The following is a 56329-nucleotide window of genomic DNA, read 5'->3' as shown; positions in this document are numbered from 1 at the left end:
CCCGCCCGGACCTCGAACGCGCGCACGAGGGACGCGCCCACGCCCTGCCGGCGGAGCTCCGGCCGGACGAGGAGCTCCTCGATCCAGCCGACCCGTCCGTCGGCGAAGAAGGCGGGATGGACGAATCCGAGCAGGTAACCGCCGACCTCGCCGCCGGACTCGGCGACCAGCAGCGTGGCGCCGCCGGAGCTCAGCACCTCCGCGAAGGTCCTCCGGAAGCCGTCCCCGGTGACGGCGAAGGTGGTCGCGAGCTCGGCGGCGAGGACGTGGACCGCGGCCTGGTCCACGGGCGTCGCCGGACGGATGGTCGTCGCTCGTCCGGTCACCGGTCCGTCCGATCGCAGGGGACGCAGTCCGTGCTGGTCAGTGCTCGCCGTCGTGCCGGTCCCGCCCGATCCTCCCGACGACGCTCTCCACGCCGGCCCGGGCGATACCGGCCGCGCCCTGCACGGCGGGGTGGTCCGCGGCACGGTGGTAGGTGCGCACGAGCTGCTCGTACCGCTCATGTCCGGCCCGGGTGCCGAGGACGTACCCGACGGCGACCCCCACGATAAACTTCACCATGCCTCTCACCTCCGGAGGCGACCGTACCGGCAGCCCGCCTCGTGGTGATCCGGTACCCGGCACCCGTCCGGACCTGCGACGAGAGCGGCGGAACGGGGGGTCGCGAGCGCGTCGCGGAGGGTGTTGTAGAGTTTCCGACGTCGCCGGGACGAGAGTCCGGGCGGCGGGAACGGTCCTCCGTAGCTCAATGGCAGAGCACCCGACTGTTAATCGGGCGGTTATTGGTTCGAGTCCAATCGGAGGAGCATCGCTCCAGGTCAGCGACCATGGTAGCTGACAAGATCGACCCCCGGAAGTCCCTCATCGGGCCCGGGGGTCGATGTGTGCCGGGGGACCGGCGTCCTCCCGGGCCAGGTCGCGCACGTACCGGAGGTCCCGGATCGGGACCCCGGCGAGGACGTCGTCCTTGACCGCGCCGTCGGCGCGCCAGCCGGTCGCCTCGTAGAAGCCGATCGCCGGTGCGTTCGTGGAGAGCACCCAGAGCGACGCCCTCCGGTAGTGCGCGCCGAGCTCTCCGAGCGCCGACCGCATCAGCCGGCGTCCGACACCGTGTCGCCACGTCCGCGGTGCGACGTAGAAGGACGTGATCTCACCGGTCGTCGCGGAATCCTGGTCGCCGTCCCGGCTGGGGGACAGGCTCGCGAAGCCGGCCGGCTGACCGGAGGGGTCCTCCGCGACGAGGACCCCACGGGCCGGCCACGAGGTCGCCTCGAGCGTCGCGGTCCACCGGGGGACGCGTTGCCCGGCCTCGAGGGAGTCCAGGAGGTCGTCCGGCAGCTGTCCGCGGTAGCCGACCTGCCAGGACCGTACGTGCACGGCCGCGACGGCCCCGGCGTCGTCGACGGTCGCTCGTCGGACTCTCACGACGCGGAGGCTATCGCCCACGGGTGACGAGGCGGCTACCCTCGTGAAACACGTGTTGCCTTACCGGAGGCGGAGGCGCGCATGAACAGGGACCGCGCTCTGTGGTGGACGATCGGCGCGCTGCACCTGGTGGCCGCCGCCGGCGCGTTGTTCGTCGGGGTGCCGGTCGCGACCCCGGTCGCGCTCGCCCTCGTCGGGTGCGCCGCCCTCGGCCTCGGTGCGGTCCAGCGGGAGCGGCCTGCGAAGCCCGCTGTCGCGTCGCGGTCGTCGGGTGCGCCGAAGGCCCGGCGCACTCTGGGGGCGTTGCGGGGAACGGGGCACGCCCCGGATCGCGAACGATCATGATGTGATGTGCATCACTCGATCCGGACGATCGATCATGGAAAAGTGCTCGTCTGGGCCCATGGACATGATCGGCGTTCGAGACCTGCTGAGTACCTACCCGGGAACCCGTCTCATCGAGGCGAACGGCGACGTCTTCGCCATCCACGACCCCGACCACGACTACGAGCGCCGCCCCCGTCAGGGCTGGGCGACGATCGTGAACTCCGACGTCAACGACACGGCCTCCGACCTCGACCGGCCGGGGGTCTACCGGCTCAACATCGGCCTGCCGACGCAGCGGTTCCGGGAGACCGTGGACCCCGACGCCGCCGGGGATCCGACGGCACTCGACATCGTGATGCCGCATCCCGTCTACGCCGCCCACCACTGGGTCTGCGTGCTCAACCCCGACACGACGTGGCCGTCGGTGCGCGCCCTTCTCGACGACGCGCACGACTTCGCCGTCCGCAAGCACCGCAACCACACCCGCCGCCAGGACCGCTGATCCGCCGTCCGGGGCGGAAAGGGCGGTGGAGATAATGAGCGGCACGACGAGAGCCGGGAGGGGGATCGTTGTCACTCGCCGAACGGCTGCAGAGCGTCCTCGTGACGCTCGCCGCGCTGCTGGGGCTCGGCGCGGGGCTGCTGCTCCCGATCGGCGGGGCGGCCGGGTACCTGGTGCTCCCCGCCCTGCTGGTGATGGTCACCGCGGTCTTCCTGCAGATGGACGCCGGCCAGGTCGGTGCGGTGCGGCGGGCCCGGAGCGTCGTCGCCGCCAGCCTGGTGCTCAACTTCGTCGTCACCCCGCTGTTCGCGTGGGTGCTCGGCGCGGGGCTGCTCGGCGGCCGTCCGGACCTGCAGATCGGGCTCCTGCTGCTGCTGGTGACACCGTGCACCGACTGGTACCTGGTCTTCACCGCGATCGCGCGGGGCCACACCGGGATCGCCGCCGCCCTGCTGCCGGTGAACCTCGTGCTGCAGCTCGCCCTGCTCCCGGTCTACGTCCTGCTGCTGGGCGGGCAGGCGGCACGGGTCGACGGCGCGACGCTCGTCGAGTCCGTCCTGCTGGTGCTCGTCGTCCCGCTGGTGCTGGCGACGGCCGTCCGGCTGCTGGCGACGAGGGCGCGCGGCGCCGGGTGGCGGGACCGGGTGATCATCGGGCCGGCGTCGCGACTGGTGCTGCCGATGCTCTACGTCGCGGTGGCGGCCATGTTCGCGTGGCAGGCGCGCACCGTCGTCGCGCACGGCACCGAGCTGCTCGCCCTGGTGCCCCCACTGCTGATCTTCCTGGTCGTGCTGCCCCTGCTGGCGACGGCGGTCGCGCGGCTCCTGCGGCTGCCCGCGGCGCAGCGGGTGACGCTCACGATGGTGTCCACCGCGCGCAACTCCCCGATCGCGCTGGCGATCGCGGTGGCGGCGTTCCCGGACCGGCCGCTGATCGCCGTCGCGCTCGTCGTGGGGCCGTTGCTGGAGCTGCCCGCCCTCGCGGTGCTGGCCCAGATCGTCCGGGTCCGGCAGCCGGCGGGCACCCCGGCCTGAGTCACTCGCCGGCCGGGGACGCGATCTCCCGCAGCGCCGCGATGTGCGTGCCCACCTGGTCGCGGCCCTCGGTGGTCAACCGGATCCAGCTCTTCCGTGCGGCGCCGGTCGGCTCCCGGCGCGACGTCGTGAGCCCCGCGTCCGCGAGCGCCTTGAGCTGTTTGGACAGCGCCGAGTCGGTCAGTCCGACCCGGTCGCGGACGAAGCCGAACTCGACCTCGCCCGCCGCGATCAGGGTGGCGACGATGCGCAGCCGGGTCGGGTCGAGCAGCAGCGGGACTAGCCGGGCGTCGGCGGGCTGCTCAGGCATCGCGCCCGGCCCGCGGCACCATGCGCAGGGTCACCACGGCGCCGGCCGGGCGCGTGACCGCGAGCAGGAGACCGGCGACCGTGTTCGGCCGGGTCAGCGTGCTCCGGCGGAGCAGGTGCACCGCGAGCCGTTCCGTGGCGTACCACCCGACGCCGACCGCCGCGACCTTCGCCGCGAGGGCCGGGGCCGGCGCGGGTGCGGCCAGGTGCGGGCGGACCTGCTCGGCGCGGGTCTCGAGCAGGGCGATCCCGGCCATGGCCAGCTGGGTCACCGCGGTGACCACCGCACGTCGGCGCGGGCTCGTGATCTCGTCCTTCGCCGCGAAGTCCAGGAAGGTCAGGACGGACGTGGCGGCGAGCATCATCGGCAGGCCGCGGTCGGTGGCGGCGTCGACGGCACCGCGAGCCGCCTGCACCTCGGCCAGGGCCTCGGCGGCCTCGTGTTCGGTCGGTCGGGTCATTGCGCTCCTCCTTGCTCGATGAGCAAGTAGTAGCAGCACCTTTCCGCTCAGGCAAGTAGCGAGGAGCCCGTCACGCGTCGCCGCTGCGCCGGGGCGGCTGGTGGACGGTCACGGCTCGCGCCGGTACACCGAGATCTCGACGGCGACGGTCACCCCGACCGGGTCCGGCAGCGTCGCGATCCGCTCGCGCAGCTCGTCGTCGGACCGGTGCCGGGCGGTCGGGCCCATCGCGATGAGCGCGAGCACGTCGTCGTGCCCCAGTCCTGCCCGCCAGGTCACCCGCTGCGAGTCGATGCACGCGAAGCGCCGGAACGCGACCGCGAGCCGCTCGTCCTTGCGGGGGTCGACCTCGACCAGCCCGAGCGGGCCGGCCAGCTCTCCCAGGTGCTCGGGTCGCGGCACGGCGACGACGGCCACGCCGCCGGGGGCCAGCACGCGTTCGATCTCGGCCGGGTTGCGTGGCCCGAACACGCTCATGGCGACGCCCGCCGCACCCGACCGGACGGGCAGGTCGCCCCACACGTCGGCACCGATCGCGGCGGCCCGGGGGTGGGCTCGCCCGGCGCGGCGCAGCGCCGGGGTCGAGAGCTCGACGCACAGCCCGTGCCGGCCGGGGGAGGCCTCGAGCGCGGCGGCGAGGTAGTACCCGGTACCGCCGGCGAGATCGACGACGAGCCCGGGCGGGCCCTGCTCGGCCACTCGCGCCGCCACGGCCGCGGCGAGACCGTCGTAGTGCCCCGCGCCGAGGAAGCGCTCCCGCGCGGCCACCATCCGGGTGTCGTCCCCGTGGTGGCGCCGGTCGTGCCCGGTGACCAGGTTCGCGTAGCCCTGGCGGGCGAGATCGAAGGTGTGCCCGGCGGGGCAGATCAGCCGGCGCCCGTCGAGCCGGAGCGGGTCCGTGGTGCAGGTCGGGCAGCGCAGGTCCGCGGCGACGGAACCGAACGCTGATCCCGGAGCGGGCGCGTCCGTGCCGGTACTCACCGGTCGGCCGAGATGATCGGCCGCCGCATCCGTTGCGTCCGCGTGCAGATGTCGGCGATCGCGGGGACGTCGCGGTCCTGCGCCATCCGGACCCGTGTCGTGGAGGTCATCGGGGGCCACGGTAGCCCCGGCCGGGTGACGAAGGTGCGGGAGACCGGGACGAAGCGGATGTCCGCGACGACGCGCCGTGCGGCGTTACCACAGTGACGTCCCCATGGACCGCGGGAAGGGCTAGGGTCGCCGGTGTAGGTACCGGCAAGACGCGAGGAGACATCCGGATGCCACAGGGAACCGTGAAGTGGTTCAACGCCGAGAAGGGGTACGGGTTCATCACGCCGGACGGAGGCGGGCAGGACCTGTTCGTCCACTTCAGCGCGATCCAGTCCTCCGGATACCGCACCCTCGACGAGGGTCAGACCGTGACCTTCGAGGTCACCCAGGGCCAGAAGGGCCCGCAGGCCGACCAGGTGGTCCCCACCTGACCGGCTGAATCCGTCCGACACGCGAACGCCCGGGGTGTACCGCACCCCGGGCGTTCGTCTGTCCGGTCGCCGGTCGCCGGTCGCCGGTCTCAGGACGTCGGGCGGGTCTCCATGCCGGCGATCATCAGCTCGACCCGGCGCAGCGTCCACTCGCGGGGCGGGTCGTCCATGCCGTCGCGGAACACCGCGCGCACCCGCTCGTCGAACGGCGGCTCGGACTCCAGTACCTGGTCCCGCCGACGTCCGTCGCCGACGCCGCGCTCGTCGGCGCTCAGCCAGGGGTGCGTCCCCATGTGGACGGCCGTCGTGGTGGCCAGCACCGCGTCCTCCGCACCGAACCCGGCCGCGAGGAGCGCGTCGGTCACCCGGCGGATGGCGGACATCAGCGCCTCCGGGCTGCCCGGCAGCCGGACCATCGCCGGTGCCAGCCCGGGATGGGCCGCCATCACGTCGAACAGCGCGGACGTCAGCGTGCGCAGCTCGTCCTTCCAGCTCTGGTCGGTGTCGGGGAACACCTGGTCGGTCACGACGTCGTCCACCAGAGCCGCCACGAGCGCGTCGAGGCTCGGGAAGTGCCGGTAGAAGGTCGAGTACTTCACGCCGACCCGGGCGGTCACCGCTCCGACCGTGAGATCGGAGAAGCCGAGCTCGCGTGCGGCTGCGAGCAACGTCGCCCGGTCGGTCAGCGGGGGGCGTCCGGTGCGCCGCGCCGGTCTGCTCTCGGTGTCGGTCACAGTTGCATGTTACTGCCCGTACCTGAGCCGCCGTCAGGGTAGTCGGTGTCAAGCTGACGACTACCTGTGACCTGGCTCATCGCTCCTACTTTGAGCGGTCGCTCGTTCGGCCGAGTGGTCAACTCGATACGTCCCGCCGCAGGGGATCGTGCACGGAAAGTCACGATCACCCCGTGACGCCCGCCACGATCTTGCCCAAGGTCCGCAGGCTCCGCGTCCCCGGGTCCCAATATCCGCCGTGCGTCGAGTCGAGCGACTCCTTCGTCGCGGCGTCGGCACCTGCACTCGCAGGGGCACGTGCACCTGCATGAGCATCATCCACGGCGGGGTCCGAACCGAACACCCTGCCCCCGAAAGCGGGGCTCGCGGGGTTGCCGCCGTAGGCGAGCCCGGACTCGTGCAACCCCCGGGAGGTGCCGAACAGCCCGGGGCCCGGGACCCGGGAGATCGGGTCGCCGGGGGCGCTCGTCGCCCAGACCCGGTCGGCCGGCAGCCCGAGCTCCGAGGCGTGGCGGACCCCCGCCCCCGGGCTCCCGACGAACACGACGTCGTCGGCCGCGACGCCGGGCCCGGCCGCCCGGCCCGTCACCGTCGATCCGTAGGAGTGCCCGACGACGGTCAGGTGCACCGGGCCGTGGTGGCCTGCCCGCAGCCCCTCCTGGAACTCCCGCAGCGCGTCGGCCCCGGCCGCCGCCGACCCGCCGTAGCCGGCGTCGGGCAGCGAGGTCGGGGCGTCGTACCCGGTCCACAGCACGGCGGCGACGTCGTCGTCCGCGGCCGCGGCGTCGCGGGCGGCGTCCCGTGTCGCCTCCACCCGCCGCAGGTCCAGTGGCACCGACGCCCAGCCCGCCGCGGTCCCGGGGACGTGCGTCACCACGTGCGCGGCACGCTCCGGATCCCCGACGGCGAGCACCACCCGGCCGCTGCCCGTCCCGGCCGCCACGTCGAGCAGGAACGCGCCGCCGGCGTCGCGTCGCCCGGCCACCGCGTCGAGACCGGCGAGCGCGGCCTCGGCCCGCGACGCGCCGTCGACGTCGCCGGTCGACCGCCGGCGCGCCGCGAGCCCGCGCAGCTGCACCCGTTCGGCGTCGAGCCGGATCCGGTTGGCGCGGTCGCGATCGGCGACCGGGATCCCGTCGGTGCCGCCGACGAGTTGCGGACGGCTCCGCACGAGCTGGTCCCGCTCGTCCGGCGACAGGTCCGCCCACCAGGTCCGGACGGCGGCGGGTCCGACCGGGGGGTCACCCGCCCCCGCCGTCTCCCCGCCGCCCGGGATCAGCGACCGCAGGGCCGCGGCGGTGGCCGCGTCGGACCGGGCCGCGACCCCGACGGCGGCCTCCACCGCCCGGGCGAAACGGGCTGCGACGACCGCGTGCAGGGCGAGCATCCCCGCCGCCGCGACGGTCTGCAGGCTGATCGCCCACGGCCCGCCGGGCACGCGCAGGACGGTGCCGGTCATGAGGTCGGCGTAGAAGGGATAGCGGACCGCGCGGGCGGCGGCCACGAGCTGTCGCTGCACCTCCAGGACCTCGCCGGCGTGCCGGCCGAGCACCTCGGCCGCCCGCGCGGCCGCCTCGGCGTCCGCGCGCAGCCGGCGCCGCAGTTCGGTGTGGGCGGTCCGCGCCCGCTCGGCGTCGGCACCGGACCAGTTCGCGGGCAGGGCGGCGGCACCGTCGCGCCCGAGGCGGTCGGCCCGGGCGTCGAGCGTCTCGCCCAGGGCTGCCCAGACGGCGGCCCGCTGCAGCCAGAGGCCGGGCGCGGCACGGACGAGGTCGGGGAGCGCGGGCACGGTGCGGGTCAGCCCCCGTCGCCGCCGGGTGTCACTGCGGCGGTGCCGCCGGGTGTCACTGCGGCGGTGCCGAACGCCGCGGCCGCCTCGGCGTCGGCCACCCGCCACGCGTGCGCGGTGGAGCGCAGGGCCCCGGCGCCCGAACGGGCTCGGGCGGCATGAGTCCGGAGTGCCGCCGCCAGGGCCGTCTCGAACACGTCCGCCGCGTACCCGGCCCGAAAGCCCGGTACGGGCAGTGACCCGCGGACGGCGGCGTCGGCGCCCAGGTCGTCGCCGATCGCGGCGAGGACGTCCGCGGCCGCGTCCAGCAGGTCCGGATCGGCCCGGACCTCCGCTCCGCCGTCGCCGGTCTCCGGTCGTCGCATCCGTGGCCCCCTCGGGTCGGCCGGCGGCGGAGCCGCGCCGGTACCTGGCCCGCGGAGTCTGCGCCGGGCGGCGCCGTTCCCGCGGCCGGATGCGGGAGGCGCGTCGCGGGCGCGATCGCCCGTCCCCTCGGGAGGCGTCAGTCCCGATCATGAAACGGCGTCGTGAGACCATCCTCGCCGTCGAGGACGGGGTGAGGGGAGCGACGTGGTCGGCGTCCAGCGGGTGATGACGGTGTCCACACCCGTCGAGACCGTGCTCGGTTACCTGGCCGACTTCGGTCACTGCGAGGTGTGGGGCCCGGGAACGAAGTCCTGCACGCGGTCCGACGACGGTGGGCCGATAGCGGTCGGGTCCACCTGGCACAACGTGTCGGTGTTCAACGGCCGCGAGTCCGCCCTCACCTACACCCTGGTCGAGTGCACCGGGGCCCGGTTGCGGTTCGTGGGGGAGAACAGCACGGTCATCGCGACCGACGACGTCCTCGTCGAGCCCGCCGAGGAGGGCGGCAGCACCGTGACCTACCGGACCGACCGGCGGTTCAAGGGTTTGCTCAAGCTCGCCGCGCCGTTCCTGCGCCGGGAGTTCGAGCGGATCGGCGACGAGGTGGAACGCACGCTGCCGCCGGTTTTGGAGAAGCTCTAGCCGGCCTCCCAGAACCCCATCCGCCTGCTGATCTCGCGGCCCGCCGCGACGACCTCCGGGGTGATCTCCTCGATCCGCTCCGCGGGCAGCCGGTAGGCGGGTCCGGAGACCGAGAGCGCCGCGATGACGTCGCCGGCGTGGTCGCGCACCGGCGCGGCGACGGCGTTGAGGCCGGTCTCGAACTCCTCGATCGACCACGCGTAGCCGCGGGTGGACACGTCCGCCAGTTCCTCGGCGAGTGCCTCCCGGCCGGCCGGCCCCGGGTGCGCCGGGAGCGCGTCGGGATCGACGGCGACCGCGGCGGCCAGCAGGATCTTGCCGCTGGAGGTGTTGTACATCGGCGTGATCCGGCCCAGCCAGTTGTAGGTCGTCACCATCGCCGGGCCGCGCGCCTGGTCGACGTTCACCGCGAACCCCCGGTCCGGGATCGCGATGTTGACGGTCTCGCCGATCCGGGAGGCCAGCTCGTCGCACACCGGCCTGCCCTGGGTGGTGACCTCCAGCCGTTCGGCGACCCGCCCGGCCAGCGGGATCAGGCCGAAGCCCAGCCGGTACTTCCCGCGGTCACCGATCTGCTCCACCAGACCGTGCTCCTCGAGGGTGTCGAGCAGCCGGAACGCCGTGGACTTGTGGACGTCGAGCGCGGTGGCCAGCTCGCTGACCCCGGCCTCCCCACGGCCGGCGATGAGCTCGAGGACCGTGATCGCACGGTCGACCGACTGCACTCCCGTCTCGCGACTCCGCACCGGGTTGCCCATGGCGCAACCCTATCGCCTATTACTCGCCCCCGCGTCCGCCCCCGGGTCGGGTGAGGATCCTCATCGGGCCCGAGCCCGGGCTTGCGCGGTTCGTCCCGCTCGGAAACGCTGCCCACCGTGCCGAGCCTCTACATCGACGGAACCTGGACGACCGGCTCCGCCGGAACCGCACCGGTGATCAATCCCTACGACGCCTCGACGGTGACCGAGGTCGACCAGGCCGGTCCGGACGACGTCGACCGTGCCGTCGCCGCCGCGCGCCGGGCCTTCGACCCCGCCGGTGCCTGGCGCGCCACCTCGTCCGACGAGCGCGGCGCGATCCTGGGCCGGATCGCCGACCTGCTGGTCCGGGACCGGGAGAAGATCGCCCGCACCGAGACCCTGGACACCGGCAAGACGATCGCCGAGGGCCGCCAGGACGTCGACGACGTCACCGCGGTCTTCCGCTACTACGCGGGCCTGGCGGGCAAGGACGCCGGACGGATCGTCGACGCCGGCTCGGCCACCGTCGTCTCGCGGATCGTGCACGAGCCGGTCGGGGTCTGCGCGCTGATCACGCCGTGGAACTACCCGCTGCTGCAGCTGTCCTGGAAGGTCGCCCCGGCGATCGCGGCCGGCAACACCATGGTGATCAAGCCCAGCGAGGTCACCCCGCTGACCTCGGTCGTCCTGGTGGAGCTGTGCGAGGAGGCCGGGATCCCGGCCGGCGTCGTCAACATCGTGCTCGGCGACGGCCCGTCGGTGGGCGCGCCGCTCAGCTCGCACACGGGAGTCGACATGGTGTCGTTCACCGGTGGGCTCAGCACCGGGCAGTCGATCATCCGGGCGTCCGCGGAGACGGTGAAGCGCACCGCGGTCGAGCTCGGCGGGAAGAACCCGAACATCGTCTTCGCCGACACCGACATCGAGCTCGCCGTCGACTACGCGATGCTCGCGGTGTTCCTGCACTCCGGCCAGGTCTGCTCGGCCGGCGCCCGGCTGATCATCGAGGACTCGATCGCCGACGAGGTGGTCGACGAGATCGTCCGGCGGGCGCAGCTGATCAAGCTGGGCAACGGGCTGGACGACGGCGTGGAGGTCGGCCCGCTGGTCTCCGCGGCGCACCTGGCCAAGATCGAGGACTTCGTCGCGGCCGCCCGCACCGAGGGCGCGACGATCCGCTGCGGCGGGGCCCGCCCGGACGCCCCCGAGCTGAAGAACGGCTACTTCTACCTCCCGACGGTGATCACCGACCTGGCCCCGGGCTCGCGGCTGATCCAGGAGGAGACCTTCGGCCCGCTGCTGGCCGTCGAGCGCTTCACCACCGAGGACGAGGCGATCCGGCTCGGCAACGACACCAGCTACGGCCTGGCCGGCGCGGTGTTCACCCAGGACATGGCCCGGGCGAACCGGGTCGCGAACGCGCTGCGGCACGGCACCGTGTGGATCAACGACTTCCACCCGTACTTCCCCGGCGCCGAGTGGGGCGGGATGGGTCGCTCCGGCAACGGGCGCGAGCTCGGCCCGACCGGGCTGGCGGAGTACCAGGAGATCAAGCACATCTGGCACAACACCGCGCCGGAGCCGCAGCGGTGGTTCTCGGGGGAGGCGCAGGCATGACCGACACGTTCGACTACGTGATCGTCGGTGGGGGTTCGGCGGGTTGCGCGCTCGCCGCCCGGCTGTCCGAGGACCCGTCCGCCCGGGTGCTCCTGCTGGAGGCCGGCCCGTCCGACGTCGGCGACCAGGCGATCCTCCGTCTGACGGACTGGATGAACCTGCTGGACTCCGGCTACGACTGGGACTACCCGGTCGAGCCGCAGGAGCGGGGCAACTCGCACATGCGCCACGCCCGGGCCAAGGTGCTCGGCGGCTGCTCCTCGCACAACTCGTGCATCGCGTTCTGGACCCCGCGCGAGGACCTCGACGAGTGGGCCGCGTCCGGGCTGACCGGCTGGTCGGCCGACGAGTGCTGGCCGCTGATCGCCCGGCTGGAGACCAACGACGGCGAGTGGGACGGCCACGGCCGGTCCGGCCCGGTCAACCTCATGCAGATCCCGGCGCACGACCCGTGCGGCAACGCCCTGCTCGCCGCCGCGGCCGAGGTCGGGCTCCCGACGGTGCGGTTCAACGAGGGCCACACGGTCACCGACGGCGCCGGCTACTTCCAGATCAACTCGTTCCCGGACGGGACGCGGGCGTCGTCGTCGGCGTCCTACCTGCACCCGATCCTGGACTCGCGGCCCAACCTCGAGGTGCGCACCGACTGCTGGGCCTCCCAGGTGCTCTTCGACGGTGATCGGGCCGTCGGCGTCGAGTACCAGCGCGGGATCGGCCCGGGCCGGGAGACCGTCCGCGCCGACCGCGAGGTGATCCTCTCCGCCGGCGCGATCGACACCCCGAAGCTGCTGATGCTCTCCGGTATCGGCCCGGGGGAGCACCTGCGCGAGTTCGGCATCGATGTGCGGGTGGACGCCCCCGGCGTCGGGTCCAACCTGGACGACCACGTCGAGGGACTGGTCTTCTGGGACGCCGCGAAGCCGATGGTCACCGAGTCGACCCAGTGGTGGGAGATCGGCCTGTTCCACCGCACCGACCCTGGCCTGGACCGGCCGGACCTGATGATGCACTACGGCTCGGTGCCGTTCGACATGAACACGCTGCGCTGGGGCTACCCGACCACCGACAACGGGTTCTGCCTGACCCCGAACGTCACCCGCGGCCGGTCCCGGGGCACCGTGCGGCTGCGCACCCGCGACTTCCGCGACCGGGCCCGCGTCGACCCGCGGTACTTCACCGACCCCGAGGGTCACGACATGCGGGTGATGACCGCCGGCATCCGGCTGGCGCGGCGCATCGCCGAGCAACCGGCCCTGAAGGAGTGGGTGGCCGCCGAGTTGGCGCCGGGCCCGGACGCGGTCACCGACGACGAGCTGGCCGACTACATCTCGAAGACCCACAACACCGTCTACCACCCGGCCTGCACGGCGAAGATGGGCACCTCCGACGACCCGATGGCCGTCCTGGACCCGCAGCTCCGCGTGCGCGGGGTGTCGAACCTGCGGGTCGCGGACGCCTCGGCGATGCCGTTCCTGCCGGCGATCAACCCGAACATCACCACGATGATGATCGGGGAGAAGTGTGCGGACTTCGTCCGCCTGTGAGTACTTTTCGTGGTCCTGACCACGAAAAGTACTCACAGGCGCGGCAGCGCCTTCGCCGCCTCGACCAGGCTCGGGCCGTACCAGGTCAGCAGCCGGCCGCTGACCAGCACGGACGGCGCGGCGAAGGCCTCCGGGCCGTCGTCGGCGGTGAACAGGTACGGCTCGTCCGGCAGCACGACCAGGTCGTGGTCGGGGAGGTCGGCGGGGTCGAACCGGGGGTAGCGCTCGGGGGAGTCGCCGAGCGCGTTGACGATCCCGAGCCGTTCCAGGATCGCGCCGGTGAAGGTGTCCGACCCGACCGCCATCCACGGCCGTCGCCAGATCGGCACGACGGCGTGGCGTGGCGGGTCCAGCGGCTCGATCGCCGCCCACCGCGACCGGGCCTCGCGCAGCCAGTCCGGTTCGGACAGTCCACACGCGGCCAGCATCCGGCCGAGCGAGTCCAGCCCGCCGTCGACGTCGCGGATGTCGGTGACGTAGACCGGCATCCCGGCGTCGCGCAGGGCGTCGAGGTCGGGGAGCCGGTTCTCCTCCTGGTTGGCCAGCACCAGGTCCGGGGCGAGCGCGACGATCTTCTCGACGTCCGGGTTCTTCGTGCCGCGGACCCGGTCGGCGGCGAGGCCGGGCGGGTGCGTGCACCAGTCGGTCGCGCCGACCACCAGCCCCGGCGCCGTCACCTCGACGGCCTCGGTCAGCGAGGGCACGAGCGACACCACGCGCCGCACCCGCTCCGGCACCGCGACGTCGCGGCCCTCGTCGTCGATCACCCGTCGCACCCCCTGACCGTAACCGCTCAGATGCCGAGCAGCGTGTGCCCGTGAGCGGTGAGGAACGTGCACAGGGCGCGGACCGGCGGCGTCGGCCGATCTCCGGACAGGTGCACCATGCCGAGCGGGCGCACGGTGCGCGGTGCACGGACGGGAAGCTGCACGACGCCGGGGACGTCCGGCCCGGCCGGCAGCAGCGCGACGCCGAGGCCCGCGCCGACGAGCCCGCGCAGCGTCTCCGTCTCGCCGCCCTCGAAGGCCGGCTGCGGCCGGAAACCCGCCTCGGCGCACCAGCTCTCGACCTGGCCTCGCAGGCCGTAGCCCGGCGCGAAGAGCAGGAACGGCTCGCCCGCGGCCGCGGCGAGCTCGACGCCGGCCGGGGCGGCGGCGAGGCGGTGCGACACCGGGACCGCCAGGCGCAGCTCCTCCTCGGCGAGCACGACGGCGGTGAGGTCCGGCTCGTCGGGCATCGGCGAGGTCAGCGCGACGTCGACGGTGCCCGCCCGGACCCGCTCCAGCAGCGCCGCGTGCGGGCTCTGGACGAGCTCGATCCGGATCCCCGGCGACGTGCGCCGCAGCCCGCGCAGGATCCTCGGCACGGCGACCGGGCCCATCGTGCCGAGGAAGCCGAGCGAGGCCCGGCCGGTGGCCGGGTCGGCGTCGCCGGCGATCTCCGCGGCCGCGGCGGCCAGCTCGGCGAGCGCGGCGTCGGCCCGGACGCGCAAGGCCTGCCCGGCCGCCGTGAGCCGCAGCCCCCGCCCGGCCCGCCGGAACAGGGCGACGCCGAGGTCGTCCTCCAGCCGCGCGATCGCCCGGGACAGCGTCGGCTGCGGGACGCCGATCTCCTCGGCCGCCCGGGTCAGGTGCCCGGTCCGTGCGACGGCGGCGAACCGGTACAGCGCGGGCGCGAGCGACTCATGCACTTCTGCATCGTACGGCGCGCAATCATGCATTGGACTCATCGTAGAGGTGGAGCCTACGGTCGTGTGCGATGACAACGACCGGGCGGACAGCGACCGAGCAGCGCACCGCGCCGCCGCACGAACGTGGCACTCCGGGTTTCCGCCGGCTCGGGGCCGCGCTGTGGCTGTCCGGGCTGGCCACCTTCGTGCTGGTCTACAGCGTGCAGGGGCTGCTGCCGACCCTGTCGGCGGAGTTCGGTGTCGGCTCGTCGACCGCCAGTCTGGCGCTGTCCGCGACGACCGGGACCCTGGCGCTGGCGGTGCTGCCGCTGTCCGCCGTCACCGAGTCGTGGGGCCGGGCCCGGGTGATGACCTGGGCGCTCGCGGTCTCGGCGGTGCTGGCCGTGCTGGCCCCGCTGGCGCCGACCTTCGAGGCGCTCGTGGTGATCCGCGCACTGCAGGGGGTCGCGCTCGCCGCGCTGCCCGCGCTGTCGATGGCGCACCTCACCCACGAGGTGTCGCCGCGGTACCTGGGTGGCGCGGTCGGACTGCTGATCGCCGGGAACTCGCTCGGTGGGCTCTCCGGGCGGCTCGTGGCGTCCTGGGTGGCCGAGTTCGGCGGCTGGCGCGCCGGGCTGGCCGCGGTCGGCGCGGTCTCGGTCGCGGCGACGGTCGCCTTCCGGCTGCTGCTGCCCCCGCCCACCGCGCCGACGCCCGCGCGGACCCGGCTGCGCGATCTCGGCGCGCCGCTGCGCCGGCACCTGACCGACCCCGGTCTGCTGTGCCTGTTCGGGATCGCCTTCCTGTTGATGGGCGCGTTCGTCACGGTCTACAACTTCCTGGGCTTCCGGCTGCTCGCGCCGCCGTTCGCGCTGCCCGGTGCGCTGGTCGGGCTGGTGTTCCTCGGCTACCTCGCGGGGAGCTGGGCGTCGACCGGCGCCGGGCGGCTGGGAGACCGGTTCGGCCGGCGTCCGGTGCTGTGGACCTCGGTGCTGCTCACCCTGGCCGGGATCTGGACGACGGTGCCCGACCTGCTGGGCGCCGTGCTCGCCGGGCTCCTGGTGATCACCGTCGGGTTCTTCGGCGCGCACTCGGTCGCCAGCAGCTGGGTCGGCCGGCGCTCGGCGCTGCTGGCCGGGGCGGTGCCGGCTCAGGCCGCGTCGCTCTACCTGGTCGCCTACTACGCCGGGTCCAGCGCCGGTGGCGCGGTGGGCGGCGTCGTCTTCGACCACGCCGGGTGGACCGGCGTCGCGGGCTACGTCACCGCGCTGCTGCTCGGCGCGCTCGGGCTCGCACTGGCCCTGCGGCGCATCCCGGCGCCCGCCCGGTAGCTGCGCCACTCCGTGGCTCGGCCCGCACCGCGACGCCGTTCCCGCGCACGGCCAGGTGCGTCGTCCGTGCGGGGCGCCGTCAGCGGCAGATCACCCAGCCGGATGCATCGGGTTGTCCGGCACGGGATGTCGCAGTCGCCCCGGTCGGGCGATGATCGACACGCCGGTCGAGGGCAGGCGAACGGGTGATCTCGCTACCACCACGGAAGCATCGCTCACCCGTGTGGAGTAGGCGACCCGGTGTCAGCCGCGCAACCCGGTCTGAGACGGTGGAGTCTCCCCAGCACCCCGAACGTCACCCGGGAGGAACCATGCGGAAGGCTCGACGCAAGCTGTCGAAGGCCGCCGAATCGTTCGTCGAGGCCCTCAGCATTCTCGGTGGTTGGAACCGCGGACGCCGTCGCGCGCGCCGCTGAACCAGCGTCAGACCGGCAGGTCGGTCGATCGCTTTCCACTTGCCACACCGGAAACCACTCGCTACGGTTTCCGGCATGGAAAGCGATCCCCGGGACGATCTTGCGATCATCGAGCGTGCGGAGGCGGCGCCCTACGTCAGCTACCCGGCGACGCCACGGTGGATGTACCCGGCGTTCGCTCTCTGGGTCGGCGCCTACACCGCGGCCTACGCGCTGCTCGAGGTGCACGCGCTGCTGTTCCTCGCGGTCGTCGTGGGCCTGCTCGGCGCGATCATCCTCGCGCTGCGGTGGATGCACCGCTGGCACGGCGCCCTGCCGCTGCCCGGCCGGGGCACCCCGCCCGCGGAGATCACGCGGGTCTACCGGCAGTACTTCGCCGGGATCGCGGTGCTCGTCGTCGCCGTCGTCGTGCTCGGCCTCACCGCCGGGATCGCGGTCGCGAGCGTGGCCGGCGTCCTGCTCAGCTATCCCGGTCTGCTGGCGTTCGACCGCGCCTACCACCGCGCGGCCGCCGCGGTCCGGGAGCGCCTGGCGTGATCGACGGCCTCGACCCGACCATCCACGCCCCGAAACGGCTCGCCGCGATGGCGGTGCTCGACAACTCGATGTCGACGTCGTTCCGGTTCCTCGCCGAGCACCTGCGGATCAGCGCGTCGGACCTGTCGAAGCACATGTCCGCGCTGGAGGCCGCCGGCTACGTGACCGTCCGCAAGGACGGCCGGGGCAGGGGTGCGACGACGACCTTCTCGCTGACCGCGGACGGGCGGCGGGCCTACACCGCGCACCGCGCCGCGTTGCGTGCGCTGCTCGACGAGTCGCCGACCGACGTCTCCGGAGGAGCCGGGCGCTGAGCCTCGTAGGCGTGCGGTACCGGATGGGCCGATTTGCTTAGCTTGTGGTAAGCAAATAAGAGTCCGCTTCCTCCCGCAACGCCAGGTGGCTCACTTCGTGTCAGACATCGCCCACGACACCGACCGGCCGCGCACCGTCTCCGCAGACCCGCCGCGGCCGCGCTCGGGGGCCGACGATCCGCCGCGGCCGCGGCGGTACGCGGTGTTCGCCGTCGTCGGGCTGGCGTTGCTGATGTTCTCGCTGGATCAGACCTCGGTCGCCACGGCGCTGACCACGATCAGCACCGACCTCGGCGCCGACCTCGCGTGGACGGGCTGGGTCATCACCGCCGCGGCGGTCGGCCAGATCCTGGCGTTGCCGCTGGGCGGGTGGCTGTCCAACCGGTTCGGCGGGCGCTGGATGTTCCTGGGCGGCGTCGCGCTGTTCACCCTGTTCTCCGTGCTCAGCGCGTTCAGCGGCAGCATCGGCCAGCTCATCGCCTGCCGCTTCGCCCAGGGGCTCGCCGGCGGGGTGATGATGCCCGCCGCCAGCGGGGTGGTCGCCTACCAGTTCGGCCGTGACCGGGACCGCGCGCTCGCGCTGTTCACCAGCGTGTTCCCGATCGGGGCGATCGCCGGTCCGCTGCTCGGCGGGGTCATCCTCACCACCTGGACCTGGCACGGGATCTTCCTGGTCAACCTGCCGGCCGGGATCCTGCTGCTGGCCGCGGGCGTGCTCCTGGTACCGGATCCGCCCCGGCCGGGGCAGGCGCGGATGGACGTGCGCGGGATCGTCCTGCTGGTGCTGACGCTGCTCGGGCTCATGCTCACCGTGACCCGTCTCGGCGCGCTGGGCGTCGCCGGGCCGAGCCTGCCCGTCACGCTCGCCTCGGCGGCCGTCGCCGTCGGGGCCGGGGCCGTGTTCGTCCGGCACACCCGCCGGCGGCCCGACAGCGTCATCCCGCTGCGGCTGCTCACCGGGCGCGGGCTCGGGAGCATGAACGCGGCCAACGTACTGTTCGGCGCGGTCGCGATCGGATTCTCGGCGACGCTGCCGCTCTACGCCCAGGTCCGCTACGGCATGGCGCCACTCGCCGCGGGGGTGATGCTGACCGGCCGCGCGGTCGGGACGATCGTCGCCTCGGCGCCCGCGGTGGTGCTGCTCCGGCGCACCGGGCACCGTCCGCTGATGCTGGCCGGGATCGCGATGATCGTGACCGGCCTGGTCGCGACCGCGGTGCCCCCTCCCGGCGTCAGCGCCGAGCTCTGGCTGCTGCTCGGGACGACGGTGCTCGGGCTCGGCACCGGCCTGGTCATCCCCGCGTCGAACAACGCGGGGATGCACCTGGTGCCGGACGAGGTGGCCGCCGTCTCCGGGCTGCGGATCATGTTCCGGCAGATCGGCGGGATCGTCGCGGTCTCGACGATCACCGCGGTGATCAGCGCGAGCGACCGGCCCGGCGTCGCCGGCGGTATCGCGTTCGTCGTGCTCGCCGTGCTGCTCGTCGGGGCGGGGACGCTGGCCGCGCGGGTGCCCAACCACCGCGGCCGCTGGTGAGGCGGCAGCGCGGAGCGCGTCACATGTTGCGCCGGTACTGGCCCCCGACCTCGAAGAACGCCGTCGTCAGCTGACCCAGTGAGCACACCCGGGCCGCGCGCATCAGCTCGTCGAACACGTTGCCGTCGCCGGTGGCCACGTCCTGCAGCCGACGCAGCGCCAGTTCCGCCTCGTCGCGGTGCCGGGTCTGGAAGTCCTCGAGCCGGTCGAGCTGGGAGCGCTTCTCGGCCTCGGTCGCCCGGGCCAGCTCGACCTCCTGTGGCCCGCCGTCGTCGTCGCCGGGCTTCAGGAAGGTGTTGACGCCGACGATCGGCAGCTCGCCGGCGTGCTTGCGGTGCTCGTAGAGCATCGACTCGTCCTGGATCCGGCCGCGCTGGTAGCCGGTCTCCATCGCGCCGAGCACGCCGCCGCGCTCGGTGATCGACTCGAACTCGCGCAGCACCGCCTCCTCGACCAGGTCGGTCAGCTCGTCGATCACGAACGAACCCTGCAGCGGGTTCTCGTTCATCGACAGGCCCCACTCCTTGTTGATGATCATCTGGATGGCCATCGCGCGGCGCACCGACTCCTGCGACGGCGTGGTGATCGCCTCGTCGTAGGCGTTGGTGTGCAGTGAGTTCGCGTTGTCGTAGAGCGCGCACAGCGCCTGCAGCGTGGTGCGGATGTCGTTGAAGTCCATCTCCTGGGCGTGCAGCGACCGGCCGGAGGTCTGCACGTGGTACTTCAGCTTCTGGGACCGCTCGTTCGCGCCGTAGCGCTCGCGCATCGCGATCGCCCAGATCCGGCGGGCGACCCGGCCGATCACCGTGTACTCGGCGTCCATCCCGTTGGAGAAGAAGAACGACAGGTTGGGCGCGAAGTCGTCGATGCTCATGCCGCGCGCGAGGTAGCTCTCGACGAAGGTGAAGCCGTTGGCGAGGGTGAACGCGAGCTGGCTGATCGGGTTCGCCCCGGCCTCGGCGATGTGGTAGCCGGAGATCGAGACCGAGTAGAAGTTCCGCACCTGGTGGGCGATGAACCACTCCTGGATGTCGGCCATCATCCGCAGGGAGAACTCGGTGGAGAAGATGCAGGTGTTCTGGCCCTGGTCCTCCTTGAGGATGTCGGCCTGCACCGTGCCGCGGACGTTTGCCAGCGCGTAGGCGGTGAGCTCGTCGCGCTCGGCGTCGTCCGGCTCGCGGTCGTGCTCCTGGCGGAAGTTCTCGACCTGCTGGTCGATCGCGGTGTTGAGGAAGTAGGCCAGGATCGTCGGCGCGGGACCGTTGATCGTCATCGAGACCGATGTGGACGGTGAGCACAGGTCGAAGCCGTCGTAGAGCGCCTTGAGGTCGTCCAGGGTGGCGATCGAGACGCCGGAGGTGCCGACCTTGCCGTAGATGTCCGGGCGGGTGTCCGGGTCGTGCCCGTAGAGGGTCACCGAGTCGAACGCCGTCGACAGCCGCTTTGCGTCCGATTCGGACGAGAGGTACGTGAACCGCCGGTTGGTGCGGAACGGGTCGCCCTCGCCGGCGAACATCCGCGCCGGGTCCTCGCCGGAGCGCTTGAACGGGAACACACCCGCGGTGAAGGGGAAGTACCCGGGCAGGTTCTCCCGGCGCAGGAACCGCAGGAGCTCGGCGTCGTCGTCGTAGCGGGGGAGCGACACCCGGCGCAGCGTGTTGCCGGACAGCGTCTCGCGGGTCAGCGGGGTGCGGAACTCGCGGTCCCGCACGGTGTAGACGTACTCGTCGCCCGAGTAGTCCTCGACCCGCTGCGGCCAGGCCGCGAGCAGCTCGGCCGACCCGGCCGGGAGCTCCTTCCCGGCGCGCTCCAGCGCGTCATCCACATCGGACCCGCCGACGAGCTGCTGCGCGGTGCGCAGGTGCTGCACGGTGCGTGCCGCGCCCGCCTGGGTCTCGGTGTCGGCGTGGTAGCCGCGAACGGTGCCGGCGATGTCGGCGAGGTAGCGCACCCGCTCCGGCGGGATGACGGCCGCGTGCTCCGACGACGTCTTGGTGTCCACAGCAGGCAGACGGCCCTCTGCGACGGTCAGTCCGCCGGCCGCCAGCAGGTCGCGCAGGTGCTGGTAGAGCGCGGTGACGCCGTCGTCGTTGAAGGTCGCCGCCGAGGTGCCGAAGACCGGCATGTCCTCCCAGCTCGCGCCGAACTCCTCGCGGTTGCGCACCAGCTGGCGGCCGACGTCACGGCGGGCGTCCTCGGCCCCGCGGCGCTCGAACTTGTTGATCGCGACGACGTCGGCGAAGTCCAGCATGTCGATCTTCTCGAGCTGGGAGGCCGCGCCGAACTCGGGCGTCATGACGTAGAGCGAGTGGTCGACGAACCCGACGATGCCGGCGTCGCCCTGGCCGATGCCGGGGGTCTCGACGATCACCAGGTCGAACGCGGCCGCGCGCAGCACCGCGATCGCGTCGCCGAGGTGCTCGGGCAGGGAGCCCGCCTCGGTGCCGCGGGTGGCCATGGAGCGGAAGTAGACGTGCTCGCCGCCGAGGGCGTTCATCCGGATCCGGTCGCCGAGCAGCGCGCCACCGCCTCGGCGCCTCGTCGGGTCGACGGCGAGCACGGCGATCCGGAGCTTGTCCTCCTGGTCGAGGCGGAACCGGCGGACCAGCTCGTCGGTCAGCGACGACTTGCCGGAGCCGCCGGTGCCGGTGATGCCGAGGACCGGCACCGTGCGCTGCGTCCCGCCGATCCGCTCGCGCAGTTCCTCCGGGAGCCGGCCGGCCTCGGCGAGGGTGAGCGCGCGGGCCAGCGTGGACGGTTCGCCGGAGAGCACGCCGTCGAAGAAGGCGGAGCGTGCGGAGCCGACCGTCGATACCGACGACGGTGGCTCGGCCGTCAGATCCGTGTCGCACTCCCGGATCATGATGTTGATCATCCCGGGTAGACCCAGGTGCTGGCCGTCCGCGGGGGAGAAGATCCGCGACACGCCGCGCGAGTGCAGCAGCTCGATCTCTTCCGGGACGATCACGCCACCGCCCCCGCCGTAGACCCGGATGTGCCCGGCACCGCGTTCGCGCAGCAGTTCGACCAGGTAGGAGAAGTACTCGACGTGGCCGCCCTGGTAGGACGAGATCGCCAGGCCCTGGACGTCCTCCTGGATCGCCGCGGACACGACCTCGTCGACGGACCGGTTGTGGCCCAGGTGGATCACCTCGGCGCCCTGGCGCTGCAGGATCCGCCGCATGATGTTGATGGCGGCGTCGTGGCCGTCGAACAGGCTCGCGGCGGTGACGAACCGGACCGGGTTCGACGGAACGTGCAGCTCGGTCATGACCCGCTCCTGGCGCCGGGGAGTCGGCGATGACCCGGCCCGATTTAGTTTGACATCCTAGTATCGGACGTACAAGAAATCGGGTGCGGCGTCACAGATCGTGTGGCGGCCGCGGCAGGCCGCGGCGCTCGCGCGTGGTGGTGCGGTCAGGCCGCGCGCGGAGTGGGCGGAGGGATCACCGGGTTCGGGGTCACCGGGTCCGGCGTGACGGGGGAACCCGTATCCGCGGGCTCCTCGGAGGCTCGGCCCGTGGTGCGCGCCTGCCGGGCGTGCCGGCCGGTGGGCCAGAAGGCATCGGCCGCGGGCACGGCAGGCCGGACGACGTCGGCCGGTGCCTGGCGGGCCCTCGCGAGCTTGCGCGCCCGCCGACGTTTCCCGATCATGCCGCCGACGAGCCCGATCGTCAGCAGTGCGAACCCGGATCCGATCATGAGCGGCACTGCGACGGCCGGGAATGCGGCTACCAGGAGGAAGGCCACGATCGGCCAGTACAGCAGCGCGCGCCCCGCTCCGCGTCGCGTCCAGTCGCGGTGTGGCGGCATGATCTATGCCTACCCGACGCGGCTGATCCTCATGCGCGACTCGCCGGATCGGGCGCGAGGTGTTTCGGGAGTTGGGGTGGGAATGTCATGAACGCGACATCGGGTCGCCACGCGGTCGATCCTTATGCGACCGATCTGGTCGCCGAGACCGATCTGCTCGCCGCGCTGCTGGCCGGAGCCGATCCGTCCCTGGATGTACCGACCTGTCCGGGATGGAGTGTCGCGCAACTGTTGCGGCATGTCGGGCGGGGTCATCGCTGGGCCGCGCAGATGGTCGCGTCCGGCGCCGACGAGGTGCTGGACCCGCGGGAGGTGGTCGGCGGGAAGCCGCCGGACCCCGACCCGGAGGCCGCCGCGCAGTGGCTGCGCGACGGCGCGACCGAGCTGCTCGACGCCGTCGTCGCGGCCGGGCCGGACGCGCCTGTGTGGACGTTCACCGGTCCGAAGCCGGCCGCCTGGTGGATCCGCCGGCGGGTGCACGAGGCCACGGTGCACCGGGCCGATGCGGCGCTCGCGCTCGGCGTACCCTTCGAGATCACCCCGGCGACGGCGGCCGACGGGATATCGGAGTGGCTCGACCTGCTCGCGGCCCGTCCCGCCGCGGAGGAGCCGCCGCTGCCGGAGGGCCGGACCCTGCACCTGCACGCGACCGACGACGGGCTCGGCACCGCGGGGGAGTGGACGGTCCGGGGTGCCGACGGCAGGGTCACCTGGGAGCACGGTCACGCCAAGGGCGACGCCGCGGTCCGTGCGTCGGCGGCCGACCTGCTGCAGGGCGTGCTGCGCCGGATCCCCGCCGACGACGACCGCCTGCAGGTCTTCGGGGACACCGCCCTCTGGCGCGACTGGCTGGCCCGCACCGGCTTCTGACCGGAGTGGCGCCGGGCTACCGGGCGGCGGGTACCGACGGCTCGCCGGTCCGCGGCCGCTCCGGCGTCAGCTCCACCTCCGCCGCCACGTCCAGCGTGGACGCCGTCCGTGGCCGCTCGAAGCGGCAGGTCGCGCGCCGCCCGTCGAGGTCCAGGGTGGCGATCAGGTTGCCGAACAGCGGGCCCGCGGTGCGCTCCCAGGTGATCCCGGCCTTCCGGACCCCGCTGCCGCGCGTCCAGCCCGTCGAGAGCCGGGCGAGCAGGCGCGACCAGCTGACCCGGAACAGCACCCGCATGAACCCGGGCACGATGTTGTGCACCGGCGAGCAGGTGAGCTGGTAGGCCCGCGAGTGATCACCACCGGCGCCGTCGTGCACGTCCGCGCGGGCCGCGTACGAGTGGTGGACGTCCCCGGACAGCACCGACACCGTCGCCGGGGCCGGGTGCTCGCCGCGCGGCCGGGAGGCGTCCCGGATCAGTTCGGCCATCCGCGCGAACGAGTGCCCGAACGCCGGCCAGTGCTCCAGGTCCGCCTCCTGCCGCAGGAACTCGGACGCCCGGGCCACGCGTCCGCGGCCGTTCGCGCCCTTCTCCACCGCGGCCTGCAGGTCGGAGATCACCTGGGGCAGCAGCCACGGGATCGACGTGCCGAGCACCAGGTGGTCCAGCTCGCCCGGACGCAGCGCCCGCTCGGTGATCCAGTCGAACTCGGCGTCGGACACCATCTTGCGCGGCACCGTCTCGACGATCCGGCCGTTGCGCGAGTCGATGACGATCAGCCGGCTGCGGCCGAGTTCCCAGCAGAAGGTGAACCGCTCGTCCTTGTGCCGCGCCTCCCCCTCGCCGGTCTCGCGATCCCAGCGGTCGGCCCGCTCGACGAGCAGCGGCCAGGCGTCGCCGTCGGCGGCCCGCACCGCCTGCCAGTCGGGGTCGGCGTCCAGCTCGGCCGGCGTGAGGTTGCCCAGGTGCTGGTGGATCCAGTACGACGCCAGGCCGGCCCGGATCCGGTCGCGCCACCACGGCAGCCGGGCCACCTGTGCGCGCCAGGTGCCCGAGGTGTTCCAGTCGTCCCGCACGTCGTGGTCGTCGAAGATCATCGCGGTCGGGACGGTGGACAGCATCCAGCGGACCTCGGGGTCCGACCAGGTGTCCCGGTAGAGGCCGGAGTACTCCTCGAAGGACACGATCTCGTCGTCCGGCCACTCCGGGCGCCGCCGGCCGCGCCCGGCGATCCGCCGCCGGGTCTGCGGCGTGAGCTCGTCGGCGTAGACCTGGTCGCCGAGCAGCAGCAGGACGGTCGGCCACTCCTCGTGCGGCCGGCCCGCCATCCGGGTCGCGTAGGCGTCGAGCGCGTCCAGGCCGAAGCGGCGGGCCTGCCTCGGATCGGCCAGCTTCACGTACCGGCAGGACCCGAACACGATCCGCTGACGCGACGCGCTGGCCGGTCCGCGGGTCGGGATGACGCTCGCCGGGAACGGCGAGGACGGCGGTGGCCAGGCCCGCTCACCGTCGAGGTGCACCTCGTAGGGGGTGCGGGTGTCCGGCTCGAGCCCGGTCACGACGACGATCGCGTAGTGCAGCCCGGCGATCTCGACGGTGTCGGCGCCGCACCCGAGCACCTCCACCCGGCTGCGGCGGTCGGTCTGTACCCAGACGAGGGCGGAGGTGTCGTCGACGTGCCGCAGCACCGGCCCGAGCAGGAGAGTCATCGCGACAGAGCGTAACGCCGCGCACCGGCTAGCGGGTGAGCACGAACAGCAGCGCCGCCAGCGCGAGCAGCCCGGTGGCCAGCGCGGTCGCCGCGACGATCGCCCCGCCACCGACGTGGCCGGGCAGCTCGGCGGTCAGCCGCCGGTGGGTCTGCCGGTAGCGACGCTCCGCGGCGACCAGCAGGCCGGCCGCGGTGATCAGCCCGACCATGCCGGGCAGCAGCAGCCAGGCGCTGCCGCCGGCGTCCGGGAGCACCCGGAGCGCGATCAACGAGCCGACGGCGAGGGCGATCGCCGTGCGGCGCCAGGCGAGCCCCGTCCGCTCCGGCTGGAGGCCGGCGTCGAACAGCGCACTCACCGGAACAGCACGCCCAGCACGACGAGCACGCCCGCGGCGAGGACGGCGACGGCCGTTGGCAGCGCCAGGATCGGAGCGGGGAGTGGCCGCGACCGGCGCAGCGCGCGTTCGGTGCCGTACCACCCGGCCCAGGCCTGCAGCGGGGTCAGCAGCCCGGCGACGATCAGCAGCAGCGAGGCGGACAGACGCAGCTCGGGGTGCAGGTCGAGGCCCAGCGCCTCCAGCGCCACGCCGGCGGCGATCAGCGCCAGCGCGGTGCGGATCCAGGCGAGAAAGGTCCGCTCGTTCGCGAGGGTGAAGCGCGGGTCGGGCTCCGAGCCGCACCGGAACAGCCGGGCGGGGAAACGGTGCGGGGACGCCGTGCCGGTCGCCGGATCGGTGTCGTGGGACGGGGTCGTCATGCGGGGTCCTCTCGTTCCCGCCGACCGTAGACCGCGACCGCACCCGCTCCACCGTCCCGGGGTATCGGGGGTCTCCCGGGACGGTGGCGGGACGAGGAGGTCCGGACGACCGGGACGGAATGCTCGTGGGGGGAGGTGAGCATCCCGCCCCGGTCCTGGGGAGGGGATCCGGACACCCCGAGATCAGGAGACCAGCGCGGGCAGCCCGGTGGTGCGGGGGCGGTGCTCGTCGGGCAGGGTCCAGTGCGCGGTCAGCGCGCGCGGGGCCCTGCTCTGCGGGGCCGCGGCGGGCCGTCGCGGACCGCCCGCCCGCAGGTGCGCCAGCCGGTCGAGGAGCGCGTCGACGACGATCGGCACGAGCAGCGGCACCAGGGCGTCGACGAGGTGCCGGCCGACGCCGACACCGCTCCGGTCGCCGGTCCCGTCGCGGAGCTCCGGGACCGGAGACCGGCCCGCGGCGACGGCATCGGCCGACGCGGGTCCGGCGGTGGACCGGTGGATGGCGCCGCCGACGATCCGCGCGGCGGACCGGCCGGACAGCAGGAGCTCGACGACCGCCCTGCGGATCTCCGGGTCGCTCGGCCGCGCGCCGTCGGCGTGCACCAGCACGCTGACGATCCCGCCGTCCGGTGCGCGTCGCTTCTCGGCGATGCGCTCGGTCAGGTGGTCCAGGAAACCGGCCACCCGGCCGAACCGGAGCAGCTGGTCCGGGGCGCCCGGTCCCTCGCCGTCGCGGTCCTCCTGCGGGCCGAGGAGCACGGAGGCGTCCTCGGTGAACCGGCGGATCCGGTCGGCGTCGTCATCGGGGAGCCCGAGCACGCGGGCGATCGTGCGGATCACGAACGGTTCGGCGTACTCGGCCATGAGGTCGCCCTGCCCGCGTTCCGCGAGCTCGTCGAGCAGGCGGTGCGCGAGGTGCTCCATGCCCGGGCACGCCAGCCGCACCCGGTTCGGGGCGAGGGCCCGCCGCACGAGCGCGTCGATCTCCCGGTTCCGGTCGCCGCCGCAGCCCGGTCCGGGGTCGGTGTGCGGGGCGTCGTGCCGCGGGGCGTACGCCGCCGCCGTGCTGCATCGAGAGATCATCATGGCTCTCGTTCCTCCGAGAGTTGCCGTCGCGGTGGTGGTTGACACCCGGGTGCCGTCGGGGGCCTGGCACCCGGGTGTCGGTCTGGGGTGGTGACATCCACCGTGGCGGGGTGCGGTGCGGAACGAAAGCGCTGCTGCACCCGTGGGCAACATCGGGACGGTGTCGTGCGCGGAGGGGCAACAGGGGTAGCGGTCCTTGACGACGTGGACACCGTCGGTGACCAGCTCCTACAGTATTGGCGATGCGCAATGCAACGGTTATCGTCGCCGTCGTGACGGGGTGACGCCGTGGGCCGGGTGATGGACATCGGCGCTCTGCCGCCCGCCGACCGTCTGGACGCCTGGCGGACGGGCGCCGACAGGTTGATCCACCCCATGCTCATCCTGACCGACGGACGTCCGGCGCACGGGCGGGTCGTCGTCGGCGACGACCTGGGGATCCGGACGATCCGGATCACCGGCGGGGCCTGCACCGTCGAGCGGCCGAGCCGGCTGATCCGCGGTGACGAGGCTCCCCAGCTGCACCTGATGCTCACCCTCGACGGCCGGATCGACATCGAGCAGGGCGACGCCGGTGCGCAGGTGGGGGGCGGCGGGCTCGCCTGGTACGCGAGCACGGAGTCCTACCGGGCGCACGCACCCGGGGAGTTCGACCTCCTGCACGTACTGCTGCCGGGGTCGGTGGGGCCGCTGATCCGCGACGTGCTCGGACCGCCGTCGACGGCCCTGCCGGCGCAGGAGGCGTCGACCCGCCTGGTCGCGTCCCTGATGCGCGGGATCGTCGCCGCCCAGGCCGTGTCGGTCGGCGGGCCGGCCCCCGGGACGCTGGAGGCCGCGCTGCTCGGCCTGCTGGGCGCGCTGCCGCGTCGTGCGCAGCGGCCCCGCGACGATCCCAGGGAGGCCCTGTTCGACACGGCGGTCCGCTACATCCACGACCACCTCGGTGAGACCGACCTGAGCCCGGCCCGGATCGCCGCGGCGGTCCCGGTCTCGGTCCGTTACCTGCACCTGCTGTTCGCCGAGCGCGAGATGTCGGTCGCGGGGTACGTCCGGGAGGAGCGGTTGCTCGGCGCCGCCCGGGATCTGGCCGATCCGGCGCACGCCCATCGGAAGGTGGGGGAGATCGGGCGTGCTCGTGGGTTCGTCAGTGCGGCGCACTTCAACCGGTCGTTCGCCCGCCGGTTCGGGCGCACGCCCGGCCGTCACCGGGAGTCCGGCGGTGGTCCGGCACTGCCGCGGGCGGGCTGACCAGCGACGACCGGGCTGCGCGACGACGACCGGGCCTCCCACATCGTGGACACCGCCGCGGCGGCCTCTTACGATTGGGTGGATGCATCGTGCAATCGTGGTCTCCGCGACCACGCCGGGAGCGAGGTCGTGAGCCGGGTCTTCGACATCAGTGCGCTGCCGCCGGAGGAGCGTCTGGCCGCCTGGCGGAAGAACTCCAGCGAGTTGATCCACACCATGGACGTGCGGGTGACCGCACCACCGACCCGCGCCCGTTTCGTGTCCGGTGACGACCTGGGGATCCGGACGACCAGGGTCATCGGCGCCGGGTCCGTCGCCGAGCGCTCGCACCGCCTGATCGACGGTGCGGACGACGAGGACCTGCTGCTGACGCTGACGCTGGACGGCAGCTTCGACATCGAGCAGGGCGAGAGCGGCGGCACCTCCCGGGCCGGCGACCTCGCCTGGTACAGCAGCGCCCGGCCGTACCGCGTGGAGGCGCCCGGCCCGGTCGACCTGTTGCACGTCATCCTGCCCGGGAGGGTCGCCCCGATGCTGCGCGACGTGCTCGGCGGCCCCGGTGCGCCGCTGCCCCGGGACGCGGCGTCGACCCTGCTGGTCACGTCCCTCCTGCGGGGTATCGGAGCCGCGCAACCGGTCTCCGCCGCGGGCCCGCCGGGCGGCGACCTGGAGGGGGCGCTGCTCGGGGTGCTCGGCGCCCTCCCCCGGGGCAAGGGAACGTCGGACCGCGGCGGCGACGAGCGCGAGGCCCTGTTCGACGCCGCGGTCCGCTACGTCCACGACCACCTCGGTGAGGCGGATCTGGATCCGGCCCGGATCGCCGCGGCGGTCCCGGTCTCGGTCCGTTACCTGCACCTGCTGTTCGCCGAGCGCGAGATGTCGGTCGCGGGGTACGTCCGGGAGGAGCGGTTGCTCGGCGCCGCCCGGGATCTGGCCGATCCGGCGCACGCCCATCGGAAGGTGGGGGAGATCGGGCGTGCTCGTGGGTTCGTCAGTGCGGCGCACTTCAACCGGTCGTTCGCCCGCCGGTTCGGGCGCACGCCCGGCCGCTACCGCGCGTCGGGCGAGCGGGACCTGCGGCTGGTGGGCTGAGCGGCTCCTCAGGTCTCCTCGAGCGCCAGCAGCCCGGCTCCGATCTTGCCCGCGTCCCCCTTGAACGTCGCCGGGAGGACCGGCGGGATCGGGCGCGAGGTGGGGGAGTAGGCGAACTCGCGCGCTGCCCGGCGGGCCGGGTCGAGGAGCAGCTCGCCGGCGTCGACCAGACCGCCGCCGATCACCACCGCCTCGAACTCGAAGATCGCGTTGACGCTCGCGATCCCGATGCCCAGCGCCCGCCCGAGCCGCAGGAACAGCGACTGCGCGGTGCGGTCGCCGGCCATCGCCGCCATCGTGACGTGCCGGCCGGCCACCTCGCCGCCGCCGTCGGCGGCCAGCGTCGCGATCATGCCGTCCGGGTCGTGCGCGGCCGCGCTGCGGCCCATCCGGGTCAGCGCGGTACCCGAGGCCATGGACTCCAGGCAGCCGAAGTTGCCGCAGCCGCACTGCGGGCCGTCCGGGTTGACGTTCATGTGGCCGACCTCGGCGCCCAGCCCGTGCGGTCCGCGGTAGATCTTGCCGCCCAGCACGATCCCGGCGCCGATGCCGGTGCCGACGGTCAGCAGGATCATGTCGTCGTGCCGGGTGCCGCCGAGCCGGGCCTCGGCCAGGCCGGCGACGTTGCCGTCGTTGTCGACGACGGCCGGCAGTCCGGTCGACCGTTCCAGCTCGCCACGCAGGTCCCAGTCCCGGTAGGCGTTGTTCGGCGCCCACCGGATGCGGCCGACCGGCCACTCGACCGTGCCCGCCGCCCCGACCCCGATCGCGGACACCCCGTCGCCGGCCGGGCCGGCACGCAGGTCGGCGACCATCCCCCGGAGGAGGTCGTTCATCGTGTCCGAGTCCGAGGTGTCCGGGGTGTTGCGCCGCAGTTCGGCGTGGACCGTGCCATCCTCGCCCACGATCGCTCCGGCGACCTTCGTACCCCCGATGTCGAGCCCGATCGCCCGCCGTCCGTTCGTCACCCCGGCATGATTGCGACCCTTCGGTCGTGGCGCCACACCCGCCCCGGGTTTGCGGACGTCGAAGATCGGGGAAAGGTGGACCATGCCAGTCTTGCGACGAGTTGCCCGGCCGATGCTCGCGGCCGTCTTCATCTACGGCGGTGTCCAGGCGCTGCGCTCGCCCGAGGGGCATGCGCAGGCGGCGAAGCCCGTGCTCGACCAGACCGCCCCGGTGGTGGACCGGGTCGTGGAGAACGCGCCGTTGGAGCGGCGACCGGACAACGAGACCCTCGTCAAGATCGACGCCGGAGTGAAGATCGCGGCCGGCTCGCTGCTGGCGATCGGGAAGTTCCCCCGGCTCGCCTCCACCGCGCTGGCCGCCTCGCTGATCCCGACCACACTGGCCGGGCACCGCTTCTGGGAGGAGACCGACCCGGACCGTCGAGCCGAGCAGCAGATCCACTTCCTGAAGAACGTCGGGCTGCTGGGCGGGCTGCTGATCGCCTCCGCCGACACGCACGGCAAGCCGTCGCACGCCTACGTGGCCCGCCAGGCGGCCGAGCGCGCGCAGGTGAAGGCCCAGAAGGCCCAGGCGAAGCTGTCGTCGTCCGGTTCGGACACGGGCGCCCAGATCGCGGCCGGTCTCGCCGGTGCGGGCACCTCGATCGCGGCGGCCGCGTCCACCACCCGGGACCGCCTGGCCGACGCCGCCGACGAGTACGGCCCGGTCGTCCGGGAGCGGGCCGCCGAGCTGGGCGGGAAGGCGTCCGAGCAGGCGGCGCACCTCGGCGAGGTCGCCTCCGACCGGGCCTCCACCTGGTCCGACCAGCTCTCCGCGGCCGCTCAGCAGGCGGCGAAGAGGGCCGAGAAGCAGGCCAAGGCCGCCGAGAAGCACGGCGCCAAGCTGCAGAAGGTCGTCGACAAGAAGGGCAAGCACTACCGCAAGGCCGCCGGCAAGACCGGCGAGCGGTGGCGCAAGGAGGCCGAGAAGCGCCGCGCCCGCTGGGAGAAGCAGGCGCAGAAGGCCGTCCGCCGGGCCGAGAAGCGCGCCCCGGAATACGCCGACCGGTTCGGCACCCTGGTGACCCAGGCGCAGGCCCAGGCCGCCAAGCTCGGGTCGGACCTGGCCGACCGCGCCTCGGCCGCCGGTGCCGACGTCGCGAAGTCGGCCAAGGGCGCCGCGAAGGACGCCAAGAAGCGGGCCGAGGCCGCCGCGCGCTAGAGCCGGTCCCCGGCATGATCGCCGGGATCGTGACGGGAGCACCGCCCGCCGGTGCTCAGGTCACGGTCCCGGCGATCACTGCTGTACGGAGCCCAGGACCTGCAGTTCGCCGTCGTCCAGGGAGCGCACCTCGAGGGTGACCGGGCCGGGTGCGGCCGGCGGCCGCAGTGCGTTCGCCATGAGGGTGAACAGCACCTGGGTGCGGGCGTTGGTCGTGGCCTGGTCGGCGATCAGGTTCGGCAGCATCGCGCCGGAGCGCTTGCGCACCGTCAGCGGCAGCGTCGACAGCGACGTGAGCAGCCGGTGCAGCCGCGCGACGTCCGCCGCCCGGCCCGCGAGATCGCCCTCGACGAGCCCGCGCAGCGCGGGCATCCCCCGGCCGGGCGAGCGCATCAGGTGGTCGGATGCGCTGATCAGCAGACGGCGGGCGTCGAGCACGAGTGCCTGGTAGGCGCTGTGCACCGCACCCGGGAAGCCGGCCCAGCCGAGCCTGCCGACCTCGCCGAGGGACTCCCGCAGCGCGGCGCCCGGCATCCCGCGGCGGTCGGCACCGGCGACGACGCGCTCCCAGCCCGAGATCCAGGCGTGCGTCTGGTGCCGCAGCACCGACAGGTTCGCGGCGGCGGTGTCCAGCCCGCTCCCGGTGCCGATCGCGCCGTGTTCGAGCAGCTCGGTCTGGGCCGCCCGCAGCGACTCCTCGGCCGCCCGCAGCCGCGCGTCCAGCCGCAGCACGCTGTCCGGGGCGAACTCGGCTGCCGCGCCGCTCAGTTCCTCGAGGACCCGGCGCTGGGTGCCGATGGCGGAGATCTCGACGGCCGTCGTCAGCGTCAGCAGCCCGAGACCGACGCCCGGTGCGGGCAACGGCCCGCCCGGGCCGACCGACAGCAGCGCCGACGGTCCGCCCGCGCCGCCGGCCGGCTCGGCGCCGGTGAGGCACAGCAGCGGCTCCGCGCCGAAGCCCTCCGGCAGCGCGAGCCGGAAGGTCACCCCGGGCTCCGGGCCGCGCTCGCCGTGCCGGGTGAGCCCCCGTGCGAGCTCGCTCGACCCGGACAGCGGCTCGCCCCACGGGCGTCCGGAGTCCGGGGCGGCGGGTCCTGCCGGGCGGCGGCTGAGCAGCAGCGCGGGCCCGGGCGGGAAGCCGGGCCGGCTCGGCCGCAGGCGCACGGTCCGTTCCGGTGCGGGCGGTTCGGCGGCGTCCGGGCCGGAGTCCAGCGGGAGCACGGTGCCGCGGGGGTCGTCCTGCTGACCGAGCATGTCTCTCCAACGACGTCACGGGCCGCGAGGTCACTCGACCGGCGGGCGGGGGCGAGCCGCGGTCCCATACTGCCCTGCGCGTTTCCCGCGCCGGGCCTCGCCCCGGGGTGCCCACTACCGGTAGAACTCCGGTGTGGGGACCGCATACGTGATCGGCACGTACGACACCAAGGCTGCGGAGCTGGGGTTCGCGGCCGATCTGGTGCGCGCGGCCGGGGTGCCGGTGTGCCGGGTGGACGTGTCCACCTCCGGCGCGGACCTCCCCGGGGCCGGGCCCGACGTCACGGCCGCCGAGGTCGCCGCGCACCACCCGGACGGCGCGGGCGCGGTGTTCACCGGCGACCGGGGGAGCGCGGTCGGCGCGATGGCCGTCGCCCTGCGGGAGTTCCTGCTGTCCCGCCGGACCGGGGACGCCGCCGTCGCCGGTGTGCTCGGGCTCGGTGGTTCCGGCGGTACCGCGCTGGTCTGCCCGGTGTTGCGGGCGCTCCCGGTCGGCCTGCCGAAGATCATGGTGTCGACGGTGGCCTCCGGCGACGTGGCGCCCTACGTCGGTGCGGCGGACATCGCCATGCTGCACTCGGTGACCGACGTCGCCGGGCTGAACCGGATCTCGCGCCGGGTGCTCGGGAACGCCGCACACATGCTGTCCGGGGCGGTGTCGGCCCCGGTCGGCGCCACGGCGGCCGACGACCGCCCGGCCGTCGCACTGACCATGTTCGGCGTCACCACACCGTGCGTCACCGCGGTGCGCGAGCGGCTCGGCGACGCGGTCGACCCGCTGGTCTTCCACGCCACCGGCACCGGGGGGGCGGCGATGGAGAAGCTCGTCGGCGACGGCCTGGTCGACACGGTCCTCGACCTCACCACCACCGAGATCGCCGACCTGCTCGTCGGCGGCATCATGGCGGCGGCCGACGACCGGCTCGACGCCGTCGCCCGGACCGGCGTGCCCTGGGTCGGGTCCTGCGGAGCCCTGGACATGGTCAACTTCGGTGCGGCCGCGACGGTGCCGGAGCGCTTCGCCGGCCGGGTGCTCTACGAGCACAACGCGCAGGTCACGCTGATGCGGACCACGGTGGACGAGAACCGGGCGATCGGGGAGTGGCTGGCGGGCAAGCTGGACGCGCTGACCGGGCCGTGGCTGTTCCTGCTGCCGCTGGGCGGGGTGTCCGCACTGGACACGCCGGGACAACCGTTCCATGATCCCGAGGCGGACGCGGCGCTGTTCGCCGCGATCGAGTCCGGGGTGTCCGAGCCGGACCGGATCCGCCGGGTCCCGCACCACGTCAACGACGCCGCGTTCGCCGACGCGGTGATCGACGCCTACCGGGAGGTGCACCCGTGAGCCGGTTCGGCCGCGACGAGCTGATGGAGCGCTTCGCCGGCATGGCCGCGCGCGGGGAGCCGATCGTCGGCGGCGGGGCCGGCACCGGGCTGTCGGCCAAGTGCGAGGAGGCCGGCGGGATCGACCTCATCGTCATCTACAACTCCGGCCGCTACCGGATGGCCGGACGGGGCTCGCTGGCCGGGCTGCTCGCCTACGGCAACGCCAACGACGTCGTCGTCGAGATGGCCGCCGAGGTGCTGCCGGTGGTGCGGCACACGCCGGTGCTGGCCGGCGTCAACGGCACCGACCCGTTCCTGATCACCTACCGGTTCCTCGACGAGCTCGCCGGGCTCGGCTTCTCCGGCATCCAGAACTTCCCGACCGTGGGGCTGATCGACGGCGTCTTCCGGGCCAACCTGGAGGAGACCGGGATGGGCTACGGCCTGGAGGTCGACCTCGTCGCCGCCGCCCGGGCGAAGAACCTGCTGACCACGCCGTACGTGTTCTCCGCCGGCGACGCCCGGGCGATGACCCGGGCCGGCGCGGACATCGTGGTGTGCCACATGGGGCTGACCACCGGCGGCGCGGTCGGGGCGGAGACCAGCGTGTCGCTGGACGACTGCGTGGCCCGGATCGACGAGTGGGCGGCCGCCGCCCTGGAGGAGCGGGACGACGTGCTGGTGCTCTGTCACGGCGGGCCGATCGCGATGCCCGACGACGCCGCGTACGTGCTGTCCCGCGCGCGGGTCTGCCACGGGTTCTACGGGGCCTCGTCGATGGAGCGGCTGCCGACCGAGCGGGCGCTGACCGAGCAGACCCGGGCGTTCAAGAACGCGGTGGCCCGGTGATGGCGCCGCGGGGGCCGGTGCCGCCGCCCGGCGGGGACTGGCGGCGCCGGATGGCGGTGCGCGGCGGGAAGGTGTCGCACACGCTGGCGTCGCACGGGCTGCTGGTGTTCCTGCTCGCCGGGGTCGTTCTCGGCCTGGTCGTCGGGGTGTCGATCGGGCTCGCGCCGCCGGACCCCGGCGACCCCGAGCTCGGCGTGCGGCTGATCGCCGGCGCCATCGTCGGGATGATCTTCTGTGCGGTTCCGTCGGTGCTGTTCCTGGGGCTGCCGGCGCAGACGCTGGCCCGGTCCTACCTGCGTTCCGCGAGCCCGGAGGAGCGCGAGGCGATGTCCCGGGCCGCCGCGCGCGCCCCCGACTACGTGCCGGACGGTCTGCGCCACGGTTCGCGCTGGGCGCGTGCCTACTCCGGCAGCGTCGGTTCGGTGACCGCCTTCCACGGCATCGTCCGGACCGTGCCCGACGGGCCGGCCCGCGAGTGGCTCCAGGAGATCGGGAAGCGGCTGGACACCGAGCTCGCCGAGGCGCTGCGGCTGGCCCGGCTCGGCGAGACGGTGGAGGCCGGGGCGCCCGGCGGGGACGCCGCCCGCGACGTCGGCGCGCGGCTGGAGGTGGCCCGCACCGCGTTCCACGACACCACCGAGCACGCCGCGTCGATCGCGCTGGACCTGCGTGCCGACTCCGGGTTCGACGACGTCCGCGCCCAGCTCGACCAGCTCGCCGCGCAGGCCCCGCACCTGCGCCGGGAGACCTGACCGTTCCTGCGAGGAGACCCGATGCCCCGCCCGTACTCCAGCGCCGTGATCCCGGCGCCGCTGGCCGAGGTCTGGCCCCACGTCCGCGACTTCGGCGGCATCCACCGCTGGCACCCCGCCATCGTCACCTGCGAGCTCGTCCGGGGCGCGTCCGGCGCCGAGATCGGCGCGCGCCGGCGGCTGACGCTGCGCGACGGCGGCGTCGTCCTCGAGGAACTCCTAGCGCTCGACGAGCGCGGGCACGCGCTGACCTACGAGATCCTCGAGTCGCCGTTCGCGGTGCGCCGCTACGTGTCCACCGTGCGGCTGGCCCCGGTCACCGCGGTCGGGCACACCTTCGGCGAGTGGTGGACCGAGTTCGACGCCGACGCCGCCGACGAGGGCGACCTGGCCCAGCAGTTCGCCGACGGGGTGTTCGCCGCGGGCCTCGGCGCGCTGGCGGAACGCTTCGCGTGAGGCCCGCTCAGGCGCGTTCGACGCGGGCGTCCGGGCCCGGGCAGAAGATCGTCTCGGTGCGGTCGTCCCAGCGCACCCGGTAGCGCGGCTCGTCGGTGGCTCCGGCGATCACCTCCAGCACCTCGCCGTGCCGGCGGCCGTGGTCCACGATCGCGGCCTCGACGACGATCCGGTCTCCCACTGCGGCCGTGTCGTACATCCCTGCCTCCCCGGATGGGCGTAGCCACCCACCATCCCACCGTCGGCAACCGGCGTCACCAGCCGCGCAGGTCGACCGCCCAGGTGTCGAGGACCTCGGCGTCCGGGCCGTCGCCGTCGACGACGTGCAGGCGCTCGTGCAGCACGACGGTCGGGTCGACGTGCGCGGGCAGGATCCGGATCCGGTCGCCGGCCCGCAGCGGGGTTCCGGGGGTGTACGTGAGGTGCTCGTCGGCGCACGAGACGACGGTGCCGCCGGGCACCGTCGGGTGGCCGTGGTCGGTCGCGAGCGCCTTGAGGCCGGCGTCGGCGACCGCCCGCCCCTCTCCCGCGAACACCACGGTGGACAGGACCGTGAGCGCCTGCCGGAACGGCAGCCCGGCCGCGGTGTAGGCGGTGTCCATCAGCGCGTACGACCCGGCCTGGATCTCGGTGACGAACGTGTTCATCGCGTGCGTACCGGTCCCGCCGCCGGACACGATCTCGCCGCCGACGTCGGCGTGCGCGACGCGCAGCCGGTCGGTGCACCCGGTGGTACGACGGGCGCGCTCGGCCGGGTCGGCGAGCATCTGCAGGTGGCCCTCGTAACCCATCACGCCCCGCACGGTCAGCCCGGCCGCGCGGGCGGCGTCGGCGAGCGCCCCGGCGGTCTCCGGCGTGGTGCCGCAGCGGTGCTGGCCGACGTCGACATCGACGAGCACCTCCCGGACACCGCCGTCGGCGGCCGCGCGCACGGTCTCGGCCGAGTCGACGGCGACGGTCACCCGGGCTCCGTTGTCGACGACCCGCCCGAGTCGACGGGCGTCGAGCACCTCGTTGGCGAGCAGCAGGTCGGTGCCGAGACCGGCCGCCGCCATGCCCTCGATCTCGCGGATCGTGGCGCAGGTGAAACCGTGGTGACCGTGCGCGGCCTGCCGGGCGGCCAGGGCGGTCGTCTTGTGCGCCTTGACGTGCGGGCGCAGCCGCGGGCCGGGCAGGGCCGACGCCATGTCGGCGAGGTTGGCCTCCAGCGCGGCCGCGTCGACCAGCAGGGCGGGGGTGGTCAGGTCGGCGACGCGCACGGGTCTCCCGGTCGTGACGAGGGTCGGGGCGCGGGCCGCGGCACCCGGTGATCACCCTGGGGGTGGGGTGGCGACGGAGTCAACAACCGCGTCCGCCGCGGTCGCATCGTCCGGTTCCTCCTCGAGGCGTGGGCGGCGCCCTGCGTGTCGCCGACCGGAGCTCGGCCGCGCCGCGGGTAGCGTCGCCGGCGGCTCGGCCGGGTAGCTGTCCGGGCGGCGACGACCCGGGGGAGCGACGTGGCAGCACCGCTCCCGGTGACCTCGTCGCGCGCCGGCACCTCGCCCTCGCGGCCCGCCGGGGGGACGGGGTGAGCGCCCTGTGATGGGACGGACGCACGCGCTGTCCGGCGCGGTGCTCGGACTCGGGGTGTGCACCGTGGTGCCGCCGCCGCCCGGGCTGGTCCCGGTCGTCGTCGTGGTGTGTGCGCTGGCCGCGTTCGCACCCGACCTGGACCACCCGTCCAGCACCGCGACCCGCGCGCTGCCGCCGATCACCTGGCTGCTCTCCCGGATGATCCGGGCACTGTCGCGCGCGGTCACCGGGGTCGCGCACCGGGGCCTGTCGCACTCGCCGGTGTTCGCCGCGGCGATCGGGCTGCTGGTGTGGTGGGCGACGGGTCACGTGCTGCCCGAGGAGACGGCGGTCTGGACCGGGATCGCCGCGGGCGCCGGGTGCTGGATCGGGGCCATCGGCGACGAGCTCACCTCGGCCGGCAACCGGTTCGCGTTCTGGCCGCTGGCCCGCGTCCGGTGGCCGGACTTCCTGCGGTTCCGCACCGGCGGGCCCGGTGAGCAGGTCGTCGATCTGCTGCTCACCGGGGCCGGCCTGGTCCTGCTGTGGCGGATGCTGGTCTAGCGAGCGCGCTCGAAGGTGATCAGGATGCCGTCGACACCGCCCGGGCCGATCCGTCCCTTCACCTCGACCGACGTGATCGCCTTGAGCTGCCAGCCCTTCCCGGCGTGCTCGTTGAGGATCTTCTCGAGCTTGTCGCCGGACATCTTGCCGCCGATCAGCCCCTCACGGAGCTCGACGACCTTGTACTCGTAGTTGCTCATGCCCGGTGCAACGCGTCCCGTGTGGCCGGAGGTTCCCGTCATGATCGGGGTCGGACTACGCCGTGGTGAGGAGCCGGGTCAGGGCTTCCAGGTGCGGGCGGGCCTGGGACTCCTGGTCCCCTCCGCGCCGGCCGATGGCGACCCGTACCTCCTCCAGGGCCTCGACGCCGGTCGTCCGCTGATCGGACGCCTCGGACGTGGGCCGGCCCGACCCGTAGGCGAGCTCCTGGTCGACGATCAGCGCCTCGACGTGGTCCGAGGCGAGCCCGAGCGCGTCGCCCCAGCACTCCAGCGCGTCCAGGTAGTGGAAGTAGTTGATCAACGACCAGCTCCCGTCGAGCTCGATCCCGGCGTTGCGGTGGAACCAGCGGCGCACGACCTGGTCCAGCACCGGCGCGGTGCGGTCGCGGTGCGCGGCCCGGTGGGCGGCGGTGCAGAAGTAGACGAACTTCGTGCCGATCGCCGGACTGAGGTGGTGCAGACGCTCGGAGGCGAGCGACGCGAACGCCGCCCGGGGTCCCTCGTCGCGCGCGACCCGGGCCACCGACTGGAACACGAATCCCGCCTGCGGGTTCTGGGAGAGCACGCGTTCGGTGCGCAGTGCCCCGTAGCCGACCGGGCCGTACCCCCACACCATCGTCGCGACGAAGGCGCCGATCGCCCGGGCCTCGCTCTCGTGCGCCGACCCCGCCCGCTCCGCGACCTCGGTCCGGTTGATCGTGTCGGGCAGCGACAGCAGGAGCAGCCGCTGTTCGGGCAGCCGGCGGATCCAGGCGTGGAGTCCCCACGTCGCCGGGTGCAGCGGGCGATCGGTGCCGTGCGCGCGGGGCAGGTCGCGCAGCGCCGAGGGAACGGGGTCCGGGGTGATCAGGTGCTCGTCGCTCATCGGGGGTCTCCTCACCGTCGGTGGCGGCGGAAGGTTATGGGCGACGGCATCGCGAACCAATCGATTCGGGGTGGAATCAATCGTGCGAGTGACGAGAACTGTCACCGACCGTGGGCGAGTCCCTTGATCACCGCCTCGGCCTCGCCGTGCCACGCCCGGAGCTCGGCCGCGGTCGGCGCCAGCTCGTAGGCGTGGTGGTGGGCGGCCCGGCTGAGCCGCGACCACAGCTCCTCGGCGCGCTGGCCCAGCTCCGGCTCGCGGTGCCGCAGGACGACGAACTGGGCCCGCCGGTTGGTCCGGGCGACGGCGGGTGCGGTGCCGGACCAGTAGTCGTCGACGCCGTGCTCCACCGCGATCCGGATCAGCCAGGTGCAGGCGCGCGGCCACACCGCGGCCTCCACCGCCTCCGGCTCCCGCAGCAGCCGGTCCGCCGCGTCGAGTCGCGCCCGGGCCCCGGGCGTCGGCCCACGGCGCTGGGAGTGCGCACCGGTCGCCGCCACGGGGTGAGCGTGCGATCCGCTCATCGGCGCAACCAGCCGACGAGGCGGCGCACGTCGCGCAGGAAGTCGCGGAGCGGGACGGAGATCCCGGTGTGCGCCCCCGCACGGCACTTCTGGAACGCGTCGGTGGCCGCGCGACCGGCGCCGGCGTTGAGCCGGCCGAGCAGGTCCGATCCGCGGCCGGCGTCGTCGAACACCGCGAGGGTGGCGAGCTGGTGGGTGGTGCGGGCGTCGGCGAGTGCGGCCTCGACGTCGGCGTGCGGCACACCCCTGGCCAGCCGTGTGCGACGGATCCGGTCCTGGCAGGCGGCCTCGATCGCGCTGCGGCAGCTGGTCGCGACCACCTCGCCGCGGATCGCGATCGGGATCTCCTCGGCCCACGCGAGGACCTCCGCGTCCTTGAGATACCGCTCGACCGGGTCGCTGTTGCGGTGGATCTCCACCGCGGAGCGTTCGCGGCGCTGCACCTCCAGGATCGTCGCGGGCCGGCCGAGCCGGCGGACCGAGTCGGCCAGCCGGTCGTCGTGGCTGAACACGACCACCTGCCGGTCCTGCGCCACCTCGGACAGCAGCGCGGCCAGGCCGTCCACCTTGGCCGGGTCCATGGCCTGCACCGGGTCGTCGATCATCACGAACCGGAACGGGCTCTCGGGCACCGTGGCCCGGGGCAGGAACAGCGACAGCCCGAGGGCGTGCAGCTCGCCCTGGCTCATGACGCCCAGCGCGGTGCCGCCCTCGGCATCGTCGACGCTCACGTCCAGCGCGACCCGGCGCCGGTTGCCCTTGCCGTCGAGCCGGACCGGTCCGAGCTCCACGTTGCTCTGCTGGCGCAGGGTCCGCCACACGTGCTGGGACGCCTCCGCGAACGGGGCCAGCCGCTGGTCGCGCAGGGTGCCGGCGGTGCCGGCCAGCCAGGCGTCCGCGGCCGCGAGACGGTGCCGTGCCGGCTGGTCACGCTGGACGGCGTAGGCCTCGTCGTGCCAGGTCGCGAGCCGGCGGGCCAGCGGTGCCCAGACCTCGTCGCGGTGCGCCAGCTCGGCGTCGACGGCCTTGCGGGCCGACTCCAGTGCCGCGAGCGCCGGGCCGTGCGCGGCCTCGAGGGCGTCCGGGTCGCCGGCCGCGCCGGTCCACGCCTCCCAGACGGCGACGAGACCGTCGGTGTCGACCGGTGCGGACAGCGCCGGCTCCGGCAGTGGTGCGACGAGCGCGGCGGCCGCGGCGCGGGCCTCGTCGAGCTCCCGGGTCGCGGTCCGCAGCGCGACCGCGGACGCCTCCAGCTCCCCGGCCCGCGCGGCGGCGCGGTCGTGCCAGGCGGCGTCGAGCGCGCCGGACCCGCAGACCGGGCAGGAGCCGTCGCCGTGGCCGTCGTGGTGGTGCAGCGCCGCGCGCAGCAGCGTCGCGGTCTCGTCGGCGGAGCGGGCCTCGTCGGTGGCGATCCGGCCGTGTGTCTCCCGCGCCGAGCGGAGTCGCGCGGCGGCCGCGGCGACGTCGTCCGCGGCGGGCAGCGTGACCTGCTGCAGGGCCCGCAGCCGCTCGCCGACGGCGGTGTCGTCGTCGGATCCGGTGGCGAGCTCGGCCACCGCGTCGAGATCGGGCGCGGTCTTCTTCAGCAGCGCGGCCGCGGCCGACGCCCGTTCGTCCTCGACGGACTCCAGTGCCGCACGCAGGTCCCGGCGACCGGAGTTCACCGACCGCGCAGCGTCCTCGAGCGGCTTGCGCGCAGCCTTGAGCCGGTCCTGGGCGTCACTGAGCGGGCCGAGCCCGAGCAGCCGGAACAGCGCGTCGTGCAGCTCGCTCGGCTTCCCGTCGATCAGCGCGCCCAGCTCGCCGTAGGACAGGAACGGCCGGTAGGTCTCCATGTCCTGGCGCCACGTGCCGCCGTCGTAGCCGGTCCGCTTCGCGCCCGGCTCCTGCACGGTCCACACCGCGTCGTCGAGGCCGGCCTCGGGTTCCCAGCGGCGGGTGACCCGGGTCGTGCCGGTGGCGCCGGTGGTGACCAGGTCGACCGACACCGACGTCGGCCCGGTCGCGTGCAGGTTGCGCCAGCCCTCCCGCCAGATCACCGACGACCGGTTGTGCCAGCGGCTGCTGGTGCCGGTCAGGGCGAGCTCCGCACCCTCGGCGAAGCTCGACTTGCCCGATCCGTTCCGGCCGGTCACCAGGGTCAGGCCGGGGCCCGGGCGCAACGGCAGCGTGTACTCCTCGCCGATCCCGCGGAAGCCCGCCACGTGCACGGCCGCCAGGTAGGCCTCCGGCGGCTCGGGGGCATCCGCCGGGGTGCTCGGGTCGGCCGCGGGGGTCGAGCGACCGGCGAGGGTCTCGGCGAGATCCTCGGCGCCGGACCAGGCGGCCAGGACGAGGCCGGTGACGTCGGCGTCCACCTGCTCGTCGGTCGTCAGGTGCTCGACGAGCAGATCGTGCAGCCCGCGTTCGGCCTCGTGCATCGCATCCCTTCCGGCGGTGATCGGATCACGCAAAACGTAGCGGGCACCACCGACAGCGCGACCGCGTCCCGGCCGCTTCCGGATCTAGCGACACATGTCGTCGAGAAAGCCCTGCGTCTCCGGGTCGGTGGAGAAGACCCCGGTCCCCTTCATCCCACGGGTGAGCAGAACCTTGTAGGTGTTCCGGATCAATGAAGGGAACTCGTCGGGTTCGGCTCGCCGTACCGGACCGTCGTGCGAGTGGGAGCGGTCCGCGACCCAGGCGCCGTCGCGCCGCACCAGGTCCGGTCCCATGAGGACGCCGGCCCAGTCGTACTCGAATCCCTGAGCGGTGTAGATGCAGCCCACCTGGCCGAACCCGCGCGGGTCGCTCGCCCAGAAATGGGCCGGGGGAGCGCCCGGCACGGCCTTCTCGGGCTTGGCGTTCCACGGCCGGGACCAGGAACCGACCACCACGTCATCGACGAGACGACGGCCACCGTCCGGTTCGGTCACGGGGTCGCTCCACTGCCAGCAGTACCCGGCGGCGAGCCGTGCGGTATCGGTCTCGCCGGCGCGACCCAGCAACCAGGCTTCCAAGGCGGTCGGCGAGGGGAGCGCGGCCACCGAGTACTGCTCGTCGGGTGACGCCGCCAACTCCGACCAGCGGACCGGCGGTCGCGGGTCGAGCCCGAGCAGACGGAGTACCCACTGCTCGTAGAACTCGGAGCCGCCGCAGCGGTACTGACCGGCGAGCCGGACGATCTCGACCTTGCACCCCGCCCGTTCCGCGGCGGATCGGATCTCCGCCTCGGTTCCCATCTCGCCCGGCCGGACCACCTGGTGCTCGTCCAGCAGGAACACCGGCACCCGTGCGACCGCGATCAGCTCGTCGACCTGCGGACGTGCGCGGGCTCGTACAGCGGCGCGGGTGAACCGGTTGACGCTCGTCTCCCGGATCCGGTGTGCCTCGTCGCAGATGACGACATCGAGGGTGTTCGGCTCCAGACCGATGAAGCTGTTGAAGTACTGGAAGATCTTCTGGGAACGCTGGGACCGCGACCCGACGACGATCTTGCGGAGGGTCTGGGTGAACGCGCTGGACCCGGTGGCGTGCATGACCTCCCGGCCCTTGCGGCTGAGATCGCCCAGCAGGCTCAACGCGAGCACGCTCTTGCCGGAGCCGGGCCCGCCGAGGACGATCACGGCGGTCTTCGTGTTCTGCCGATGGGCACGCTCGACCGCGTGCTCGACGAGCGTGTAGGCGACACGTTGCTCGTCGACGAGGACGAATTGCTCACGCGTGCGGACCTCGTCCGAAGCCACGCTCAGCAGCGGTTTCGACGGTCGCGGCGCAGCGGACAGCAGATCGTCCGCATGAGACCGGGCGGCAGCCGCCGTGTCCGGATCCGGGTCGAGCAGCCGGCGCAACTCCGCGACGAAGCCTCCGCGCTCGTCACCACGGAACAACCGGCCGTGCCGGTCGACCTCGTAGTTGCTCAGCGTCCAGCCGGTCGCGGAGGAGTTGTGCAGGTAGGCGATCCCGTGAACGTCGCTGTGTTCCGGTCCGAGCACCGGTACGAAGTCGACCAGGTAGTCGCAGTAGTTGCGGACCTGCTCGACCGGATGCAGGACGGGGCGGCCGTACTGGGGGATGTCGACCAACCCGTCCTCGCGCTGGACGGCGTTGGTCCACTGCTTCAGTTCGACGACGACGTAGCTGGGTCGCCGCGTCACCGGGTGTACCCCGCAGAGGATCGCGTCCACCCGCTTCGGCGAGAACGGCAGCTTGTGTTCGATGAGGACCTCGACGTGGTCGAGGCCGGCGTCGTGTACGTCGGCGAGCAGCGCCGGGAGGCTCTCGCGCCAGGAGCGGACCTCGCTCATCCCGACCGCGCTGTCGAACGCGATCCGCGCCTGCCGGACGAGAAGATCGTCCAGCTCATGGGCGTCGGCCTTCGCGCGCAGGGTCCTGGCGTTGTCGCGGACCAGAGCCACGTGTGAACCTCCACAGGGCACGCGTCATCGGCGTGCGGGTGTGGAGGCAGCGACGGGATGGCCCGGTGCCCGGCGGTCCGCGGGGAGACCACCGTACGTGTGCTCGGTCGGGGGCCCTGCCCGCGACCCGTGTGCGACGGATGGCGCGGCAGTCGTGTGCGCCGCGACATCATCCGAACCGGTGTCCCGCCCGCGCTACGTGTTCGTCGAGGCCCGGTCGCCAACCATGCTGGGTCGACCGGTATACGTCCAGGGGGACCGTCGAGCGCGAGGAGCGAGCATGGACGAGGCCCGTCGGCACGCGATCACGATCGAGCTCGAGGCCCGGCCGGTCCTGAGCTACGCGATGGCGCACAACCGGATCCCCGTCGTGTCCCGGCTGGTGATCGACGGGGTCGACCGGGACGCCGACGCGCGGGTGCTGCTGCGGGTCACGGACGCGACCGGTCCGCTCGGCGCGCCGACCGAGCTCGCGGTCCCGTTGGTGGCCGGCGAACCCGCGGTTCTCGACGACGTCGGGCTCGTCCTCGACCCGACCGCGATCCTGCAGGTCGAGGAACGCCGGCCGGCGACGGTCGTCGCAGAGCTCCACATCGGACCGCACCGGGTCGCCGCACGGTCCGTGCCGGTCACCTTGCTGGCCGCCCACCAGTGGCAGGCCGTGCCGCTCGCGCTGTCGCTGGAGATGCTCGCCGCGCACGTGGTGCCCAACCACCCGGCGATCGGCGTGCTCGTGCGGGAGGTCGCGGACGACCTGGCGCGCCACACCGGCAGCTCGGCGAGCCAGGGCTACCAGGCCGGACCGGAGCGGGTCGACCAGATCGTGGCCGCCACCGTGCGCGCGATCCACGCCCGCGACGTCGCCTACGCGATGCCGCCGGCGAGCTGGGCCGACGACGGGCAGAAGATCCGTACCCCGGACGAGGTGCTCAACGGGCGGGTCGGCACCTGCCTCGACACGGCCGTGGTGCTGGCCGCCGCGCTGGAGCACGCGGGGATCCGCCCGCTGCTCTGGGTGTTCCGGGACCACGCGTTCCTCGGCTACTGGCGCGAGCAGCTCGCTTTCGACTCCACTGTGGAGCTCGACGCCGCGCTAGCGGTCAATCTCGCCGATCTCGGCCACATCGGACTGATCGAGACCACCGCGCTGACCGCCGACGGGGACGTCGACGTGGTGGCCGCCGCGACGGGCGCGGCCCGGCAGTACCTGCACGGCGACCTGAGCCAGGTGGACGGGATCGTGGACGTCTGGCGGGCGCGCCAGGACCAGGTCCTCCCGCTGCCCGCCCGTGTCCGCGACGACGACGGCGCCGTCCGCGTCGTGACCTACACCCCGCCCGCCCCGTCCGCGGCCACTCCGCCGCCGGTGGCCCCGCCGTCGCCGCGGGGACCGGAGCCGGGGGAGGACCGGCGGCGGACCGCACCCGCCGAACCCCCGCGGGTGACCCGCTGGAAGAACGCGCTGCTCGACCTGAGCCTGCGCAACCGGCTGATCAACGCCCATGAACGGTCGGCGCTGAACCTGGTGCTGCCCGGCGGTGACCTGGGCGCGCTGGAGGATCTCCTGCATCAGGGCAGCGCGGTGACCCTGCGCGCGTCCGACGAGATCACCCGGGTGGCCGCCGAGCGCGGCGCGCAGACGGCTCGCCAACTCGGGGACGACCAGCTCACCGGGCTGCTGCGCGACGACCGGGCGGTGCACGTGGACGTCACCGCCGCGGCCTACCCGTCGCGGCTGCGGGGGCTCGCGCACAAGGCCCGGACGATCACCGACGAGACCGGTGCGAACAACCTCTACCTGGCGCTCGGCACGCTGGTCTGGGACCTCGACGGGCGGACGCTGCGCTCGCCGCTGATCCTGGTCCCGGTCGTGCTCACCCCCGCCCGTCGCGGCGGGCGGTACCGGCTCTCGCTCGACGAGGCCGGATCGTCCACACCGAACTTCTGCCTGGTCGAGAAGCTGCGCCGGACGCACGGGCTGACCGTCCCCGGGCTCGCCGAGCCCGCCGAGGACGAGGCCGGTATCGACCTCGACGCCGCCTTCGAGGCCACCCGCCGGGTGATCGCCGAGCGCGGGCTGAACTTCCGGGTCGAACCCACCGCCGACCTCGCCGTCCTGCAGTTCGCGAAGTTCCGGCTCTGGCGCGACCTCGACGAGAGCTGGGCGACGTTCGCGCAGAACCCGCTGGTCTCGCACCTGCTGCACACCCCGACGGAGGCGTTCGCCGACCCGGTCGCCGATCCGGGCGTGCACGACCTCGACGGCCTCGACGAGCGCTGCCCGGTCCCGGCCGACGCCTCCCAGCTGCGCGCGGTCGCCGACGCCGTCGCCGGGCGCACGTTCGTCCTGGAGGGCCCGCCGGGCACCGGCAAGTCCCAGACGATCACCAACCTGCTCGCGCACGCGGTGAGCGAGGGCCGCCGCGTGCTGTTCGTCGCCGAGAAACGGGCCGCGCTCGACGTCGTCCAGAAGCGACTCGACTCGGTCGGGCTCGGTCCACTGTGTCTGGACCTGCACGACCGGGGCAGCAAACCGAACGCCGTGCGGCAGCGGATCGCCGCGGCGCTGGACCACACGGTCGCCGTCGACACACTGGACCACGACGCCCGGGTGGAGGACCTGCGCGCCGCCCGTCGTGCGCTGACCCGCTACGCCTACCGGATGGGGGAACGCAACGCCGCCGGGCAGTCGCTGCCCGGGGCGCGGGGCGCGGGCGGCGGAGCTGGCACACGACGACGCCGTCGCACTGCCCGTCCCGGAGTCGGTGGCGGCCGGCGCGGGCGGGCCGGGGGTGCCCGCCGCGTTGCGCGGGCTGTTCGCCCGGTTGCCCGAGGTCGCCGACGCGGCCCGTCCGCGGGCCGGGCACCCGTGGTCCTTCGTGGACACCGCGTCCGGTGTGGACCCGGCCGCGCTCGCCGCGGCGGCCACCCGGGTCGACGCCGCGGTGGGGCACCTGCCACCCCGGCTCCGTCCGGCGCTGGATGCCGCCGTCGCCCCGGCCGAGCTGGAGCTGCTCGGCCGCCTGCTCACCCAGCGCGCGCCGCTGCCGCTGCTCGACGAGGTCCGGACCGCCCGCTGGTCGGGAGCGGTGCAGCGGGCCCTCGGTGAGCTCGACCGGTTCCGCGCCGAGGAGCACCCGGTGCTCGCCACCGTGTTCCCCACCGCGCTCGACCTCCCGCTCGCCGAGATCGACCGGGCGGCGCGGGACGCCGCGGCGTCCGGGTTCTTCGGGCGGAAGCGGCGGCTGGTCGCGGTGCGGGACCGGCTCGCTCCGGTGCTGCGTCCCGGTGCGGCGCCGCCGCGCCCCAAACAGGTCCCGGCGCTGGTCGCCGAGCTGGTGGCGCTGGCCGAGCGCGGGCACGCCGTGACCACGCCGCTGACGGCGATCCCGGGGCTGGCCGTGCCGGCCGGGTGGAACCCCTTCGACCAGGGGGTGCGGGACGGGATCGGGACCCGCGTCGAACGGCTCCGGTGGGCCGCGACGGTCGTCGACCCGGCGGTGTCGCAGGGGATGCGCGCCGGCTACGTCGAACCGCTGCGGCAGGCGCTGGCCGCCGGTGGGGACGCCGACCCGGCCCCGGTGGCCGAGGCCGCGACCGCGCTCACCGAGCTGGCCGCCGCGGCCCGGACGACGCCGGCGGCGCTGGGCGAGTGGGCCGCCCCGACCGGCCCGGTCCCGCGCTGGTGGGGCCAGGCCGGCGAGCGCGGCCCGGTGCAGGGCCACGCACCCGTCCTGCGGGCCTGGCTGGACCTGCTCGCGCTCGTCGAGCCGCTGCGGTCGGTGATGCCCGACGCCCGGACCGCGGTCCTCACCGGACGGCTCGACGCCGACGACGCCCGCCGCTCGTTCGAGCTCGGCCTGGCCCGCGCGTCGGTCCGGGAACGTCTGCGCGGCACCGAGCTCGACCGCTTCGACCCGGCCGCGCACGAGCGCGCCGTCGTCCGGTTCGGACGCGCGTCCGATGCGGTCCGCGAGCACCTGGTCACCCAGCTCCCGCACGGCGTGCTGCGCGGCCGCGAGTTCGACACCGGGACGACGGCCGGCCGGGTCGGCGCGCTACGCCGCCAGCTCGGCACCCGCCGCGGCGGGATGAAGGTCCGCGAGCTGATGACGACCTACGGCGACCTCGTCACCCGGGTGCAGCCCTGCGTGCTGGTCTCGCCCGACTCGCTGGCCCGCTTCTTCCCGGCCGTCGCCGGTCTGTTCGACGTCGTGGTGTTCGACGAGGCGTCCCAGGTGCGGGTCGCCGACGCCGTCGGCGCGATGGGCCGGGCCCGGTCCGTCGTGGTGGTCGGGGACTCCAAGCAGATGCCGCCGACGACGTTCGCCGAGGCCGCGAGCGAGTCCGACGAGCTCGCCCCGTCGTTCGAGACGGTCGAGGACGAGGAGTCGATCCTCACCGAGTGCGTGCAGGCCCGGGTGGCCTCGCAACGGCTCGGCTGGCACTACCGCAGCCAGGACGAGTCGCTGATCGCGTTCAGCAACCGGCACTACTACGACGGCGGGCTCTCGACCTTCCCCGCCCCGCCCCGGGACACGGCCGCGGTGTCGCTGGTCCGGGTCGACGGCGTGTTCCACCGCAGCGGCCGCGGCCCGCTGCTGCGCACCAACCCGGTCGAGGCGCACGCCGTCGTCGACGAGGTCGTGCGGCGCTTCGCGGACTCACCGGGCGCGCTGCCCTCGGTCGGCGTCGTGACGTTCAACCAGCAGCAGCGCACGCACATCGAGGGCCTGCTGCGCGACCTCGACGACCCGCGGATCGCCGAGGCGCTGGAGGATCCGGAGGGGCTGTTCGTCAAGAACCTGGAGAACGTGCAGGGCGACGAGCGCGACGTCGTGCTGTTCTCGACCGGTTTCTCGGTGAACGAGCGCGGCGTGCTGCCGCTGAACTTCGGCCCGCTGAACCGGGCCGGGGGCGAGCGCCGGCTGAACGTCGCCGTGACCCGGGCCCGCCGCCAGGTCGTGGTGTTCACCAGCTTCGACCCGGAGCAGATGCGGACCGAGGCGACGTCGTCGGTCGGGGTGCGGCACCTGCGCTCGTACCTCGAGCTCGCCGCGCACGGCCCGTCGGTGCTGCCGCGGCAGCAGGACCGCCGGGTCGAGCGGGACCGGCACCGCGAGGAGATCGCCGACCGGCTGCGGGACCGCGGGCTCGACGTCCGGGCCGGGGTCGGGCTGTCCGACTTCACGATCGACCTGGTCGTGTCCGAACCGGACGGTCCGGACGGGGCCGAGGTGGCGGTGCTGCTCGACGGCGCGTCCTGGTCGCGACGGCTGACCGCGCGCGACCGGGACCACCTGCCGCCGGACGTGCTGGGGCGGGTGCTCGGCTGGGCCCGGGTGGAACGGGTGTGGCTGCCGCAGTGGCTGACCGCGCCGGAGGCCGTGCTCGACGCGCTGACCGCCGCGGTCCGGGAGACCTCTCGCGCTCCCCGGACCGGGCCCGACGCCGAGACAACGGTCCGGGTCGTCGCCCGCGCGTCCGCCGCACCACCGTCGTCGACGCCGTCGGCGCTGCGGGCGGAACCGGCGTCGGTGATCGCCGCCGCCGCGCCGGCCCAGGCCGACGTCTCCTGGCCGGGCGAGGCGATCGAGTTCGCCCCGTGGCACCCGCGCCGGATCGGGGGCCGGGACGTGCTCGACGCGCTGCCCGCGCGCGAGGCCGCGGCCCGGGTGCGGGCCGCGCTGGCCGAGGTCGTCGAGGCCGAGGGCCCGATCCGCGCCGAGCGGCTCGCGGTGCTGGTGGCGAACGCGTTCGACCTCGGCCGCGTCAACGAGTCCCGCCGCAGCCAGATCCTCGACCAGCTGCCGCGCGGGCTGCCGCGTGATCCGGACGAGCCGGTCGTGTTCCCGGCCGGGCTCGACCCGGCGGCCTGGACCGGCTACCGCCCGGCGGGGGAGTCCTCACCGCGGCGGTTCGAGGACGTGCCGCTACGCGAGATCGGCAACGCGATGGCCGCGCTGGTCGTCGCCGGGGCCGGGATGGAGCGGGGTGAGCTGCACAGCGAGACGCTGCGGGTGTTCGGGTTGCTGCGCCGGACACCGGCGGCGGTGGAGCGGCTGGACGCGGCGCTGGCGCTGGCGGAGACGGCGGGCCGGCTGCGGACCGACGGGACGGACGTCGTCCGCGCCGGGTAGCTCACGTGCGACGAACGGTCGCGCAGCCGCTCCGCGATACCTCTCGCGGACGGCGGCGTCGCGCCACGCGCCCGCGCTCGTTGGAGTGCACATGCTCGAGACGATTGCGGCGGTCGTGACGGCGCTCGGCGTCGTGTTCGCCGGCGTCCAGCTCCGGGCCGGCCAGGTGCAGCGGATGCGGGAGTTCGAGAGCCTCTACATCCAGCGGTACTGGTCGCTGGTCGACCGCTTCCCGCTCGCCGCGTTCAGCGCCTGGGCCGACTACGAGTCGCTCGCCGCCGAGGAGCGGAAGGCGCTCGACAGCTACGTCCGGCTGTGTGAGGACCAGCTGGAGATGCGCGCGCTCGGGTCGATCACGACGTCGACCTACCACGTCTGGCGGGACGGGATGTGCGCCTCGCTCGCCTACCCCGTCGTCCTCCAGGCCATCGAGGAGTCGGACAGCCCGCTGCTGCTCCTGAACGAGCTGGACAAGTACCGCCTGGGCTACGACCCGATCGAGGTGGGCCGGGCGGCCCGGGCGCTGCGCGGGGTCGGATGACATCGAGGGGTACACCAGTGCTGTCGTGCGGCCGCTCCGCAGCGCGGGTGTACCCCTCGGCGGCCGAGGTTCAGCGGCGGGCGCGCACCGCGGGGCGCGGACGCATGCGCGGGAGGTCGTCGTCCTCGGGTGCGGGGCCGGCCGTCCCGGCGATCGGCCGGGGTGGATACGGCCGACCGCCCGCCTCGGTGCCCGGCCGCGCCCGAGCCGGCACCCCGCCGACCGCCCGGGCGAGGTGTGCCCGTCCGGTGCCCCCGCCGCCCGGTCCGCCGGGGTCCGTCGTGCCGGTGAGCGGCCCGCTCGGGTGCGCCGAACCGCTCGGATGCACCGGCCCGCTCGCGTGTGCCGGCCCCGCGACCCCGAGGTGCGGTCGCACCCGTCGCGCGGTGCGTTCCAGCACCTCCCGGTGCACGTCCGCACCGACCGTCGACGGCTGGGCCTGCACGATCAGCTCGCCCGCCCAGGGCAGCGCCGGGTCGGCGAGCAGGTCGTCGAGGAGGCGCCCGGGGGAGTGCCCGGCGGGCAGCGGCCGGGACAGCGCCACCCGCGGGAACCCGCGCGCGTAGGTCCAGTACCGGGCCAGATCCGCGACGACCGTGGTGCTCGCCGTCGGCGGCGTCCCGGAGACCACCCCGAGCCCACGCGCCGCCGCGGCGTCCATCATGGACGCCGTCGCCCACCACGTCCGCTGCTCGGCGAGACCGGCGGGCAGAAGCTCCAGGAGCACGTCGAGGGCGGCGACGGTGTCGGCGTGCCGGTCGTCGTGGGACCGGCCGAACCGGTGCGACGCGGCCGGGTCGGCGCCCGCACCGATGCCCAGTTCGAGACGTCCCCCGCTGAGCGCGTCGAGCACCGCGGCGTCCTCGGCGAGCCGGCGCGGCTCCTCCAGCGGCAACGCGACGACCGCCGTCCCCAGCCGGATCAGCCGGGTGCGCTCGGCGACGGCGGCCAGCAGCACCAGTGGGGACGGCAGGCGTCCGCCGAGATGGCCGTCGTGGTGCTGGGCCACCCAGAACGAGTCGTAGCCGAGCTCCTCGGCGCGGACCGCCAGGTCGATCGTGTCGCGGAAGGCGCGCGCGGGCGCGTCGCCGGTGACGTGGGTGAGGTAGCCGAGCCGCACCCGTAGCAGGTTAGGGGTGCCTCGTCGCACCTCATCGGGTGGCCGCGGTGACAGACCGTTGCCGACCTGAGATGGACGCAGGTCAGGGGCGACGCGGTGTCGCGTTTCCGCTGCTCGCGACGCGCTCCGCGTTGGACACCCGGTAGCGGATCGGACATTCTTGCCCGACTGCACCGACGCCGCCCCCGCCACGCTCCGACGACTCGACGGCCGACCACGAACCGGCGGGTGCGGTCGTCGGACGGGGGAGGAGTTCGACGTGCACGACCTGGCGCGCAGGCTCGGCCTGCGCACGAATCCGGTGATCTTCTTCTGGTCGGCCGGGCTGATGCTGGTGTTGCTGGTCCTGTTGCTGGCGCTCCCGGGGCCGATCGGCACGGTGTTCTCCGCCGGCCGGGAATGGATCACGACGAACCTCGGCTGGTTCTTCGTCCTGGGAGTCACCGTCTGGCTGGCGTTCCTCGCGTGGGCGGCACTGTCCCGGTACGGGAACCTCAAGCTCGGTCACGAGAACGACCGCCCCGAGTACTCCAACCTCTCCTGGTTCGCGATGCTCTTCGCGGGCGGGATCGGCACCGTGCTGATGTTCTGGGGAGTCGCCGAGCCGATCTCGCACTTCAGCGCCCCGCCGTTCGAGGGCGTCGAGCCCTACAGCGCCCAGGCGGCCGAGGACGCGATGGCCGTCGCGCTCTACCACCTCGGCCTGCACACCTGGGCGATCTTCACGCTGCCCGGGCTGGCGTTCGGGTTCTTCATCTACCGGTACGACCTCCCGCTGCGGGTGTCGTCGGTGTTCTACCCGTTGCTGGGGCAGCGGATCCACGGCCCGATCGGGCGGACGATCGACGTCGCCGCGGTCCTCGGCACGATGTTCGGCCTCGCCGTCTCGCTGGGACTGGGGACGTCCCAGATCAGCGCCGGTCTCAGCTCGCTGCTCGGGATCGCCGACTCGACCGCGCTGCGGGTCGGTGTCGTCGTGCTGGTCGCGGCGATCGCCACGGTCTCCGTCGCCGCCGGCCTGGACAAGGGCATCAAGCGACTGTCCAACCTGAACATCGGCGTCGCGGTCGGCCTGATGTTGTTCGTGCTGTTCTTCGGCGGACAGACCGTCTTCCTGCTCCGCCAGCTCGTCGAGAGCGTCGGGATCTACGCCAGCAACATCATTCCGCTGTCGTTCTGGAACGACTCGCTCGCCCCGTACACAGATCCCGACGGCTGGGGCTGGCAGGCCAGCTGGACGGTCTTCTACTGGGCGTGGACGGTGACCTGGGCGCCGTTCATGGGTGTGTTCCTCGCCCGCATCTCCCGCGGCCGCACGGTCCGCGAGTTCGTCGGCGGTGTGCTGATCGCGCCGGCGGCCTTCACCGTCGTATGGTTCGTGATCTTCGGGTGGTCGGCGATGGCGTCCGACGGCATCGGCGGCGACGGAGGGCCGATCTCGACGGCCGTCGCCGAAAGCGGTGCCGCGCTGGCGATGTTCGCCTTCTTCGAGCAGATCCCGCTCGCCGCGATCGTCTCCGGCATCGCGGTGATCGTGGTCGTGCTCTTCCTGGTCACCTCCGCCGACTCCGCCGCGCTGGTCGTCGACATGCTCTGCTCGGGGACCGGGGAGATGAGCCCGCTCCGGCAGCGGCTGTTCTGGGCGCTCTCACTGGGTGGCCTCGCCGCCGCCCTGCTGCTGCTCGGTGGCGACACCGCCATCGAAGCCCTGCAGGAGGTCATCACGGTCATCGGTCTGCCGATCTTCATCCTGGTCTGCGGGATGCTGGTGGCACTGGTCGTCGGGTTCCGGCGCGAGGTACCGCCGCGGACGGCCGTGGTCGCCGGGCACCTGCGGGAGAAGCCGGTGGAGGACGACGTCCCGGCCGACGTCTCGGCCGACGCCCCCTCGAAAACGGGGGACGGTGGGAAGACGACCGCGGGAGCGGGAACCGGATCGGGCGAGACCGATCAGGGGGACGGCTCGGGGAGGCCGTCTCCGGACGGCTGACCTGCACGGAGGGTGCCGGGGTGGGGTGGTCGCTCCGGTACTCTCCGTCCGTCCGGGGCGGTAGCTCAATCGGTCAGAGCAGCGGACTCATAACCCGTCAGGTTGCCGGTTCGAACCCGGCCCGCCCCACGTAACTGCAGGTCAAGCGCTTGTGATCACGGCGCTGTGCGCCGTACGATGGTCGAATCCAACGGAAACCCAACGGAAACTCCTTGGGTGCGACCAGCGGTAGGTGCTCAGCATGGCCCGACCGCCCCTGCCGATGGGGACGCACGGCAGCATCAAGGTGGCTCGGCGTGCTGGCGAGAGGCGCGACGCCAGCTTCGTGGCGAAGTGCCGCTTCCGAGACTTCGACGGACGCACACGCCTGATCGAGCGGAGCGGTGCAACGAAGGCCGCAGCCTCCCGGGCGCTGCAGGACGAGATCCGTTCGCGGTCGCGAAGCGTCGCTACTGCGCCCTTACGTCCCGAGCACCCCTTCGAGAGAGCGGCCGACCTGTGGCTGATCAAGCTCGATGCCCAAGTCGCCGACGGTGCCCGCAGTGCGACGACCGCAGATCTCTACAGGCAGCGTCTGCGATCGGTGATCCTTCCGGCCGTCGGGCAGTGGCGTCTGTACGAGTGCACGGTCCCGCGGTTCGATGGATTCTTCGCGTCGTTGTCCCCTAGGCACAGCGCGGAGTCGCGGAAGACTGTGCGCACGATCGTCTCGCTCATCTTGCGCGTTGCGGTGCAGCACGAGGCGATCCCAGACAACCCCATCCGTCACCTCGATCCGATTGAGAAGGGGACGCGGAAACCTCGGGCACTCACCGTCGCCGAGCGGCGGCAGTTCCTCGACTGGATGGCGGGCTCCTCTGGAGACGTCCAGGAGGCACGAGAGCAGGAGAAGGCCCGGAGGCGGGACCTCCCCTCCATCGTCACCTTCATGCTCGGCACGGGCGTCCGCATCGGTGAAGCGCTCGGCGTCCGATGGTGCGACGTGGATCTCGAAGGTGTGCCGGTGGTCGACGGAGACACGATGCGCGCCGTGCCGATCGTCGCTATCACCGGCAACGTCGTCAGGCACCGTGGCAAGGGGTTGCAGCGACACGAAGGCAAAACCGAGATGGCGCTTCGCATTGTTCCACTGCCACGGTTTGTGGTGTTAATGCTGCAAGAGCGAGTAAACGACGGACCTGAGGCGCCGATCTTTCCGGCCGCTTCACGACGGGGTGGTCTCGGGTGGAAAGATCCGAACAACTTGGCAACCTATATTCGTGACGCGCGGAAGGCTGCAGGAATGGACTGGCCAGTCACGAGCCATACTTTCCGTAAGACTGCCGCGACGATCTGGCATGACTCTGGGCTCCTCACCGATAGGCAAAAGGCTGATCTCACCGGGCACGCCAAGATCAGTACGCTGACTGACATCTACGTCGCACGAGGAGAGCTGCATCCCGCTGGCGCGGCGGTCATGGACGCGGCCTGGGTGGATTCCTGATGTTCACCGGTGGTCGTCTGCGATAGTCCGATCCAAGGCGCCCGGTCGCGGTAGCCTGAGCCAATGCGTGGAGCGGGTGACGAGATGCAGATCGGTGAGCGGATTGCGTTCTACCGGCAGCGCCGCGGCTACACCCAGACCCAGCTTGCGGGCCTGGTCGGGCGTAGCACTGACTGGCTTAGCAAGATCGAGCGTGGCGAACGTCAGATCCGTCGTGTCGACCTCCTTACCGAGCTCGCGCGAGCACTACGTGTGTCTCTGGCGGACCTCATGGGACAGCCAGTCCTTCTCGAAGACGATCAGGACCGGGATGACATCCCCGCTATCCGCGACGCCCTGATGGCGCCCGGACGGCTGTCCCGAGTCTTGTTCGTTGTGGATCCCGATGCGGCGCCCGATCTCACCCGCGGGGCCCAGCTCGTCGAGTATCTGTGGGCCGACTATCAACGAGGACGCATCGGCGAGGTTGTCGAGCGACTCCCGCGGCTGATCCGCCTCGCGCAGCAGCTCGAGGATGTCGCCGATCGGCTCGCCGGCGACGGGCATCGCCACGCATGGGCGGTATCAGCCAGAACCCACCACCTCGCGGCGACCACACTGAGCAAGGTCGGCGAGGCAGACCTGTCGTGGATCGCGGCCGAGCGAGCGATGAAGGCGGCGGACGAGTGGCGTCCAGCAGAGTGGTGTGTGACCGGCCCGGCGACGGGCGGAACCTCGTGTAGGGCGGCCACCGCGTGATCTTCTTGAACACCTCTCACAGCACCCAAGAAGCGAGATCACGCGATGACCGC

General features: G+C 73.5%; 53 protein-coding genes, 2 tRNA genes and 1 pseudogene (1 of these 56 cut by a window edge). 28 read left to right on the top strand and 28 right to left on the bottom strand.

What is annotated here, in order from left to right; genetic code table 11:
- Positions 1 to 326: the 5' portion of a GNAT family N-acetyltransferase gene (locus WIS52_RS29840; RefSeq protein ID WP_349301757.1), read on the bottom strand. It extends 106 nt beyond the left edge of the window; only the first 326 of its 432 coding nucleotides appear in the window; the start codon lies at positions 324 to 326; its stop codon lies off the left edge, out of view.
- Positions 327 to 363: 37 nt separating this feature from the next.
- Entirely contained in the window at positions 364 to 564 is a 201-nt protein-coding gene (locus WIS52_RS29835; protein WP_349301756.1) for a hypothetical protein, read from the bottom strand.
- A gap of 173 nt (positions 565 to 737) precedes the next feature.
- Between WIS52_RS29835 and WIS52_RS29830 the strand changes: the two genes are divergently transcribed.
- Positions 738 to 809, top strand: a tRNA-Asn gene (locus tag WIS52_RS29830).
- A gap of 55 nt (positions 810 to 864) precedes the next feature.
- On the opposite strand, the gene WIS52_RS29825 is transcribed toward WIS52_RS29830, so the two are convergent.
- Positions 865 to 1428 carry a GNAT family N-acetyltransferase gene (locus WIS52_RS29825; protein WP_349301755.1) on the bottom strand — a complete coding sequence of 188 codons (564 nt, stop codon included), beginning with the start codon at positions 1426 to 1428 and terminating at the stop codon, positions 865 to 867.
- An 81-nt stretch (positions 1429 to 1509) separates the two neighbouring features.
- Between WIS52_RS29825 and WIS52_RS29820 the strand changes: the two genes are divergently transcribed.
- The 3 genes from WIS52_RS29820 to WIS52_RS29810 all read left to right on the top strand — a co-directional run bounded on the left by WIS52_RS29820 (position 1510) and on the right by WIS52_RS29810 (position 3291).
- A complete protein-coding gene (locus tag WIS52_RS29820) occupies positions 1510 to 1773 on the top strand; it encodes a hypothetical protein (protein WP_349301754.1) in 264 nt (87 codons plus the stop codon).
- Positions 1774 to 1837: 64 nt separating this feature from the next.
- Positions 1838 to 2257 carry a DUF6194 family protein gene (locus tag WIS52_RS29815; RefSeq protein ID WP_349301753.1) on the top strand — a complete coding sequence of 140 codons (420 nt, stop codon included), beginning with the start codon at positions 1838 to 1840 and terminating at the stop codon, positions 2255 to 2257.
- Between the two features lie 68 nt (positions 2258 to 2325).
- Positions 2326 to 3291, top strand: coding sequence for an arsenic resistance protein (locus WIS52_RS29810; protein WP_349301752.1), 966 nt, complete (start codon positions 2326 to 2328; stop codon positions 3289 to 3291).
- A gap of 1 nt (position 3292) precedes the next feature.
- Here the strand turns inward: WIS52_RS29810 and WIS52_RS29805 are convergent, their stop codons facing one another.
- The 3 genes from WIS52_RS29805 to WIS52_RS29795 form a co-directional block, all read right to left on the bottom strand.
- Positions 3293 to 3601 (bottom strand): transcriptional regulator, encoded by a 309-nt coding sequence (locus WIS52_RS29805; protein ID WP_349301751.1) that lies wholly within the window; start codon positions 3599 to 3601, stop codon positions 3293 to 3295.
- Entirely contained in the window at positions 3594 to 4061 is a 468-nt protein-coding gene (locus WIS52_RS29800; RefSeq protein ID WP_349301750.1) for a hypothetical protein, read from the bottom strand. The genes WIS52_RS29805 and WIS52_RS29800 overlap by 8 nt, the downstream gene beginning before the upstream one ends.
- A 108-nt stretch (positions 4062 to 4169) precedes the next feature.
- Positions 4170 to 5042 (bottom strand): putative RNA methyltransferase, encoded by an 873-nt coding sequence (locus WIS52_RS29795; RefSeq protein WP_349301749.1) that lies wholly within the window; start codon positions 5040 to 5042, stop codon positions 4170 to 4172.
- Between the two features lie 278 nt (positions 5043 to 5320).
- On the opposite strand from WIS52_RS29795, the gene WIS52_RS29790 reads away from it, so the two are divergent.
- Positions 5321 to 5524, top strand: a complete 204-nt coding sequence (locus tag WIS52_RS29790) for a cold-shock protein (protein WP_349301748.1) — start codon at positions 5321 to 5323, stop codon at positions 5522 to 5524.
- 89 nt (positions 5525 to 5613) lie between these two features.
- On the opposite strand, the gene WIS52_RS29785 is transcribed toward WIS52_RS29790, so the two are convergent.
- The 3 genes from WIS52_RS29785 to WIS52_RS29775 all read right to left on the bottom strand — a co-directional run bounded on the left by WIS52_RS29785 (position 5614) and on the right by WIS52_RS29775 (position 8412).
- Entirely contained in the window at positions 5614 to 6258 is a 645-nt protein-coding gene (locus WIS52_RS29785) for a TetR/AcrR family transcriptional regulator (protein WP_349301747.1), read from the bottom strand.
- A 166-nt stretch (positions 6259 to 6424) separates the two neighbouring features.
- A complete protein-coding gene (locus tag WIS52_RS29780) occupies positions 6425 to 8047 on the bottom strand; it encodes an alpha/beta hydrolase (protein ID WP_349301746.1) in 1623 nt (540 codons plus the stop codon).
- Positions 8048 to 8055: 8 nt separating this feature from the next.
- Positions 8056 to 8412, bottom strand: coding sequence for a hypothetical protein (locus tag WIS52_RS29775; RefSeq protein WP_349301745.1), 357 nt, complete (start codon positions 8410 to 8412; stop codon positions 8056 to 8058).
- Positions 8413 to 8617: 205 nt separating this feature from the next.
- On the opposite strand from WIS52_RS29775, the gene WIS52_RS29770 reads away from it, so the two are divergent.
- Positions 8618 to 9055, top strand: a complete 438-nt coding sequence (locus WIS52_RS29770; RefSeq protein ID WP_349301744.1) for an SRPBCC family protein — start codon at positions 8618 to 8620, stop codon at positions 9053 to 9055.
- Here WIS52_RS29770 and WIS52_RS29765 read toward each other — a convergent pair.
- Positions 9052 to 9813, bottom strand: coding sequence for an IclR family transcriptional regulator (locus tag WIS52_RS29765; RefSeq protein WP_349301743.1), 762 nt, complete (start codon positions 9811 to 9813; stop codon positions 9052 to 9054). The genes WIS52_RS29770 and WIS52_RS29765 overlap by 4 nt on opposite strands.
- A gap of 117 nt (positions 9814 to 9930) precedes the next feature.
- Between WIS52_RS29765 and WIS52_RS29760 the strand changes: the two genes are divergently transcribed.
- Together WIS52_RS29760 and WIS52_RS29755 are read left to right on the top strand one after the other, a co-directional pair.
- Positions 9931 to 11412, top strand: coding sequence for an aldehyde dehydrogenase family protein (locus WIS52_RS29760; protein ID WP_349301742.1), 1482 nt, complete (start codon positions 9931 to 9933; stop codon positions 11410 to 11412).
- A complete protein-coding gene (locus tag WIS52_RS29755) occupies positions 11409 to 12956 on the top strand; it encodes a GMC family oxidoreductase (protein WP_349301741.1) in 1548 nt (515 codons plus the stop codon). Before WIS52_RS29760 ends, WIS52_RS29755 begins: the two co-directional genes overlap by 4 nt.
- A gap of 32 nt (positions 12957 to 12988) precedes the next feature.
- Here WIS52_RS29755 and WIS52_RS29750 read toward each other — a convergent pair whose 3' ends face one another.
- Together WIS52_RS29750 and WIS52_RS29745 are read right to left on the bottom strand one after the other, a co-directional pair.
- Positions 12989 to 13723, bottom strand: coding sequence for a helical backbone metal receptor (locus WIS52_RS29750; protein WP_349301806.1), 735 nt, complete (start codon positions 13721 to 13723; stop codon positions 12989 to 12991).
- 26 nt (positions 13724 to 13749) lie between these two features.
- A complete protein-coding gene (locus tag WIS52_RS29745; RefSeq protein WP_349301740.1) occupies positions 13750 to 14646 on the bottom strand; it encodes a LysR family transcriptional regulator in 897 nt (298 codons plus the stop codon).
- Between the two features lie 68 nt (positions 14647 to 14714).
- On the opposite strand from WIS52_RS29745, the gene WIS52_RS29740 reads away from it, so the two are divergent.
- The 4 genes from WIS52_RS29740 (at position 14715) to WIS52_RS29725 (ending at position 18760) form a co-directional block, all read left to right on the top strand.
- Entirely contained in the window at positions 14715 to 15956 is a 1242-nt protein-coding gene (locus WIS52_RS29740; RefSeq protein WP_349301739.1) for an MFS transporter, read from the top strand.
- A 491-nt stretch (positions 15957 to 16447) separates the two neighbouring features.
- Entirely contained in the window at positions 16448 to 16909 is a 462-nt protein-coding gene (locus tag WIS52_RS29735; RefSeq protein ID WP_349301738.1) for a hypothetical protein, read from the top strand.
- A complete protein-coding gene (locus WIS52_RS29730; protein ID WP_349301737.1) occupies positions 16906 to 17223 on the top strand; it encodes a transcriptional regulator in 318 nt (105 codons plus the stop codon). Before WIS52_RS29735 ends, WIS52_RS29730 begins: the two co-directional genes overlap by 4 nt.
- Before the next feature lie 97 nt (positions 17224 to 17320).
- On the top strand, positions 17321 to 18760 hold the full coding sequence (locus tag WIS52_RS29725) for an MFS transporter (protein WP_349301736.1): 1440 nt from the start codon (positions 17321 to 17323) through the stop codon (positions 18758 to 18760).
- A 19-nt stretch (positions 18761 to 18779) separates the two neighbouring features.
- Here the strand turns inward: WIS52_RS29725 and icmF are convergent, their stop codons facing one another.
- Positions 18780 to 22031, bottom strand: a complete 3252-nt coding sequence (icmF, locus tag WIS52_RS29720; protein WP_349301735.1) for a fused isobutyryl-CoA mutase/GTPase IcmF — start codon at positions 22029 to 22031, stop codon at positions 18780 to 18782.
- A gap of 146 nt (positions 22032 to 22177) precedes the next feature.
- Entirely contained in the window at positions 22178 to 22573 is a 396-nt protein-coding gene (locus WIS52_RS29715) for a hypothetical protein (RefSeq protein WP_349301734.1), read from the bottom strand.
- 87 nt (positions 22574 to 22660) lie between these two features.
- Between WIS52_RS29715 and WIS52_RS29710 the strand changes: the two genes are divergently transcribed.
- The gene (locus WIS52_RS29710) at positions 22661 to 23443 is read left to right on the top strand and encodes a maleylpyruvate isomerase family mycothiol-dependent enzyme (protein WP_349301733.1); all 783 of its coding nucleotides are present in this window, start codon (positions 22661 to 22663) and stop codon (positions 23441 to 23443) included.
- A 16-nt stretch (positions 23444 to 23459) separates the two neighbouring features.
- Here WIS52_RS29710 and WIS52_RS29705 read toward each other — a convergent pair whose 3' ends face one another.
- From WIS52_RS29705 to WIS52_RS29690, 4 genes are all read right to left on the bottom strand, one after another.
- A complete protein-coding gene (locus WIS52_RS29705) occupies positions 23460 to 25151 on the bottom strand; it encodes an alkaline phosphatase D family protein (protein ID WP_349301732.1) in 1692 nt (563 codons plus the stop codon).
- A gap of 28 nt (positions 25152 to 25179) precedes the next feature.
- On the bottom strand, positions 25180 to 25509 hold the full coding sequence (locus WIS52_RS29700; RefSeq protein ID WP_349301731.1) for a DUF202 domain-containing protein: 330 nt from the start codon (positions 25507 to 25509) through the stop codon (positions 25180 to 25182).
- On the bottom strand, positions 25506 to 25910 hold the full coding sequence (locus tag WIS52_RS29695; protein WP_349301730.1) for a YidH family protein: 405 nt from the start codon (positions 25908 to 25910) through the stop codon (positions 25506 to 25508). Before WIS52_RS29695 ends, WIS52_RS29700 begins: the two co-directional genes overlap by 4 nt.
- A 183-nt stretch (positions 25911 to 26093) precedes the next feature.
- On the bottom strand, positions 26094 to 26996 hold the full coding sequence (locus tag WIS52_RS29690) for a hypothetical protein (RefSeq protein WP_349301729.1): 903 nt from the start codon (positions 26994 to 26996) through the stop codon (positions 26094 to 26096).
- Between the two features lie 375 nt (positions 26997 to 27371).
- Here WIS52_RS29690 and WIS52_RS29685 point away from each other — a divergent pair, with 375 nt between their 5' ends.
- Positions 27372 to 28244, top strand: coding sequence for a helix-turn-helix domain-containing protein (locus WIS52_RS29685; protein WP_349301728.1), 873 nt, complete (start codon positions 27372 to 27374; stop codon positions 28242 to 28244).
- A 129-nt stretch (positions 28245 to 28373) separates the two neighbouring features.
- The gene (locus WIS52_RS29680; RefSeq protein WP_349301727.1) at positions 28374 to 29336 is read left to right on the top strand and encodes a helix-turn-helix domain-containing protein; all 963 of its coding nucleotides are present in this window, start codon (positions 28374 to 28376) and stop codon (positions 29334 to 29336) included.
- A gap of 8 nt (positions 29337 to 29344) precedes the next feature.
- On the opposite strand, the gene WIS52_RS29675 is transcribed toward WIS52_RS29680, so the two are convergent.
- Complete coding sequence (locus tag WIS52_RS29675) at positions 29345 to 30304, bottom strand: ROK family protein (protein WP_349301726.1); 960 nt, start codon at positions 30302 to 30304, stop codon at positions 29345 to 29347.
- 91 nt (positions 30305 to 30395) lie between these two features.
- On the opposite strand from WIS52_RS29675, the gene WIS52_RS29670 reads away from it, so the two are divergent.
- Positions 30396 to 31505: a DoxX family protein gene (locus tag WIS52_RS29670; protein WP_349301725.1), complete on the top strand. Its 1110-nt coding sequence runs from the start codon at positions 30396 to 30398 to the stop codon at positions 31503 to 31505.
- A 75-nt stretch (positions 31506 to 31580) separates the two neighbouring features.
- Here WIS52_RS29670 and WIS52_RS29665 read toward each other — a convergent pair whose 3' ends face one another.
- Positions 31581 to 32759 (bottom strand): hypothetical protein, encoded by a 1179-nt coding sequence (locus tag WIS52_RS29665; protein ID WP_349301724.1) that lies wholly within the window; start codon positions 32757 to 32759, stop codon positions 31581 to 31583.
- Between the two features lie 133 nt (positions 32760 to 32892).
- Between WIS52_RS29665 and WIS52_RS29660 the strand changes: the two genes are divergently transcribed.
- The 4 genes from WIS52_RS29660 to WIS52_RS29645 are packed head-to-tail and all read left to right on the top strand — an operon-like array spanning position 32893 to position 36142.
- Entirely contained in the window at positions 32893 to 34104 is a 1212-nt protein-coding gene (locus WIS52_RS29660; RefSeq protein ID WP_349301723.1) for a Tm-1-like ATP-binding domain-containing protein, read from the top strand.
- Between the two features lie 23 nt (positions 34105 to 34127).
- Positions 34128 to 34934, top strand: a complete 807-nt coding sequence (locus tag WIS52_RS29655; RefSeq protein WP_349301805.1) for a phosphoenolpyruvate hydrolase family protein — start codon at positions 34128 to 34130, stop codon at positions 34932 to 34934.
- Entirely contained in the window at positions 34934 to 35686 is a 753-nt protein-coding gene (locus WIS52_RS29650) for a hypothetical protein (protein WP_349301722.1), read from the top strand. The genes WIS52_RS29655 and WIS52_RS29650 overlap by 1 nt, the downstream gene beginning before the upstream one ends.
- 21 nt (positions 35687 to 35707) lie before the next feature.
- Positions 35708 to 36142, top strand: coding sequence for an SRPBCC family protein (locus tag WIS52_RS29645; protein ID WP_349301721.1), 435 nt, complete (start codon positions 35708 to 35710; stop codon positions 36140 to 36142).
- A gap of 7 nt (positions 36143 to 36149) precedes the next feature.
- Here the strand turns inward: WIS52_RS29645 and WIS52_RS29640 are convergent, their stop codons facing one another.
- The gene (locus WIS52_RS29640; protein WP_349301720.1) at positions 36150 to 36341 is read right to left on the bottom strand and encodes a DUF1918 domain-containing protein; all 192 of its coding nucleotides are present in this window, start codon (positions 36339 to 36341) and stop codon (positions 36150 to 36152) included.
- A gap of 55 nt (positions 36342 to 36396) precedes the next feature.
- Complete coding sequence (locus tag WIS52_RS29635; RefSeq protein ID WP_349301719.1) at positions 36397 to 37401, bottom strand: alanine racemase; 1005 nt, start codon at positions 37399 to 37401, stop codon at positions 36397 to 36399.
- 322 nt (positions 37402 to 37723) lie between these two features.
- Between WIS52_RS29635 and WIS52_RS29630 the strand changes: the two genes are divergently transcribed.
- A complete protein-coding gene (locus WIS52_RS29630; RefSeq protein ID WP_349301718.1) occupies positions 37724 to 38257 on the top strand; it encodes a metal-dependent hydrolase in 534 nt (177 codons plus the stop codon).
- Here the strand turns inward: WIS52_RS29630 and WIS52_RS29625 are convergent.
- From WIS52_RS29625 to WIS52_RS29605, 5 genes are all read right to left on the bottom strand, one after another.
- Positions 38254 to 38457 carry a DUF4177 domain-containing protein gene (locus WIS52_RS29625; RefSeq protein WP_349301717.1) on the bottom strand — a complete coding sequence of 68 codons (204 nt, stop codon included), beginning with the start codon at positions 38455 to 38457 and terminating at the stop codon, positions 38254 to 38256. The genes WIS52_RS29630 and WIS52_RS29625 overlap by 4 nt on opposite strands.
- A gap of 55 nt (positions 38458 to 38512) precedes the next feature.
- Positions 38513 to 39343 (bottom strand): 8-oxoguanine DNA glycosylase OGG fold protein, encoded by an 831-nt coding sequence (locus WIS52_RS29620; protein ID WP_349301716.1) that lies wholly within the window; start codon positions 39341 to 39343, stop codon positions 38513 to 38515.
- A gap of 101 nt (positions 39344 to 39444) precedes the next feature.
- Positions 39445 to 39843: a hypothetical protein gene (locus WIS52_RS29615; RefSeq protein ID WP_349301715.1), complete on the bottom strand. Its 399-nt coding sequence runs from the start codon at positions 39841 to 39843 to the stop codon at positions 39445 to 39447.
- A gap of 20 nt (positions 39844 to 39863) precedes the next feature.
- Entirely contained in the window at positions 39864 to 42287 is a 2424-nt protein-coding gene (locus tag WIS52_RS29610; protein WP_349301714.1) for an AAA family ATPase, read from the bottom strand.
- A gap of 84 nt (positions 42288 to 42371) precedes the next feature.
- Positions 42372 to 44264 carry a DUF2075 domain-containing protein gene (locus WIS52_RS29605; RefSeq protein WP_349301713.1) on the bottom strand — a complete coding sequence of 631 codons (1893 nt, stop codon included), beginning with the start codon at positions 44262 to 44264 and terminating at the stop codon, positions 42372 to 42374.
- A 280-nt stretch (positions 44265 to 44544) separates the two neighbouring features.
- On the opposite strand from WIS52_RS29605, the gene WIS52_RS29600 reads away from it, so the two are divergent.
- The 3 genes from WIS52_RS29600 (at position 44545) to WIS52_RS29590 (ending at position 50945) form a co-directional block, all read left to right on the top strand.
- Positions 44545 to 47373, top strand: a complete 2829-nt coding sequence (locus WIS52_RS29600) for a DUF4011 domain-containing protein (protein WP_349301712.1) — start codon at positions 44545 to 44547, stop codon at positions 47371 to 47373.
- Positions 47374 to 47776: 403 nt separating this feature from the next.
- Positions 47777 to 50404, top strand: a complete 2628-nt coding sequence (locus tag WIS52_RS29595; RefSeq protein WP_349301804.1) for a DUF3320 domain-containing protein — start codon at positions 47777 to 47779, stop codon at positions 50402 to 50404.
- Between the two features lie 91 nt (positions 50405 to 50495).
- Positions 50496 to 50945, top strand: coding sequence for a hypothetical protein (locus tag WIS52_RS29590; protein WP_349301711.1), 450 nt, complete (start codon positions 50496 to 50498; stop codon positions 50943 to 50945).
- Positions 50946 to 51015: 70 nt separating this feature from the next.
- Here WIS52_RS29590 and WIS52_RS29585 read toward each other — a convergent pair whose 3' ends face one another.
- Positions 51016 to 52065: an LLM class flavin-dependent oxidoreductase gene (locus tag WIS52_RS29585; RefSeq protein WP_349301710.1), complete on the bottom strand. Its 1050-nt coding sequence runs from the start codon at positions 52063 to 52065 to the stop codon at positions 51016 to 51018.
- Between the two features lie 259 nt (positions 52066 to 52324).
- Here WIS52_RS29585 and WIS52_RS29580 point away from each other — a divergent pair, with 259 nt between their 5' ends.
- The 4 genes and pseudogenes from WIS52_RS29580 to WIS52_RS29565 all read left to right on the top strand — a co-directional run.
- Positions 52325 to 54055: a BCCT family transporter gene (locus WIS52_RS29580; RefSeq protein ID WP_349301709.1), complete on the top strand. Its 1731-nt coding sequence runs from the start codon at positions 52325 to 52327 to the stop codon at positions 54053 to 54055.
- 54 nt (positions 54056 to 54109) lie between these two features.
- Positions 54110 to 54184 (top strand) — tRNA-Ile (locus WIS52_RS29575).
- A gap of 112 nt (positions 54185 to 54296) precedes the next feature.
- The gene (locus tag WIS52_RS29570; RefSeq protein ID WP_349301708.1) at positions 54297 to 55538 is read left to right on the top strand and encodes a tyrosine-type recombinase/integrase; all 1242 of its coding nucleotides are present in this window, start codon (positions 54297 to 54299) and stop codon (positions 55536 to 55538) included.
- A gap of 63 nt (positions 55539 to 55601) precedes the next feature.
- A pseudogene (locus tag WIS52_RS29565) lies at positions 55602 to 56204 on the top strand (helix-turn-helix domain-containing protein); the annotation flags it as partial.
- Positions 56205 to 56329: the final 125 nt, after the last annotated feature.

It is taken from the genome of Pseudonocardia nematodicida, assembly GCF_040105385.1.
In the GTDB taxonomy this organism is placed as follows: domain Bacteria; phylum Actinomycetota; class Actinomycetes; order Mycobacteriales; family Pseudonocardiaceae; genus Pseudonocardia; species Pseudonocardia nematodicida.
Note: the sequence above shows the minus strand (reverse complement) of the source record. Positions and strands in the feature narration are given on the sequence as shown.

Bases quoted from the DNA above. Each gene is read 5' to 3' on its own strand.
- WIS52_RS29835 (WP_349301756.1), bottom strand. From the start codon at position 564: ATGGTGAAGTTTATCGTGGGGGTCGCCGTCGGGTACGTCCTCGGCACC.
- WIS52_RS29820 (WP_349301754.1), top strand. From the start codon at position 1,510: ATGAACAGGGACCGCGCTCTGTGGTGGACGATCGGCGCGCTGCACCTG.
- WIS52_RS29815 (WP_349301753.1), top strand. From the start codon at position 1,838: ATGATCGGCGTTCGAGACCTGCTGAGTACCTACCCGGGAACCCGTCTC.
- WIS52_RS29805 (WP_349301751.1), bottom strand. From the start codon at position 3,601: ATGCCTGAGCAGCCCGCCGACGCCCGGCTAGTCCCGCTGCTGCTCGAC.
- WIS52_RS29800 (WP_349301750.1), bottom strand. From the start codon at position 4,061: ATGACCCGACCGACCGAACACGAGGCCGCCGAGGCCCTGGCCGAGGTG.
- WIS52_RS29790 (WP_349301748.1), top strand. From the start codon at position 5,321: ATGCCACAGGGAACCGTGAAGTGGTTCAACGCCGAGAAGGGGTACGGG.
- WIS52_RS29775 (WP_349301745.1), bottom strand. From the start codon at position 8,412: ATGCGACGACCGGAGACCGGCGACGGCGGAGCGGAGGTCCGGGCCGAT.
- WIS52_RS29765 (WP_349301743.1), bottom strand. From the start codon at position 9,813: ATGGGCAACCCGGTGCGGAGTCGCGAGACGGGAGTGCAGTCGGTCGAC.
- WIS52_RS29755 (WP_349301741.1), top strand. From the start codon at position 11,409: ATGACCGACACGTTCGACTACGTGATCGTCGGTGGGGGTTCGGCGGGT.
- WIS52_RS29740 (WP_349301739.1), top strand. From the start codon at position 14,715: ATGACAACGACCGGGCGGACAGCGACCGAGCAGCGCACCGCGCCGCCG.
- WIS52_RS29735 (WP_349301738.1), top strand. From the start codon at position 16,448: ATGGAAAGCGATCCCCGGGACGATCTTGCGATCATCGAGCGTGCGGAG.
- icmF (WP_349301735.1), bottom strand. From the start codon at position 22,031: ATGACCGAGCTGCACGTTCCGTCGAACCCGGTCCGGTTCGTCACCGCC.
- WIS52_RS29715 (WP_349301734.1), bottom strand. From the start codon at position 22,573: ATGCCGCCACACCGCGACTGGACGCGACGCGGAGCGGGGCGCGCGCTG.
- WIS52_RS29710 (WP_349301733.1), top strand. From the start codon at position 22,661: ATGAACGCGACATCGGGTCGCCACGCGGTCGATCCTTATGCGACCGAT.
- WIS52_RS29705 (WP_349301732.1), bottom strand. From the start codon at position 25,151: ATGACTCTCCTGCTCGGGCCGGTGCTGCGGCACGTCGACGACACCTCC.
- WIS52_RS29695 (WP_349301730.1), bottom strand. From the start codon at position 25,910: ATGACGACCCCGTCCCACGACACCGATCCGGCGACCGGCACGGCGTCC.
- WIS52_RS29690 (WP_349301729.1), bottom strand. From the start codon at position 26,996: ATGATGATCTCTCGATGCAGCACGGCGGCGGCGTACGCCCCGCGGCAC.
- WIS52_RS29685 (WP_349301728.1), top strand. From the start codon at position 27,372: ATGCTCATCCTGACCGACGGACGTCCGGCGCACGGGCGGGTCGTCGTC.
- WIS52_RS29665 (WP_349301724.1), bottom strand. From the start codon at position 32,759: ATGCTCGGTCAGCAGGACGACCCCCGCGGCACCGTGCTCCCGCTGGAC.
- WIS52_RS29655 (WP_349301805.1), top strand. From the start codon at position 34,128: ATGGAGCGCTTCGCCGGCATGGCCGCGCGCGGGGAGCCGATCGTCGGC.
- WIS52_RS29650 (WP_349301722.1), top strand. From the start codon at position 34,934: ATGGCGCCGCGGGGGCCGGTGCCGCCGCCCGGCGGGGACTGGCGGCGC.
- WIS52_RS29645 (WP_349301721.1), top strand. From the start codon at position 35,708: ATGCCCCGCCCGTACTCCAGCGCCGTGATCCCGGCGCCGCTGGCCGAG.
- WIS52_RS29640 (WP_349301720.1), bottom strand. From the start codon at position 36,341: ATGTACGACACGGCCGCAGTGGGAGACCGGATCGTCGTCGAGGCCGCG.
- WIS52_RS29630 (WP_349301718.1), top strand. From the start codon at position 37,724: ATGGGACGGACGCACGCGCTGTCCGGCGCGGTGCTCGGACTCGGGGTG.
- WIS52_RS29625 (WP_349301717.1), bottom strand. From the start codon at position 38,457: ATGAGCAACTACGAGTACAAGGTCGTCGAGCTCCGTGAGGGGCTGATC.
- WIS52_RS29620 (WP_349301716.1), bottom strand. From the start codon at position 39,343: ATGAGCGACGAGCACCTGATCACCCCGGACCCCGTTCCCTCGGCGCTG.
- WIS52_RS29610 (WP_349301714.1), bottom strand. From the start codon at position 42,287: ATGCACGAGGCCGAACGCGGGCTGCACGATCTGCTCGTCGAGCACCTG.
- WIS52_RS29600 (WP_349301712.1), top strand. From the start codon at position 44,545: ATGGACGAGGCCCGTCGGCACGCGATCACGATCGAGCTCGAGGCCCGG.
- WIS52_RS29595 (WP_349301804.1), top strand. From the start codon at position 47,777: ATGCGCGCCGGCTACGTCGAACCGCTGCGGCAGGCGCTGGCCGCCGGT.
- WIS52_RS29590 (WP_349301711.1), top strand. From the start codon at position 50,496: ATGCTCGAGACGATTGCGGCGGTCGTGACGGCGCTCGGCGTCGTGTTC.
- WIS52_RS29570 (WP_349301708.1), top strand. From the start codon at position 54,297: ATGGCCCGACCGCCCCTGCCGATGGGGACGCACGGCAGCATCAAGGTG.